This window comes from Ramlibacter sp. (assembly GCF_036383835.1).
Taxonomy (GTDB): Bacteria; Pseudomonadota; Gammaproteobacteria; order Burkholderiales; family Burkholderiaceae_C; genus Ramlibacter.
In genome coordinates this window covers 52,215-105,783 of sequence record NZ_DASVNN010000120.1, presented here as the reverse complement: position 1 = coordinate 105,783, position 53,569 = coordinate 52,215, and the positions used below count along the sequence as shown (strand labels likewise).

General features: G+C 68.5%; 59 protein-coding genes, 1 pseudogene and 1 riboswitch (2 of these 61 only partly in view). Of the genes and pseudogenes, 21 read left to right on the top strand and 39 right to left on the bottom strand.

Annotation, left to right across the window (positions count from 1 at the left end; all coding sequences use genetic code 11):
* The 5 genes from VF522_RS19390 to VF522_RS19370 form a co-directional block, all read right to left on the bottom strand.
* Nucleotides 1-636, bottom strand: the 5' portion of a protein-coding gene (locus tag VF522_RS19390) for a hypothetical protein (protein WP_330909953.1). Its footprint begins 390 nt before the window's first position; only the first 636 of its 1,026 coding nucleotides appear in the window; the start codon lies at nt 634-636; its stop codon lies off the left edge, out of view.
* Nucleotides 637-729: 93 nt separating this feature from the next.
* Complete coding sequence (locus VF522_RS19385) at nt 730-1,503, bottom strand: transglutaminase-like domain-containing protein (RefSeq protein ID WP_330909952.1); 774 nt, start codon at nt 1,501-1,503, stop codon at nt 730-732.
* A gap of 216 nt (nt 1,504-1,719) precedes the next feature.
* On the bottom strand, nt 1,720-2,079 hold the full coding sequence (locus VF522_RS19380; protein ID WP_330909951.1) for a DUF4148 domain-containing protein: 360 nt from the start codon (nt 2,077-2,079) through the stop codon (nt 1,720-1,722).
* A 178-nt stretch (nt 2,080-2,257) separates the two neighbouring features.
* A complete protein-coding gene (locus tag VF522_RS19375) occupies nt 2,258-2,617 on the bottom strand; it encodes a DUF4148 domain-containing protein (RefSeq protein WP_330909950.1) in 360 nt (119 codons plus the stop codon).
* A gap of 116 nt (nt 2,618-2,733) precedes the next feature.
* Nucleotides 2,734-3,405, bottom strand: coding sequence for a Crp/Fnr family transcriptional regulator (locus VF522_RS19370; protein ID WP_330909949.1), 672 nt, complete (start codon nt 3,403-3,405; stop codon nt 2,734-2,736).
* 11 nt (nt 3,406-3,416) lie between these two features.
* Here VF522_RS19370 and VF522_RS19365 point away from each other — a divergent pair, with 11 nt between their 5' ends.
* Together VF522_RS19365 and VF522_RS19360 are read left to right on the top strand one after the other, a co-directional pair.
* Nucleotides 3,417-5,069 carry an adenylate/guanylate cyclase domain-containing protein gene (locus VF522_RS19365; RefSeq protein WP_330909948.1) on the top strand — a complete coding sequence of 551 codons (1,653 nt, stop codon included), beginning with the start codon at nt 3,417-3,419 and terminating at the stop codon, nt 5,067-5,069.
* A 180-nt stretch (nt 5,070-5,249) separates the two neighbouring features.
* Complete coding sequence (locus VF522_RS19360; RefSeq protein WP_330909947.1) at nt 5,250-5,606, top strand: STAS/SEC14 domain-containing protein; 357 nt, start codon at nt 5,250-5,252, stop codon at nt 5,604-5,606.
* Here VF522_RS19360 and VF522_RS19355 read toward each other — a convergent pair whose 3' ends face one another.
* Nucleotides 5,607-7,721, bottom strand: coding sequence for a xanthine dehydrogenase family protein molybdopterin-binding subunit (locus VF522_RS19355; RefSeq protein ID WP_330909946.1), 2,115 nt, complete (start codon nt 7,719-7,721; stop codon nt 5,607-5,609).
* The gene (locus VF522_RS19350; protein ID WP_330909945.1) at nt 7,718-8,188 is read right to left on the bottom strand and encodes a (2Fe-2S)-binding protein; all 471 of its coding nucleotides are present in this window, start codon (nt 8,186-8,188) and stop codon (nt 7,718-7,720) included. The genes VF522_RS19355 and VF522_RS19350 overlap by 4 nt, the downstream gene beginning before the upstream one ends.
* Nucleotides 8,189-8,243: 55 nt before the next feature.
* Nucleotides 8,244-8,354, top strand: a riboswitch (TPP riboswitch).
* On the opposite strand from VF522_RS19350, the gene VF522_RS19345 reads away from it, so the two are divergent.
* The 4 genes from VF522_RS19345 to VF522_RS19330 all read left to right on the top strand — a co-directional run bounded on the left by VF522_RS19345 (nt 8,344) and on the right by VF522_RS19330 (nt 10,809).
* Nucleotides 8,344-9,456 (top strand): FAD-dependent oxidoreductase, encoded by a 1,113-nt coding sequence (locus tag VF522_RS19345; protein ID WP_330909944.1) that lies wholly within the window; start codon nt 8,344-8,346, stop codon nt 9,454-9,456. (Overlaps the previous riboswitch by 11 nt.)
* Nucleotides 9,453-9,659 (top strand): sulfur carrier protein ThiS, encoded by a 207-nt coding sequence (gene thiS / locus VF522_RS19340; RefSeq protein ID WP_330909943.1) that lies wholly within the window; start codon nt 9,453-9,455, stop codon nt 9,657-9,659. Before VF522_RS19345 ends, thiS begins: the two co-directional genes overlap by 4 nt.
* 5 nt (nt 9,660-9,664) lie before the next feature.
* On the top strand, nt 9,665-10,441 hold the full coding sequence (locus tag VF522_RS19335) for a thiazole synthase (RefSeq protein WP_330909942.1): 777 nt from the start codon (nt 9,665-9,667) through the stop codon (nt 10,439-10,441).
* Between the two features lie 68 nt (nt 10,442-10,509).
* Entirely contained in the window at nt 10,510-10,809 is a 300-nt protein-coding gene (locus VF522_RS19330) for a hypothetical protein (RefSeq protein WP_330909941.1), read from the top strand.
* A gap of 90 nt (nt 10,810-10,899) precedes the next feature.
* On the opposite strand, the gene VF522_RS19325 is transcribed toward VF522_RS19330, so the two are convergent.
* From VF522_RS19325 to VF522_RS19300, 6 genes are all read right to left on the bottom strand, one after another.
* On the bottom strand, nt 10,900-11,790 hold the full coding sequence (locus VF522_RS19325) for an NAD(P)-dependent oxidoreductase (RefSeq protein ID WP_330909940.1): 891 nt from the start codon (nt 11,788-11,790) through the stop codon (nt 10,900-10,902).
* Between the two features lie 214 nt (nt 11,791-12,004).
* Nucleotides 12,005-13,165: a radical SAM family heme chaperone HemW gene (hemW, locus tag VF522_RS19320; RefSeq protein WP_330909988.1), complete on the bottom strand. Its 1,161-nt coding sequence runs from the start codon at nt 13,163-13,165 to the stop codon at nt 12,005-12,007.
* A 17-nt stretch (nt 13,166-13,182) separates the two neighbouring features.
* Nucleotides 13,183-13,785, bottom strand: coding sequence for an RdgB/HAM1 family non-canonical purine NTP pyrophosphatase (rdgB, locus tag VF522_RS19315; protein WP_330909939.1), 603 nt, complete (start codon nt 13,783-13,785; stop codon nt 13,183-13,185).
* The gene (gene rph, locus VF522_RS19310) at nt 13,785-14,513 is read right to left on the bottom strand and encodes a ribonuclease PH (RefSeq protein ID WP_330909938.1); all 729 of its coding nucleotides are present in this window, start codon (nt 14,511-14,513) and stop codon (nt 13,785-13,787) included. Before rph ends, rdgB begins: the two co-directional genes overlap by 1 nt.
* 104 nt (nt 14,514-14,617) lie before the next feature.
* Nucleotides 14,618-15,520 carry a PP2C family protein-serine/threonine phosphatase gene (locus tag VF522_RS19305; protein WP_330909937.1) on the bottom strand — a complete coding sequence of 301 codons (903 nt, stop codon included), beginning with the start codon at nt 15,518-15,520 and terminating at the stop codon, nt 14,618-14,620.
* Complete coding sequence (locus tag VF522_RS19300) at nt 15,517-16,524, bottom strand: serine/threonine-protein kinase (RefSeq protein ID WP_330909936.1); 1,008 nt, start codon at nt 16,522-16,524, stop codon at nt 15,517-15,519. The genes VF522_RS19305 and VF522_RS19300 overlap by 4 nt, the downstream gene beginning before the upstream one ends.
* Nucleotides 16,525-16,601: 77 nt before the next feature.
* On the opposite strand from VF522_RS19300, the gene VF522_RS19295 reads away from it, so the two are divergent.
* The 4 genes from VF522_RS19295 to VF522_RS19280 all read left to right on the top strand — a co-directional run bounded on the left by VF522_RS19295 (nt 16,602) and on the right by VF522_RS19280 (nt 20,778).
* Nucleotides 16,602-17,522 carry a YicC/YloC family endoribonuclease gene (locus VF522_RS19295; protein WP_330909935.1) on the top strand — a complete coding sequence of 307 codons (921 nt, stop codon included), beginning with the start codon at nt 16,602-16,604 and terminating at the stop codon, nt 17,520-17,522.
* 22 nt (nt 17,523-17,544) lie between these two features.
* The gene (gmk, locus tag VF522_RS19290) at nt 17,545-18,162 is read left to right on the top strand and encodes a guanylate kinase (RefSeq protein WP_330909934.1); all 618 of its coding nucleotides are present in this window, start codon (nt 17,545-17,547) and stop codon (nt 18,160-18,162) included.
* A 27-nt stretch (nt 18,163-18,189) separates the two neighbouring features.
* The gene (gene rpoZ, locus VF522_RS19285) at nt 18,190-18,393 is read left to right on the top strand and encodes a DNA-directed RNA polymerase subunit omega (protein WP_193675122.1); all 204 of its coding nucleotides are present in this window, start codon (nt 18,190-18,192) and stop codon (nt 18,391-18,393) included.
* 120 nt (nt 18,394-18,513) lie between these two features.
* On the top strand, nt 18,514-20,778 hold the full coding sequence (locus VF522_RS19280) for a bifunctional (p)ppGpp synthetase/guanosine-3',5'-bis(diphosphate) 3'-pyrophosphohydrolase (RefSeq protein WP_330909933.1): 2,265 nt from the start codon (nt 18,514-18,516) through the stop codon (nt 20,776-20,778).
* An 89-nt stretch (nt 20,779-20,867) separates the two neighbouring features.
* Here VF522_RS19280 and greB read toward each other — a convergent pair whose 3' ends face one another.
* Nucleotides 20,868-21,437 (bottom strand): transcription elongation factor GreB, encoded by a 570-nt coding sequence (gene greB, locus VF522_RS19275; protein ID WP_330909932.1) that lies wholly within the window; start codon nt 21,435-21,437, stop codon nt 20,868-20,870.
* 212 nt (nt 21,438-21,649) lie between these two features.
* On the opposite strand from greB, the gene VF522_RS19270 reads away from it, so the two are divergent.
* The 3 genes from VF522_RS19270 to VF522_RS19260 all read left to right on the top strand — a co-directional run bounded on the left by VF522_RS19270 (nt 21,650) and on the right by VF522_RS19260 (nt 23,663).
* Nucleotides 21,650-22,114, top strand: a complete 465-nt coding sequence (locus VF522_RS19270; RefSeq protein ID WP_330909931.1) for a hypothetical protein — start codon at nt 21,650-21,652, stop codon at nt 22,112-22,114.
* 49 nt (nt 22,115-22,163) lie between these two features.
* Nucleotides 22,164-22,433, top strand: a complete 270-nt coding sequence (locus tag VF522_RS19265) for a hypothetical protein (protein WP_330909930.1) — start codon at nt 22,164-22,166, stop codon at nt 22,431-22,433.
* A gap of 99 nt (nt 22,434-22,532) precedes the next feature.
* A complete protein-coding gene (locus VF522_RS19260) occupies nt 22,533-23,663 on the top strand; it encodes a DNA topoisomerase IB (RefSeq protein ID WP_330909928.1) in 1,131 nt (376 codons plus the stop codon).
* 110 nt (nt 23,664-23,773) lie between these two features.
* Here VF522_RS19260 and hpaI read toward each other — a convergent pair whose 3' ends face one another.
* The 4 genes from hpaI to VF522_RS19240 all read right to left on the bottom strand — a co-directional run bounded on the left by hpaI (nt 23,774) and on the right by VF522_RS19240 (nt 28,779).
* Complete coding sequence (gene hpaI / locus VF522_RS19255) at nt 23,774-24,574, bottom strand: 4-hydroxy-2-oxoheptanedioate aldolase (protein WP_330909927.1); 801 nt, start codon at nt 24,572-24,574, stop codon at nt 23,774-23,776.
* On the bottom strand, nt 24,571-26,046 hold the full coding sequence (locus VF522_RS19250) for an NAD-dependent succinate-semialdehyde dehydrogenase (protein ID WP_330909926.1): 1,476 nt from the start codon (nt 26,044-26,046) through the stop codon (nt 24,571-24,573). The genes hpaI and VF522_RS19250 overlap by 4 nt, the downstream gene beginning before the upstream one ends.
* 113 nt (nt 26,047-26,159) lie before the next feature.
* Nucleotides 26,160-27,683 (bottom strand): altronate dehydratase family protein, encoded by a 1,524-nt coding sequence (locus tag VF522_RS19245; protein ID WP_330909925.1) that lies wholly within the window; start codon nt 27,681-27,683, stop codon nt 26,160-26,162.
* Nucleotides 27,684-27,783: 100 nt separating this feature from the next.
* A complete protein-coding gene (locus tag VF522_RS19240; protein ID WP_330909924.1) occupies nt 27,784-28,779 on the bottom strand; it encodes a tripartite tricarboxylate transporter substrate binding protein in 996 nt (331 codons plus the stop codon).
* A 146-nt stretch (nt 28,780-28,925) separates the two neighbouring features.
* On the opposite strand from VF522_RS19240, the gene VF522_RS19235 reads away from it, so the two are divergent.
* Nucleotides 28,926-29,930 carry a LysR substrate-binding domain-containing protein gene (locus VF522_RS19235; RefSeq protein WP_330909923.1) on the top strand — a complete coding sequence of 335 codons (1,005 nt, stop codon included), beginning with the start codon at nt 28,926-28,928 and terminating at the stop codon, nt 29,928-29,930.
* 7 nt (nt 29,931-29,937) lie between these two features.
* Here the strand turns inward: VF522_RS19235 and VF522_RS19230 are convergent.
* Nucleotides 29,938-31,869: pseudogene (locus VF522_RS19230) on the bottom strand (amylo-alpha-1,6-glucosidase); the annotation flags it as partial.
* Nucleotides 31,847-33,775 (bottom strand): malto-oligosyltrehalose trehalohydrolase, encoded by a 1,929-nt coding sequence (gene treZ / locus VF522_RS19225; RefSeq protein WP_330909922.1) that lies wholly within the window; start codon nt 33,773-33,775, stop codon nt 31,847-31,849. The pseudogene VF522_RS19230 and the gene treZ, both read right to left, overlap by 23 nt.
* A gap of 74 nt (nt 33,776-33,849) precedes the next feature.
* On the opposite strand from treZ, the gene VF522_RS19220 reads away from it, so the two are divergent.
* Nucleotides 33,850-34,824 carry a tripartite tricarboxylate transporter substrate binding protein gene (locus VF522_RS19220; protein ID WP_330909921.1) on the top strand — a complete coding sequence of 325 codons (975 nt, stop codon included), beginning with the start codon at nt 33,850-33,852 and terminating at the stop codon, nt 34,822-34,824.
* 9 nt (nt 34,825-34,833) lie between these two features.
* Here VF522_RS19220 and VF522_RS19215 read toward each other — a convergent pair whose 3' ends face one another.
* Entirely contained in the window at nt 34,834-35,082 is a 249-nt protein-coding gene (locus VF522_RS19215) for a YodC family protein (RefSeq protein ID WP_330909920.1), read from the bottom strand.
* Between the two features lie 249 nt (nt 35,083-35,331).
* Here VF522_RS19215 and VF522_RS19210 point away from each other — a divergent pair, with 249 nt between their 5' ends.
* A complete protein-coding gene (locus VF522_RS19210) occupies nt 35,332-35,487 on the top strand; it encodes a hypothetical protein (RefSeq protein WP_330909919.1) in 156 nt (51 codons plus the stop codon).
* Nucleotides 35,488-35,756: 269 nt separating this feature from the next.
* Here VF522_RS19210 and VF522_RS19205 read toward each other — a convergent pair whose 3' ends face one another.
* Complete coding sequence (locus VF522_RS19205) at nt 35,757-36,617, bottom strand: hypothetical protein (RefSeq protein ID WP_330909918.1); 861 nt, start codon at nt 36,615-36,617, stop codon at nt 35,757-35,759.
* A 368-nt stretch (nt 36,618-36,985) separates the two neighbouring features.
* Between VF522_RS19205 and VF522_RS19200 the strand changes: the two genes are divergently transcribed.
* The 4 genes from VF522_RS19200 to VF522_RS19185 all read left to right on the top strand — a co-directional run bounded on the left by VF522_RS19200 (nt 36,986) and on the right by VF522_RS19185 (nt 38,159).
* Entirely contained in the window at nt 36,986-37,363 is a 378-nt protein-coding gene (locus VF522_RS19200) for a response regulator (RefSeq protein WP_330909917.1), read from the top strand.
* Between the two features lie 6 nt (nt 37,364-37,369).
* On the top strand, nt 37,370-37,564 hold the full coding sequence (locus VF522_RS19195) for a DUF2158 domain-containing protein (RefSeq protein WP_330909916.1): 195 nt from the start codon (nt 37,370-37,372) through the stop codon (nt 37,562-37,564).
* Between the two features lie 217 nt (nt 37,565-37,781).
* A complete protein-coding gene (locus tag VF522_RS19190) occupies nt 37,782-37,991 on the top strand; it encodes a hypothetical protein (RefSeq protein WP_330909915.1) in 210 nt (69 codons plus the stop codon).
* 3 nt (nt 37,992-37,994) lie between these two features.
* On the top strand, nt 37,995-38,159 hold the full coding sequence (locus VF522_RS19185) for a hypothetical protein (protein ID WP_330909914.1): 165 nt from the start codon (nt 37,995-37,997) through the stop codon (nt 38,157-38,159).
* Nucleotides 38,160-38,246: 87 nt separating this feature from the next.
* Here the strand turns inward: VF522_RS19185 and VF522_RS19180 are convergent, their stop codons facing one another.
* The 5 genes from VF522_RS19180 to VF522_RS19160 form a co-directional block, all read right to left on the bottom strand.
* The gene (locus tag VF522_RS19180) at nt 38,247-38,687 is read right to left on the bottom strand and encodes a DUF1353 domain-containing protein (RefSeq protein WP_330909913.1); all 441 of its coding nucleotides are present in this window, start codon (nt 38,685-38,687) and stop codon (nt 38,247-38,249) included.
* Nucleotides 38,684-38,821, bottom strand: coding sequence for a hypothetical protein (locus tag VF522_RS19175; protein ID WP_330909912.1), 138 nt, complete (start codon nt 38,819-38,821; stop codon nt 38,684-38,686). The genes VF522_RS19180 and VF522_RS19175 overlap by 4 nt, the downstream gene beginning before the upstream one ends.
* Nucleotides 38,822-38,975: 154 nt before the next feature.
* The gene (locus VF522_RS19170; protein ID WP_330909911.1) at nt 38,976-39,176 is read right to left on the bottom strand and encodes a hypothetical protein; all 201 of its coding nucleotides are present in this window, start codon (nt 39,174-39,176) and stop codon (nt 38,976-38,978) included.
* Nucleotides 39,173-39,757 (bottom strand): glycoside hydrolase family 108 protein, encoded by a 585-nt coding sequence (locus VF522_RS19165; protein ID WP_330909910.1) that lies wholly within the window; start codon nt 39,755-39,757, stop codon nt 39,173-39,175. The genes VF522_RS19170 and VF522_RS19165 overlap by 4 nt, the downstream gene beginning before the upstream one ends.
* Nucleotides 39,754-39,999, bottom strand: coding sequence for a hypothetical protein (locus VF522_RS19160; RefSeq protein ID WP_330909909.1), 246 nt, complete (start codon nt 39,997-39,999; stop codon nt 39,754-39,756). The genes VF522_RS19165 and VF522_RS19160 overlap by 4 nt, the downstream gene beginning before the upstream one ends.
* A 122-nt stretch (nt 40,000-40,121) precedes the next feature.
* On the opposite strand from VF522_RS19160, the gene VF522_RS19155 reads away from it, so the two are divergent.
* Complete coding sequence (locus VF522_RS19155) at nt 40,122-40,382, top strand: hypothetical protein (RefSeq protein ID WP_330909908.1); 261 nt, start codon at nt 40,122-40,124, stop codon at nt 40,380-40,382.
* 9 nt (nt 40,383-40,391) lie between these two features.
* Here the strand turns inward: VF522_RS19155 and VF522_RS19150 are convergent, their stop codons facing one another.
* From VF522_RS19150 to VF522_RS19095, 12 genes are all read right to left on the bottom strand, one after another.
* Nucleotides 40,392-41,147, bottom strand: coding sequence for a hypothetical protein (locus VF522_RS19150; protein ID WP_330909907.1), 756 nt, complete (start codon nt 41,145-41,147; stop codon nt 40,392-40,394).
* 9 nt (nt 41,148-41,156) lie between these two features.
* Complete coding sequence (locus tag VF522_RS19145; protein WP_330909906.1) at nt 41,157-43,376, bottom strand: hypothetical protein; 2,220 nt, start codon at nt 43,374-43,376, stop codon at nt 41,157-41,159.
* 11 nt (nt 43,377-43,387) lie between these two features.
* Nucleotides 43,388-45,466 carry a hypothetical protein gene (locus VF522_RS19140; protein ID WP_330909905.1) on the bottom strand — a complete coding sequence of 693 codons (2,079 nt, stop codon included), beginning with the start codon at nt 45,464-45,466 and terminating at the stop codon, nt 43,388-43,390.
* A gap of 3 nt (nt 45,467-45,469) precedes the next feature.
* Nucleotides 45,470-46,717 carry a hypothetical protein gene (locus VF522_RS19135; protein WP_330909904.1) on the bottom strand — a complete coding sequence of 416 codons (1,248 nt, stop codon included), beginning with the start codon at nt 46,715-46,717 and terminating at the stop codon, nt 45,470-45,472.
* 8 nt (nt 46,718-46,725) lie between these two features.
* Nucleotides 46,726-48,198, bottom strand: a complete 1,473-nt coding sequence (locus VF522_RS19130; RefSeq protein WP_330909903.1) for a hypothetical protein — start codon at nt 48,196-48,198, stop codon at nt 46,726-46,728.
* A gap of 156 nt (nt 48,199-48,354) precedes the next feature.
* The gene (locus tag VF522_RS19125; protein ID WP_330909902.1) at nt 48,355-49,629 is read right to left on the bottom strand and encodes a hypothetical protein; all 1,275 of its coding nucleotides are present in this window, start codon (nt 49,627-49,629) and stop codon (nt 48,355-48,357) included.
* Nucleotides 49,622-51,022, bottom strand: coding sequence for a packaged DNA stabilization protein (locus VF522_RS19120; protein ID WP_330909901.1), 1,401 nt, complete (start codon nt 51,020-51,022; stop codon nt 49,622-49,624). The genes VF522_RS19125 and VF522_RS19120 overlap by 8 nt, the downstream gene beginning before the upstream one ends.
* 1 nt (nt 51,023) lies before the next feature.
* Nucleotides 51,024-51,476 carry a packaged DNA stabilization gp4 family protein gene (locus tag VF522_RS19115; protein WP_330909900.1) on the bottom strand — a complete coding sequence of 151 codons (453 nt, stop codon included), beginning with the start codon at nt 51,474-51,476 and terminating at the stop codon, nt 51,024-51,026.
* 1 nt (nt 51,477) lies between these two features.
* On the bottom strand, nt 51,478-51,822 hold the full coding sequence (locus VF522_RS19110) for a hypothetical protein (protein WP_330909899.1): 345 nt from the start codon (nt 51,820-51,822) through the stop codon (nt 51,478-51,480).
* A gap of 5 nt (nt 51,823-51,827) precedes the next feature.
* Nucleotides 51,828-52,199 (bottom strand): hypothetical protein, encoded by a 372-nt coding sequence (locus VF522_RS19105; RefSeq protein WP_330909898.1) that lies wholly within the window; start codon nt 52,197-52,199, stop codon nt 51,828-51,830.
* An 8-nt stretch (nt 52,200-52,207) separates the two neighbouring features.
* A complete protein-coding gene (locus VF522_RS19100; protein WP_330909897.1) occupies nt 52,208-52,537 on the bottom strand; it encodes a hypothetical protein in 330 nt (109 codons plus the stop codon).
* 50 nt (nt 52,538-52,587) lie between these two features.
* Nucleotides 52,588-53,569, bottom strand: partial view of a P22 phage major capsid protein family protein gene (locus VF522_RS19095; protein ID WP_330909896.1) — the 3' portion only. It continues 440 nt past the right edge of the window; only the last 982 of its 1,422 coding nucleotides appear in the window; its start codon lies off the right edge, out of view; it ends in the stop codon at nt 52,588-52,590.

The window sequence follows — 53,569 nt, the reverse complement described above, 5'->3', positions numbered from 1 at the left end:
CACGATGCGTTCCTGCGCCTGCTGCCCGATCTCCTTGAGGTCGGCGCGGACGGCCGCCTCGGTCTCCTTGCGCGCCTCGTCGGCGGCCGCGCGCAGTTCCTGCGGCGCTTCCTTGCCGTCGCGCAAGCTGAACTGCGGCAGCCGCAGCAGCACCCGGTTTTCCACCATCGCGACCTGCGGCACGCGCACCAGGATCTCGCGCTCCCGCGTGGTGAATTCGGGCAGCGCGAGCCGCACGTGCTGCGCCTCCATCACCACCTCGGGCACCCGGGCGAGCAGGTCCCTCCAGCGCAGGCCGAAGCCCTGGAACTCGGGCGTCTGGCCGACCTTCTTCAGCGCCGTGCGCAAGGCCGGTGCGTGGAACACGAGGTCCTGTTCGCGCAGCAGCGTCTCGGGCAAGCCCAGCACCAGGCGCTGCTCCTTGGAGGTGGCGCTGGGAAGGTGGAACATCAGCGGCACCTCGCGCCAGTCGGCGTGCACCGCGACCGACACCGCCGCCGGCGCGCCCGCGTAGCCGTCGCTATGGATCGCGGCGATGCGCCGCTCGAGTGCCGACGTGCGTTCCTCCAGCCGGCGGGCGATCTCCGCCTGCATCTCGGCAATCACGATCCTGAGGTCCGCGTCCAGTTTGTCCATGGCAGGCTCCGCAATGGCAGCCATCATGGGCGGGTCGCGGGCGCCGCGCATTGGCGGCGCCTGAAGCTTCCTGAAAAGTCCTGAAGCGCGAGCTCAGCGGGGCCGCACGCGCGGTACACGGCTGCCGGGGCCGGACCAGCGGCGGATGCGGTCTGCGGCGCGGCGCATGCCCGGCACCAGCAGGTTCCAGCGCAGGTAGCGCACGAAGACGGTGTGGCGGGCGCGGAAGCCCGGCGAAGCCATGTAGTCGTCCGCGTCGTGGAAGCAGCCCATGTCCTCGATCACCATGGGGTCGCTCTCCAGCGGCAGCGGCGACATCAGCGTGCTGTCCAGCGCGGTCCATAGCATGGGGCTCTCGACGTGCACGCCGTAGCCCCAGCTCGCGTTGGCCTCGCGCAGGGCCTGGCGGGCCGACGCCGTGTAGGCCGCGTCGAAGATGAAGGTGTCGGTGCGCAGCCATCTGCCGTCGACCCACGTCTCGACGAAGGGCCGGGAGATCGTTTCCAGGTTGTCGACCAGGCCGCGCATGATCTCGCCGCGCATCAGCACCACGCGCAGGCGCGCCGGCATGCCGGCCAGCCGCAGCAGCGCGATCATCAGCGTGGCCTTGTCCGCGCCGTCGCCCGAGCCGGTGTCCAGCACCGCGCGCGCGGTGCGCGGGCCCATCTTGAAGCTGCGCAGGTAGGTCAGGCGCTTGACGAAGCCGTAGACGGCCAGGGCCTTCTCGCGATCGCTGTGGCACAGCTGCACGAGCGAAGCCGCGCGCATCCGCAGGCGCGGGTCGCCCAGGTCCATCAGCCGCGTAGGACCGAGCCATTGGCCGGCTTGATCTTCGTCCGGCGAATGCTTGTTCTTGCTTGTTCGCACTTCGCTTCCCAACGACCGGGCCGTCGTGCGCGGCTCCGTCAGTCGAAAGTCATGCTAGCTCATCCATGGGAAAACCCCATGCCGCCGGGCGGACGAGCGGCGCATCCGGGGTGTCCGTACGGTGAAGTGTTGCGTGCCCGCCGACAAGCCGGCCGGGCTGCCCCAAAAGAAAAGCGCCGCGATGCGGCGCCCTTCCCGTCCCCTCCTGCGGAGATCTCAGTTCGATGCATCGTCCTGGCTGCGGGCGAGCTGCGTTTCACGCGCCAGCGCCGGCTTCACGCGCGCGAGGTAGGCGGAGCCGCTGTCCTCGCGGGTCATGGCGGCGACGGTGTCGCGCTCGGCCATGAATTCGGCGCGCACATCCGCGCGCGTCTTCGCGCCGCGGAACTGGGCCAGCGGGTTGTAGTCGTCGGCCTGGGTGTCGATGCCCGAGCGGCGGTGCTGCATGAGGTCCGCCATCACTTCGGCGCGCGACAGCGTCGACTTGAAGGGGAAGGGGTCGACGGTGATTTCGTCGGCATGCGCGGCGGTTCCGGCGGCGGCCAGTGCGAGGGCGAGAGCGATCTTGCGGTTCATGATGGTTCCTCGGTCAGGTTTCGGTCCCGCACGGTCGGCGGGGACTGCCGGTGGAGCGACCTCCTGAATGCAGCACCGACGGCCGCAAATCTAGGCGAGCGTTCCGCGCCCGGGGTCCTCCATTCGGGAGGGGATGGCGCCTCGGCGCCATCCCTCGCATGGAGGCACTACTGCGCGATCACTGCGCGTTGACGGGCTGGCCGGCGAGCGTCGCGGCGGGCACGGCGCCACCCTTGCGCTGCGACAGGTAGAAGGAGCCGCTGTCCTCGCCGGTGAAGGCGGCCACGGCGTCGCGCGAGCGCAGGAACTCCGTGGTGACATCGGCGCGCGTCTTCGTGCCGCGGAACTGGTGCAGCGGCTGGTAGTCGTCGGCCAGCGGGTTCACGCCGGCGGCGCGGAACTGCTGCAGCTCGGCTTGCACCTGCGCGCGCGTCGCGGTGGAGACGAAGGGCGTGTTGTCGACGGTGATGTCGTCGGCGAAGACCTGCCCGGCGGCGGCGATGGTGGCGAGGGCGATGACGAGGGCGTAGCGGTTCATGGCGAAATCTCCTGTGGTTGAACGAGGCCGGTGCGGGCTCGTGGCTGGCATCGACAGGAGGAATTCTGGAGACGGGGGCCGCCTGGCGATGTGCGCTTGCGCACCCGATTCCGCACTCAGTCGGCGTCGGGCGTGGCCATCCGTTCGAGCCGTGCGAGGTCGCGCACGAGGAGCGCGTGGCCGTCCTTCGCGAGCACGCCGGACTTCACCAGCGCGGAGAGCTCGCGCGTGATCTGCTCGCGGTAGGTGCTCACCATGCCCGCGAGTTCCACGTGCTTGGGCGCGGGATCGATGCGGGCGGTGTTGCCTTGCACGCCCTGCTCGCGCGCGAGCCGCAGCAGCTCGCGGCAGATGCGCTGCTGCACGCTGAGCGTGCTGAGATCCAGCACGCGGCCGGTGAGGCGCCGCACGAGATCGGTGAGGCGCAGCAGCACGCGCTCGTTGACCAGCCACTCCTCGCGCAGCAGCGCGCGGAAGTCCGCAGGCGGCAGCGAGGCGATCAGCGCGGGCGTGAGCGCCACCACGTCCGCCGAACGCGGGCTGCCGTCGATCGCGGAGAGCTCGCCGTAGGACGTGCCTTCGTGCAGGTCGCGGAAGCTCGTCTCGCGGCCCGCGACCGAATAGCTGGTCACGCGCACGGTGCCCGCGACGATCATGTGCAGGTCGCGGTCGTCCGCCTCGCGGGCGACAAGCCGCTGGCCCGCCTCATAATGGCGCCACGCACATTGCCGGCTGATTTCGTCCAGGCGCTGCACGGGCAGCTCCTGCAGCAGGTCGATCTTGCGCAAGCCCAGGCTGGATGGCTGATTCCCTTTCGTCGACACGTTCCCACTCGCTCCTGGTGCGCCGGCTGCGCCTCGCCTCCGGCCTGGTCCTCTTCCTCTTCGTCGCCACCCACCTGCTGAACCACGCGCTGGGGCTGGTGTCGCTGCAGGTGGCGGAACAGGGGCGCACGCTGTTCCTCGCGCTGTGGCGCAACTGGCCCGCCACGATCGCGTTCTACGGCGCCTTCCTGCTGCACGTGGCGCTGGCGTTCGTCGCCCTGTACGAGCGGCACACGCTGCGCATGCCGCCGCTGGAAGCGCTGCGCCTCGCCATCGGCCTGTTCGTCCCGGTCCTGCTGGCGGCGCACTTCACGGGCAGCCGCGTGGCTTACGAACTATACGGGGTGGAGGATTCCTATGCCCGCGTGGTGCCGGCGATCTGGGACGGCAGCGTGCTGCGCCAGCTGGTGCTGCTCACCATCGCCTGGCTGCACGGCTGCCTGGGCATCCACTTCGTGCTGCGGCACAAGGCTCGCTACCGCGAAGGGTTCCACCTGCTCTATGCGGCGATGGTGGTGGTGCCGGTGCTCGCGGCGCTCGGCCTGGTGGGCATGGCGCACGAGATCCCCCTGCGCGTCGCCGCGGGCCAGCTCACGGCCTATCCGCGTTCCGCGGCCGCCGATGGCGAGCAGCTGCGGTTCATCTCCAACTGGCTGGTGCTGCTGTTCGGCGGCGCCCTCGCCGTGGTGCTGTTGCTGCGCGCCGGCCGCGCGCAGCGCGAGCGCTGGCTGGGACGCACCATCGCCCTGGCGTATCCGGGCCGCGTCGTCGAGGTGCCGCGCGGCTGGACGGTGCTGGAGGCCAGCCGCGCCCACGGCATCCCGCACCTGTCGCTGTGCGGCGGACGGGCGCGCTGCTCCACCTGCCGCGTGCGCGTCGAGGGCGACGTGGCGAGCCTGCCGCCGCCCGGAGACGCCGAACTGCGCACGCTGCAGCGCATCCGCGCGACGCCCGACATCCGGCTCGCGTGCCAGCTGCGGCCCGAGGGCGACGTGAAGGTCACGCCGCTGCTGCGCGCGGCGTCGGCGAGCCAGCCCACGGCCGGCGCGGAGCGCGAAGTGGTGGTGCTGTTCGTGGACCTGCGGCGCTGGACCAGCCTGTCGGAACAGCATTTGCCGCACGACCTCGCCTACGTGCTGGACCAGTTCTTCGAAGTGGTCGGCGAGGCGGTGCGCTCCTGCGGCGGCGTGCCCAACCAGTTCATCGGCGACAGCGTGATGGCCTTGTTCGGCCTGGACCACGACCTGCCCACCGCCTGCGCGCAAGCGCTCGCCGCCGCCCGCGCGATCGAGACCGGCATGGAATGCCATCGCGAGCGCATGCAGCAGGAGTTCGGCGCGGCGCTGGAGTTCGGCATCGGCCTGCACGCGGGCGCGGCGGCGGTCGGAGAGGTCGGCTGGCGCGAGACGCGCACCTTCAGCGCGGTGGGGGATACGGTCAACACGGCGGCAAGGTTGCAGGAGCTTTGCAAGAGCTATGGCGTGCGGCTGGTGGTGTCGGAGCAGGTGTTGCGCGGGGCGGGGGTGGAGGCCGGCGGAGTGGCGCGGCACGAGGTGGATGTGCGCGGCCGTGTCGATCCATTGGTGGTGTATGCGGTGGGGACGCCTTCGGCTTTGCCTGCGGCTTGACGGCGGGGTTCGGCTTCGCGCTCACCCCGCCCTACGGGTTCGGGCCCCTCGGCACGGGAACCCGGCGGCAATGCAGTCGAAAGCAATACCGTGATCCGCCAGCGCTCCTGAGCACTGCGGCGGCCGGGCTTCAGGAAAATGCGAGCCCTCGCGCGCGCAGCTTGACTTATGCTTTTGCGCATGAGCCTGAGCTTCAAGGTCGAGCACAGGGAGGGCTACTCCGTGGTTCGGGTCGACGGGGACCCGTCGCTGGGCCAGTTCCTGTCCTTCCTCCACCTGATCGGGGTGGAGACGGCGGGCTGGCCGGTCAAGCGCGTGCTGCTCGACCTGCGCGACGTGCGCACCTTCGCCACCTTCACGGAACACGGCGCGGTGGGCGAGGAAGTCGCGCGGCACCTGCAGCACCTGCACCGCATCGCCTCGGTCGTCCCGCCGGACCGCATCACGCGCGCCAGCGAAAAGGCGGCGGGGCAGTCGGGCGTCGACCTCACGGTCTTCACCGAGGAAGGCGACGCGATCGGCTGGCTCACCGCCTGATCAGGCGGCCAGCGCGGCCTGCTGCACGCGGTCCCAGGTGATCGGCATCTCGCGCACGCGTACACCGACCGCATCCGCCACCGCATTGGCGATCGCCGCGGCCAGCGGGCCGTGCGTGGGCTCGCCGGCGCCCAGCGATTTTTCCTGCGGCCGGTCGATCAGCGCGATCTCCATCTGCGGGACTTCGGAAAAGCGCAGGACCGGATAGGCGCTCCAGGCGTTGCTGGCGATGCGCGTGCGGTCGAAAGCCACCGCCTCCTTCAGCGTCCAGCTCACGGTCTGGATCACGCCGCCTTCGAGCTGGTTGCGCACGCCGTCCGCATGCACCACGCGGCCCGCGTCCACCGCCAGCCAGACCTTCTTCACGCGGATGGCTTCCTGCACCTCCACGTGCGCGACCGCTGCGCACCACGCGCCGTTGTTCTTGTAGCGCGCATAGCCGATGCCCAGCCCCTCGCCTTCGCGCCGCACGCGCTCGCGCCAGCCGCACATGCGAGCGACCTTCTCCAGCACGGCGACGCCGCGCGGATCGGCGAGATGACGCAGGCGGAAATCCAGCGGGTCGGCGCCGAGTTCCGCCGCGATCTCGTCGAGGAAGGATTCGGATGCGAACACGTTGCAGTGCGCGCCCAGCGATCGCAGAGAGGACACGCGCAGCGGCATCGTCAGCAGCCGGTGGTTGACGATGCGATGGCTGTCGAAGCCGTAGCAGGGGATCGAGTTGCGTTCTGCACCCGCGCCCGTGGACACCGGCACGTTGATCGAGACCTGCCGATCGAAGCCGCGCGCCAGCAGCGGCGCGGCATGGAACACCGGCACCGCCATGCGGCCCGGGCGCATGCTGTGGCCGTTGGACCAGATCTCGTGCTCCCATGCGGTGATGCGGCCGCTGCCGTCGACGGTCGCGCGCACGTCGACCGCCATCGCGGCACCGAGCGGCGAGCAGGTGAATTCATCCTCGCGGCTCCACACCACCTGCACCGGACGTCCGGGCAGCAGGTGCGCGATCACGGCCGCATCGGCGGCGGCGTCGTCGGCGCCGTTGTGGCCGTAGCAGCCGGCGCCGGGCGCATGCGTCACCGTGATGGCCTGCGCGGGGATGCCGAGCAGCACCGCCAGGTCCTTCTGCATGGGATACACGCCCTGCGCGTGCGTCCACACCTCCAGCTTGCCGCCGTCGTAGCGGGCGATGCCGCAGGACGGGCCGATGGAGCCGTGGGCGATGAAGGGACGCGAATAGCTGGCGCTGAAGCTGCGGCCAGGCGTGGGCGCGGCGGCTTTCTTCTCGTCGACCAGGCTGGTTTCCACCGGCTGCGAGCGCAGGAAGCCGGGCATGTCGTTCGCATCCGGCAGGGTCTCGCTCTCGCGCCAGTGCGCCACGGACTTCAGCTTCTTCAGCGCGCGCAGGGCCTGGTGCTCCGTCTCGGCGACCACCGCGAGGAAGCTGCCTTCGCGCAGCACGCGCACGACGCCCGGCAGCGCCGCCACGGCAGCGGCGTCCACCTCCAGCAGCACGGCGCCCGGCGAGGGCGGCTGCGCCATGCGCGCGTAGAGCATGCCGGGCAGCTGCAGGTCGTGGATGAAGGAGGGCTCGCCCATCACCTTGCCGGGGAGGTCGAGGCGCTCGCCGGCTGCGTCGCCCTCCTCGTCGCCTGCGGCCTTGGGTGCGCCGCGGCCGCCGGCATTCACTTCCAGCAGGGCGGGCTCGGCCAGTTCCCAATAGCTGGTGCGCACCGCCGGCGCGCCGCGCACCTGGATCACGCCGTCGGCGATCTCCAGGTCGTGCGGCGAGGCTTCGAGCCGCTTCGCCGCCGCGTCGAGATAGATCGCGCGTGCCTCGGCGCACACCTGGCGCAGCGCAGCGCCCGAGTCCTGCACCGACAGGCTGCCGGAAGTGAAGCCTTCGTTGGGCGCGTGCGCCGTGCTGGCGGGGACCATCACGATGCGGGCCAAGGCCACGTCGAGTTCGCGCGCGACGATGCGCGCGAGCGCGGTGGTGATGCCCTGCCCCAGTTCGACCTTGCCGCTGCGCACTTCCACCTGGCCTTCGCGCCGGATCGCGAGCCACTGGCCCAGGCGCGGGTTCGCTTTCAGGCTGGTGGGAAGTTCGGTCATGCCCGGCCTCCTGCCGCGCGCAGCACCGCCCGCACGATGCGGTTGTGCGCTCCGCAGCGGCACAGGTGGCCATCGAGCGCCTGGCGCACCTGCGCCTCGGTCGGCTGCGGCTCGCGCGCCAGCAAGGCCGTGGCGCTGGCGAGGATGCCGGAGAGGCAATAGCCGCACTGGCCCGCCTGTTCGGCGATGAAAGCCTGCTGCAGGCGGTTCGGCTTGCCGTCGCGCGACAGGCCTTCGACCGTGACGATGTCCTTGTCCTGCGCCGACCCCACGGGCGTGTCGCAGGACGGCACCGAGGCGCCGTCCACCAGCACGTGGCAGGCGCCGCATTCGCCGGCGCCGCAACCGAAGCGGGTGGCTTTCAGTCCACAGGCGTTGCGCAGCACGTCCAGCAGCGAGGTGTTCTCGTCGGCCTGGACCTGGCGCTCCGTCCCGTTCACGCGCAGGCGGAACGTCGTCGCGGTCATGGTGTCTCCTGGAATGGCCCGCTGTCTTCCGCGGACTCTGCGGCAGTCTATACTGGGCCTTGCTCCGGGGTGCGCGCGGCACGTGGCCGCACGCTGAGATGGAAGCTCCCAAACCCGTGAACTTGATCCGGTTCGTACCGGCGTAAGAAGAGCCCATGCAGCCCCCCTCTTCCTCCCGTTTCCGACCCCGCCGCATCGGCATCGCCGGTGCCGGCCTGCTCGGGCGACTCCTCGCGCTGCAGCTGAGCCAGCGCGGGCACGAGGTCCACGTCTTCGATCCGGCACCGCATGCGGAAGCGCGCGGCGCTGCCGGCTGGACGGCCGCCGGCATGCTGAGCCCGGTGGCCGAACTCGAATGCGCCGACGAGAACGTGTTCCGGCTCGGGCTGCGCTCGATCGAGCTGTGGCCGGGAATCCTGCAGGGGCTGGGGGTGCCGGTGGAGTTCCGGTTCGATGGGAGCCTGCTGCTGGCGCATCGGGGGGACGAAGGTGCGGCGCGTCGGGTGCTGGATCTGCTGACGCACAAGATGAACGCCCTGGATTCCCGCCTTCGCGGGAATGACGGCGGTTTCGTCACCCCCGCGCAGGCGGGGGCCCAGGGCATGGCGCCGCAGGCGCTCTCCGCCGCCGACCTGCGCGGTCTCGAACCCTCCATCCGCGGCCCCGCGCACGCCTGGCTGCTCCCCCACGAAGGCCGCCTGCACACCGTGCAGGCCATGCAGGCGCTGGCCGCCGCGGCACGCGATGTGCACTGGCACTGGGGCCGCCGCGTCGACCATGCCGCCCCCGGCGTGCTGCGCACCGATGCCGGCGAGCAGCGCTTCGACCACGTGTTCGACGTACGCGGCACCGGCGCCCGTCCCGACCTGCCGGTGCGCGGCGTGCGCGGCGAGATCTTCTGGCTGCAGGCGCCCGGGCTGTCGCTGCAGCGGCCGCTGCGGCTGCTGCACCCGCGCCATCGCGTCTACCTGGTGCCGCGCGCGCCCGACCTGGTGGTGGTGGGCGCCAGCGAGATCGAGAGCGAGGACCGCTCGCCGGTCTCCCTGCGCAGCACCGTCGAACTGCTGGCCGCCGCGCACAGCGTGGTGCCGGAACTCGCCGAAGCGCGCATCGTGCACGGCGAAACCAACCTGCGCCCGGCCCTGCCCGACAACCTGCCGCACAGCGAGACGCAGGACGGGCTCACCCGCATCAACGGCCTGTTCCGCCACGGCTGGCTGATCGCACCGGCGCTCGTCGAACGGGCGCTCGAGGACCTTTCGGCATGAGCAAGCAGATCACCGTCAACGGCGAAGCCCGCACGCTGCGGGAGGAGGCCACGCTGGCCGACCTCGTGGCGGCGCTGGGCCAGGCGCCGCAATCGCTGGCCACCGCCGTCAACGGCGAGTTCGTGCCGCGCGCGGCACGCGACACCCTGCAACTGCGCGACGGCGACGCCGTCTTCACCTTCCAACCGATCACCGGGGGCTGAACACCATGGCACTGCACATCGGCGGCGTCGATCTCGAGAGCCGCTTCTTCCTCGGCACCGCCGGCTATCCTTCCCCGCAGGTGCTGAAGGAGGCGATCGCCGCTGCCGGCACGCAGGTCGTGACGCTCGCGCTCAAGCGCCAGCTCGCGGCGGCGGGCACGCCGAACGACTTCTATTCGATCATCCGCGGCAGCGGCGCGCGCCTGCTGCCCAACACCGCGGGCTGCCGCAGCGCGCGCGAAGCGGTGACGCTGGCGCAGATGGCCCGCGAGATGTTCGACACGCACTGGATCAAGCTGGAAGTGGTGGGCGACGACTACACGCTGCAGCCCGACCCCTTCGAGCTGGTGGAAGCCGCGCGCACGCTGGTCAAGGAAGGCTTCGAGGTCTTTCCCTACTGCACCGACGACCTCGTGAGCTGCCAGCGCCTGCTCGACGTGGGCTGCCGCATCCTGATGCCCTGGGGCGCGCCGATCGGCTCCGGCCAGGGCCTGCTCAATCCCACCGCGCTGCGCACGCTGCGCGCGCGCCTGCCCGGCGTGCCGCTGGTGGTGGACGCCGGCATCGGCTCGCCCAAGGATGCCGTGCAGGCAATGGAGCTGGGCTACGACGCGGTGCTGGTGAACTCCGCCGTCTCGCAGTCGCACGATCCGGTGAAGATGGCGCGCGGCTTCAAGCTGGCCGTGGAATCGGGCCGGCTCGCGTACGAGGCCGGCATCATGGCGCGGCAGGAAATGGCCGTGCCCTCCACGCCGGTGACGGGGCAACCCTTCGTGCTCTGACGTGCGCGTCGTCGATCCGTAGCGCGCGTCCGACACGCAGGCGCCGCGGCCAACGCTACCATGGCCTCATGGACGAAGACATCGAAGCGCTGAGGCGCGAAGTGCAGCACCTGATCGCGATGCACACCGCTTCGTACGTGACGCTCACCTCGCTGGTGGCGACGCATCCGCATCCCGAGCATTTCCAGCTGCACCTGATCTCGGCGCTGGAAGGCGTTCTGGGATCGGAACGGCTGGCGAAGTGGACGGACGAACAGAAGCAGATCGTGCGGCGCGTCGTGGAGACCTTCCAGAACGTGCGGCCGGCGGAGCCGATCGATCCGTTGAAGCAGGCGTTGGGGGATCGGGACCCGCGGCAGCACCCGTGAGCGCGGCGGGGTTCGGCTGCGCGCTCACCCCGCCCTACGAACTTCCACTCCGGCGTAGGGTGGGCAAGCTTGCTTGCCCACCATCCTAGGTCAAGCCTTGCCGCCCTCTCCCAGCCACCACACCGGCAACTGCGAGCAATCCGCCCCGTCCAGCCCCGTCTTCGCCGCGCGATCGAAGTTCTCCAGCGTCGCCGCGGCGAGCGGCAGCCTGCGCCCCCGGCTCTTCGCCTCCTCCAGCATCGCGCGCACGTCCTTGCGCATGGTGGCCACGTCCACCGTCACGCCGGCCGGCCTGGTGCCCGACAAGGCCTCGGCGATCATGGGGCCGCGCACCTTGAGCATGTTGGGCCCGCCGGAGGAATCCGACAGGATGTCCATCACGCGCTTCGGGTCCAGCCCGAGCGGCTGCACCAGCGACAGCGCCTCGCCCAGCGTCTGCCAGTACACCATCAGCGGCAGGTTGACCGCGAGCTTCATGGTCTCGCCCGCGCCGTGCGCACCGACGTGTTCGACGCGCTTGCACAACTGGTCGAGCAGCGGGCGCGCCCGCGCGACGTCGGCCTCGGCGCCGCCCACGAAAGCGATCAGCTTGCCTTCCTTGGCCGGGCCGACGCTGCCGCCCACGGGCGACTCGAGGTAGGCCGCCTTCACTTCGGCGGCGCGGCGCGCCATCTCCTGCTGGCGCGCGGGCGGCACGGTGCTCATCTCGAGGAACAGCTTGCCTTCGGCGCCGGACGAGAACAGGCCGTCCTGGCCGCTGTAGACCTCCTCGAGTGCCTGCTCGTTGGTGAGCAGCGTCAGCACGACGTCGCTCTGCCCCACCAGCTCGCGCGGCGTCCCCGCCCAGCCCATGCCTTCCTTCAGCAGCGGCTCCGCCTTGGCACGGGTTCGGTTCCAGACGGTGACCTGGTGGCCCAGGAAAGCGAGGCGGCGGGCAATCGCGCTGCCCATCTTGCCGGTGCCGGCGATGCCGATGCGCATGGGGTGCTCCTGAAGATCGGGAGCATGCTAACGCTGCGCCCCTGCACACGTATCGGGGTAAACCGTAGGCCGGGGTGGGACGTAGGCTGGGGTGCAACGTAGGCTGGGGTGCAACGTAGGCTGGGGTGCAACGTAGGCTGGGGTGCAACCCCAGCGATGTGCGCACGAAAGCTGGGGTTGCACCCCAGCCTACGGGAGCACGATGCGCGAACCGTTAAAGGAACAGCTCCTGCAGGTTCGACAGGAAGTCGAACCCCTGCTCCGTCGGCCTCACCCGCACGAAGTCGCGCTCCACCAGGCCCTTGGCCTGCGCTTGGCGCAGCTGCTCCTCGATCGCGCTCAGGGGCAATCCCGTGCGATCCACGAAATCCTGCAGCACGAACCCATCCCTCAGCCGCAGCGCATTGAGCATGAACTCGAACGGCAGGTCCTTGCGCGCGACCTCGTCTTCCTGCGCGATCGCGTTGCCGGCCAGCGCGTTGTCCATGTAGAGGCGCGGCTCGCGATAGCGCACCTGCCGCACCACGCGGTGCGGAAAACTGAGCTTGCCGTGAGCGCCGGCGCCGATGCCCAGGTAGTCGCCAAAGCTCCAGTAGTTGAAGTTGTGCCAGCAGCGGTGTCCCGGCTTCGCGTAGGCCGAGACTTCGTAGCGCTCCATCCCCGCGCCGGTGGTCATCTCGGTGATGCGATCCAGCATCGCGTACGCAAGGTCGTCCGGCGGCGTGACCGGCGGGAACTTCGCGAAGTAGGTGTTGGGCTCGATCGTGAGGTGGTAGATCGAAATGTGCGGCGGCACCAGCGCCAGCGCCTGCGTCACGTCCTCTTCCAGCTGCGCGAGCGTCTGCCCCGGCAGCGCGTACATCAGGTCGAGGTTGAAGGTCTCGAAGCTGGCGGCGGCTTCCTCCACGGCGGCGATCGCCTGGTTGCGGTCGTGCACGCGGCCCAGCGCGCGCAGGTGCTCGTCGCGGAAGCTCTGCACGCCCACCGACAGGCGCGTCACGCCGGCCTGGCGGAAGGCCTTGAAGCGGTCCTTCTCGAAGGTGCCGGGATTCGCCTCCAGCGTGATCTCGCAATCGGCCGTGAGCTTCAATCGCGCGCGGACGTCCGACAGCAGGCGCTCGATGCCTTGCGGGGAGAACAGGCTGGGCGTGCCGCCGCCGATGAAGATGCTGTGCACCTGGCGGCCCCACACGAGGGGCAATGCCGCTTCGAGGTCGGCGCGCAGCGCGTCGAGATAGCGCGTCTCGGGCAGCTCGTTGCGAACCATCTCATGCGAGTTGAAATCGCAGTACGGGCACTTCTTCAGGCACCACGGCAGGTGCACGTACAGCGACAGCGGCGGCAGCGCCGCCAGCTGCAGCGTGCCGGGTCGCATGTAGTGCTGGATGTCCTTCACAGCCAGCGTTCCCGGATCAGCTGCACCATCTGCTTCGCCGCCTGGCCGCGATGGCTGCTGGCGTTCTTCACTTCCGGCGGCAGTTCGGCGAAGGTCTTGCCGAAGGCGGGAATGAACATCACCGGGTCGAAGCCGAAGCCGTGGCTGCCGTGGCGCTCGCGCGCGATCTCGCCGACGGCTCGGCCCACGGCGATCAGCGGCTCGGGATCCTGCGGGGCGCGCACCGCCACGAGCGTGCTGACCAATGCGGCGCGCCGGTTCGCGACGTCCTTCATCTGCTCCAGCAAGGCGGTGACGTTGTGGTCGTCGCCCTTGGGATAGCCGAACTGCGTGGCGTAGAAGGCGGTGTCCACGCCCGGCAGGCCGCCGAAGGCATCGACGCACAGGCCGGCGTCGTCGGCGATCGCCGGCAGGCCGCTGTGCGCGGCGGCGTTGCGTGCCTTGGCCAGCGCGTTCTCGACGAAGGTGCGGTGCGGCTCCTCGGCCTCCGGGATGCCCAGCTCGCCCTGGCGCACCAGCGCGATGCCCAGCGGCGCGAACATCGCCTGCAGCTCGGCGAGCTTGCCCTTGTTGTTGGAGGCCAGGACGATGCGGTCCATCACGACGCCAGCGCCTTGCGCTGCAGCTCCACCAGTTCGCCGATGCCCTTCTCGGCCAGGCGCAGCAGTTCGTCCATCTCGGTGCGCGTGAAGGCCACGCCTTCGGCCGTGCCCTGCACTTCCACGTAGTGGCCGGCGCCCGTCATCACCACGTTCATGTCGGTGTCGCAGGCGACGTCCTCGACGTATTCCAGGTCCAACAGCGGCGTGCCGTCGACGATGCCGACCGAGATCGCGGCGACCGGGCCGGTCACCGGCGATTCCGCCAGCTTGCCCGCCTGCAGCAGCCTATTCACCGCATCCTGCGCCGCCACGAAGGCGCCGGTGATCGCCGCGGTGCGGGTGCCGCCGTCGGCCTGCAGCACGTCGCAGTCCAGCGTGATGGTGCGCTCGCCGAGCTTCTTCAGGTCGAACACGGCGCGCAGCGAGCGGCCGATCAGGCGCTGGATTTCCTGCGTGCGGCCGCTCTGCTTGCCGCGCGCGGCTTCGCGGTCGCCGCGGGTGTGCGTGGCGCGCGGCAGCATGCCGTATTCGGCCGTCACCCAGCCCTCGCCGCTGCCGCGCTTGTGCGGCGGCACCTTGTCTTCCACGGACGCGGTGCACAGCACCTTGGTGCTCCCGAACTCGATCAGGACGGAGCCCTCGGCGTGGATGGTGAAGTTGCGGGTGATGCGGACGGGGCGAAGCTGGTCGGCGGCGCGGCTGCCGCTGCGGAGGAAAGTCGTCATTTGGGAATGATAGAGAACCGGCGATGCACGTGCCGGATCAAGGTTGTCATTGCGGGCCTGACCCGCAATCCATGGGTCCCGGGTCGAGCCCGGGACGACAGGAACTAGGCCTTCTTGGCCGCCGAGCGCCGGATCGCCTCGTTGATCTCGGCGATGGACCGCTCGATCGCGGCGTCGTCGAGGTCGTCCACCAGCGTGTCGAGCACGCCGGCCTGGATGGTCGAGGCGAACACGCCGTCGGAGATGCTGTCGGTGGAGATGCCGCGGGTGGACTCGAAGGTGTCCGGGGTCTCCCACTCCATGGCGATCACGGTGACGTTGTCGGAGCCCTCGCCGCCGTTGCGCAGCGCGCTCTCGACGAGGTCCGGCACGGCTTCCGAGACCGGCTTGATCGCCAGCTCGCGCACGATGTCGTCGTCGCCCAGGCTGCCCCACAGCCCGTCGGAGCACAGCAGGATCTTGTCGCCCTGCTGCAGCTGGACCGGCCCGGTCACGTCGAACACCGGCTTGGTCGGCGAGCCGAGGCAGGTGAACAGGATGTTGCGGTTGATCCGGTCCATGCGGATCACGCCGGCGTTCTGCTGCTCGATGTACGAGTGGTCGCGCGTGCGCGTCAGCAGCTCGGGCCCGCGCACCACGTACAGGCGCGAATCGCCGCAGTGCACCCACGTCGCCGAGGAACCCTGGACGATGGCCGCCACCAGCGTGGTGCGGGGCGTGTCGAGCATGCCCTTCTCGCTGGCGTAGCGGATGATCTGGTGGTGCGCGGCCATCAGGGCCACCGAGAGGAACTCGGTCACGTCGCGCACGATCGGACGGGCTTCCTTCTGGTACAGCGCGCTGATGGTCTGCAGCGCGAGCTGGGCCGCGACTTCGCCTTCGGGGTGGCCGCCCATGCCATCGGCGAGCAGGAACAGGCCCGACTCGCGCGTGTAGCAATAGCCCATGCGGTCTTCGTTCTTTTCGCGCCCGCCCTTGCGGCTCACCTGGAAGACCGAGAATTTCATTTCGCTTTTGCCCCGCCGAAGCCCGTTTTCTTCATGCTCTTCTTGGTGTCGGTCACCATGTTGTCGAACTGGAGACGCATCTTCTCACCCACGGAGAGCTTGGTGTAACGGCGCTCCCCTTCGCGACTGAGTTCCTTCTGCAGCGCGAACACCGACTGCGGGCGGGACAGCGGATCCAGGGACATGCACCATTCGACCACCTCGATCAGGTTGTCGCTGTAAACGCCCCGCAAGCGGGAGAGCGCGAGCGACAGGCGGTCCTTTTCCAGTCGCTGGGGCGCATCGTTCGGGGGGTAACCCTGCATGCAGGCGTAGATGCAGGCGCCGATGGCGTAGATGTCCGTCCAGGGGCCCATCGACGAGTCGCGGCGGTACATCTCGGGGGCGGCGAAGCCCGGCGTGTACATCGGGCGGATGAAGTTGCCTTCCTTGGACAGCACTTCGCGCGCCGCGCCGAAGTCGATCATCACGGCGCGGTTGTCGTCGGTGATGAAGATGTTGGCCGGCTTGATGTCCAGGTGCAGCATCTTGTGCTGGTGCACGATGCGCAGCCCGCGCAGGATCTCGTCGAACAGCGACCGGATGGTCGACTCGCGGAACACCTTCTGCTTCTTCAGCTCGCGCGCGGTGATGATGAAGTCCTGCAGGGTCGCGCCCTCCAGGTAGTTCATCACCATGTAGACGGTCTCGTTCTCGCGGAAGAAGTTCAGCACGCTCACCACGGAGGAGTGCGAGATCTGCGCGAGCGAGCGGCCTTCCTCGAAGAAGCTCTTGAGGCCGAGGCGGTAGAGGGACAGTTTCTCGGGCGCCACCTGCGGCAGCAGCTCGCCCGGCGGGCGCGTGGCGAGCGAGGAAGGCAGGTATTCCTTGATGGCGACCTGCTGCCCTTCGTTGTCGACGGCGAGGTAAACGACGCCAAAGCCACCGGCGGAGAGTTTCCGCACGACCCGGTATCCCCCGATCACGGTATCCGGCGGCAAGGGCGCCGGTTTCAGCTTTGACATAATTTATGGTTGGCAGGGTGCTGTTGCCGGCCCCTGCTTGCCTGAAATCCCGTAACGAACTTCACTGACCCCTCTGCATGCCAGTTTACAGCATGACCGGTTACGCCTCGGCGCAACAAAGTCCGGGTACGGCACCGGCCGGCCACGATGGCGGCAAGACTGCAACACCCGCTCGCCTCGGACTCGAAATCCGGTCCGTCAACTCCCGGTTCCTGGACCTCTCCTTCCGCCTGGGCGAGGAATTGCGGGCCCACGAACCCGCCTTGCGCGAGCTGATAGGCGCACGCATCAAGCGGGGCAAGGTCGAAGTCCGGGCCAACGTGGAAGGCACGGCGGCCGAAGGCCTGCGCGAACCGACCATGGCGACGCTGCAGCGCCTCGGCGCACTGCAGGAGACGGTCAAGACCTGGATGCCCACGGCCCCGGCCCTGTCGGTGGCCGAGATCCTGCGGCTGGCGTCCGCCGAAAGCGCCGGCGACGTCGATTGGACCGAGCCGCTGCAGCAGGTCGCGGGCAAGGCGCTCGAGGACCTGGTGGCCGCGCGCGAACGCGAAGGCGCGCGCCTGGCCAAGATGCTCCTGGGGCACCTGGAACAATTGCGCGGGCTGGCCGACCAGGCGCGGCCGCTGGTGCCGCAGCTGGTGGAGCAGCAGCGGCAGAGATTCCTGGAGCGCTGGAAAGAGGCCATGGCGCTGTCCGAAGGCGCGGCCACGCCGGAGGCCGCGCAGGACCGGGCGCTGACCGAAGCCACCGCTTTCGCGATCCGCATCGACGTCGCCGAGGAACTGACCCGCCTCACCTCCCACGTCGAGGAGATCGCCCGGCTGATCAGGAAGGGCGGGGAGATCGGCAAGCGGCTGGACTTCCTGATCCAGGAGCTGCACCGCGAGGCCAACACGCTGGGCTCCAAGTCGGCGGCGCTGGAACTGACGCGCATCTCGGTCGACATGAAGGTCCTGATCGAACAGATGCGCGAACAGGTCCAGAACATTGAATGACGGCGGCCGCCTAAAATCCCGTATGGACTACCCCGGCAACCTCTTCGTCGTCGCCGCTCCCAGCGGCGCGGGCAAGTCCAGCCTGGTCAAGGCCCTGCGCGAGCTCGACTCGCACGTGCTGCCCTCCGTGTCGCACACCACGCGGGCGCCGCGCGGCCAGGAAAAGCACGGGCGCGAGTACTTCTTCGTCTCGGACGCGGAGTTCGACCAGATGGTGCTGGCCGACGGCTTCGTCGAGTGGGCCCACGTGCACGGCCGCCGCTACGGCACCTCCAAGAAGGCCGTCGAGGACCGCATCGCCCACGGCGCCGACGTCGTCCTCGAGATCGACTGGCAGGGCGCGCTGCAGATCAAGCGCATCTTCACCAACGCCGTCCTGATCTTCATCCTGCCTCCGAGCTGGGAGGAACTGCGCTCGCGGCTGGAGCGCCGCGGCGAGGACGCGCCGGAGGTGATCGAAACCCGGCTGGCCAATGCGGCCGCCGAACTGGCGCAGGCGAAAGAATTCGATTTCGTTATAATCAACGAGTTATTTGAGCGCGCGCTTTTCGACCTCAAAGCGATCGTGCATTCCCAGCGCCTGAAGTACCTTGCCCAGCGCCGTGCCCGCGCTGAGACCTTCCAGGCCCTCGGCATCTAAGCCCCATTCCTGCCCCGGAGAGATTTCATGGCCCGTATCACCGTCGAAGACTGCCTCGCGAAGATCCCCAACCGCTTCCAGCTGGTGCTGGCCGCGACCTACCGCGCCCGCATGCTGAGCCAGGGCCACGCGCCCAAGATCGAGAGCAAGAACAAGCCGGGCGTGACCGCCCTGCGCGAGATCGCCGAAGGCAAGATCGGCCTGGAAATGCTGAAGAAGGTGCCGGGTTAAAGCTCTGCGTCACCCGGCATCCCGGCGCAGGCCGGGATCCAGCCCCGAATAAAGCACCGCCTCGCGGTGCTTTTTCCTTGGCCCCGCCAGAACGCGTGGCCCCCGCGCTACATTAGGGGCATGAGCGCGGTGCTCCCCCCCAGCACGGGCACGGGCAAGCGGCCCAGCAGCCCCCTCCTCCCCTCACCCGCCGCGGCCAACGCCGCAGCGGCCAGCTTTGCTGCGCTGACGGCCCGGCTGGACTACCTGGACCCGGCCGAAGTCGACCTGGTCCGCAAGGCCTACCGCTTCGCCGACGAGGCCCACCTGGGGCAGATGCGGGCCAGCGGCGAGCCCTACATCACCCACCCGATCGCGGTCGCGGCGCAGTGCGCCGAGTGGAAACTCGACGCCCAGGCGCTGATGGCTGCCCTGCTGCACGACGCGATCGAGGACTGCGGCGTCAACAAGTCCGAGCTGATCGAGCGCTTCGGCGTCGCGGTGGCGGACCTCGTCGACGGCCTCACCAAGCTGGACAAGCTGCAGTTCAACACCCGCGAGGAGAACCAGGCCGAGAGCTTCCGCAAGATGCTGCTGGCGATGGCGCGCGACGTGCGCGTGATCCTGGTCAAGCTCGCGGACCGCACGCACAACATGCGCACGCTGCAGGACGTGCCGCGCGAGAAGTGGCACCGCATCGCCAGCGAGACGCTCGACATCTACGCGCCGATCGCGCACCGGCTGGGCCTGAACACCACCTACCGCGAGCTGCAGGAGCTGTCGTTCAAGTACCTGAAGCCCTGGCGCTACGCGGTGCTGTCCAAGGCGGTGTCCAAGGCGCGCAGCCGCCGCCGCGACCTGATCCAGAAGGTGCACCGCGACGTCGAGAACGCCTTCGAATCGGCGGGCATGAAGGTGCGGATCGCCGGGCGCGAGAAGACGCTCTTTTCCATCTACAAGAAGATGGACGAGAAGCACCTGTCCTTCGCGCAGGTGACCGACATCTACGGCTTCCGCGTGATCGTGCCGACGGTCACCGACAGCTACACGGCGATGGGCCTGCTGCACCAGCTGTACAAGCCGGTGCCGGGCCGCTTCAAGGACCACATCGCCATCCCCAAGATCAACGGCTACCAGTCGCTGCACACCACGCTCGTGGGGCCGTCCGGCGTGAACGTGGAATTCCAGCTGCGCACCGAGGCGATGCACCTGGTGGCGGAGTCCGGCGTGGCCGCGCACTGGCTCTACAAGGCCAGCGTGCCGCAGGACGAAGGCACCGAGCGCCTGGGCACCAAGTGGCTGCAGTCGCTGCTGGACATCCAGAACGAGACGCGCGACGCGGCGGAGTTCTGGGACCACGTCAAGATCGACCTGTTCCCCGACGCCGTCTACGTGTTCACGCCCAAGAGCCAGATCCTGGCGCTGCCGCGCGGCGCGACGGTGGTGGACTTCGCCTACGCGATCCACTCCGACGTCGGCGACCACACGGTGGCCGCGCGCATCAACGCCGCGCAGGTGCCGCTGCGCACCGAGCTGAAGAACGGCGACGTGGTGGAAGTGGTGACGGCGCCGGTGTCGACGCCGAATCCGGCGTGGCTCGGTTTCGTGCGCACCGGCCGCGCGCGCTCCAAGATCCGCCACCACCTGAAGACCCTGGCGCAGGCCGAGTCGCAACAGCTCGGCGAGAAGCTCCTCGCGCAGGCGCTGCGCGCCGAGGGCATGGACAAGCTGCCGGCGGACACGGACGCCTACCACGCGCTGTGGGACAAGCTGCTGCGCTTCACCGGCAACCGCAGCCGCGCCGAGCTGCTCACCGACCTGGGGCTGGGCAAGCGCATCGCCGGCATCGTGGCCAAGCGGCTGATGGTGCTGCTGGCCGAGATGGGCGAAAAGCCGGACGCGCTGCTGATCAGCCGCGAGCGCTTCACCGCGCACGAGAACTTGTCGCAGGGCGGCCTGACGCTCGACGGCAGCGAGAACGCCTCGGTGCAGTTCGCGAGCTGCTGCCGGCCGGTGCCCGGCGACCCGATCCTCGGCTACCTCGGTCGCGGCGAAGGCCTCGTCGTGCACACCGCCGAATGCAGCGTCGCCAAGCGCCTGCAGCACAAGGACGCCGAGCGCTTCATCGGCGTCGAATGGTCGGACGAGCCGGTGCGGCCCTTCGAGACCGGCGTGCTGGTGACGGTGGCCAACGGCAAGGGCGCGCTGGCCCGCGTGGCCGCGGCGCTGGCGCACGCGGAGGCCGACATCACGCACGTCGACATGGACGACGAGGCCAAGCAGGACGCCACGGACCTGCGATTCGTCGTCTCGGTGCGGGATCGCCCGCACCTGGAAGCGGTGCTGCGCAACCTGAAGCGGACGACCAGCGTGATGAACGCGGTGCGGATCCGGCCGGGGCAATAGCCGTCATCCCCGCGCAGGCGGGGATCCAGAGCATCCGCCCCCCGCGTTTCCATGCCCTGGGTTCCCGCCTTCGCGGGAATGACGGTTGTTCAATGCGTCGTCGCGGACGCCGGATACTCCACCTTCAGGATCTCCACTTCCTTCGCCCCGCCCGGCGTCACCAGCCTCACCACGTCTCCCTCGCGCGCCTTGAGCAAGGCCCGCGCGATCGGCGAGATCCAGCTCACCTGCCCCTGCGCGCTGTCCGCCTCGTCGATGCCGAGGATGGTCACGGTGCGCTCGGTGCCGGTGTCCTCTTCCGCATACGTGACCGTCGCGCCGAAGAACACCTGGTCCGCGCCGTGGTGCACCGAAGGATCGGTGACCTCGGCCACTTCCAGGCGCTTGGTGAGGAAGCGGATGCGGCGATCGATCTCGCGCAGCCGCTTCTTGCCATAGAGGTAGTCGCCGTTCTCGGAACGGTCGCCGTTGCTGGCGGCCCAGTGCACCACTTCCACCACCTTGGGCCGCTCGTCGTCGATCAGCTGCAGCAGTTCGGCCCGCAGGCGCGCGTAGCCTTGCGGGGTCATGTAGTTCTTGCCGCCGGCCGGCAGGGGCGGCAGGCCGCCGCCTTCCTCGTCGTCCTCGGAATCGGTCTCGCGCGTGAACGCCTTGCTCATGCGCGAAGGATACCCACGCCGGTCGCCGCGTGACAGGGCCGGCGTCCTACAAGGAAGCCGGGCTGCCGGCGGTCAACCGGCACCTCCGGGTTGTGCGGAATTGGCGATTCCGGCCCGGCGGGCGGGTTTTCCCCTGCAATCGGAGGAGAGCCGCTTGGGGTCCCCTCCCTAGAATCCGCCGCATCACCCATCGGGCGCCGCCCGCACCACACGTGAAGTTCATCCAAGAGCCGCTGCTGGACCTGCCTGCGCTGGACACCGTCGCCGCCGTGCGCCGGCCGCTGGTCGCGGTGCTGCCGTTCCAGGCCGCCAGGGACGACCCCGCGCTGCGCCTGCTCGGAGGCGAAATCGCGGACCTGCTGCGCGACCGGCTCGAACGCGATCCCGCGCTGCAGGCGATCCTGATCAGCTCGGACTTCCTCGCCAAGGCGCCGCCGCATGCGGTGGAACTGATCTGCCGCGAACTGCGCGTGGGCCACCTGATCTCCGGCAAGTGCCACGGCAGCATCGCCGCGCCTTCGCTGTACGTGGAAGTGACGGACACGCGCGACTGGCACATCCACTGGGCCCACTTCTATCGGGAAGACGCGCGCGCGCTGCTCGCCCCCCGCGACGAGACGATGAACGACCTCGTCGCCTCGCTGCGGCGCCTGCTCGTGGAACATCCCGCGCGCTGAGGACCGTTCCGCCGTTCGGGGGATGTTGCCGCCTCTCCCACTGCCTAGCATGGCCGTCCAGAGAGGCAACAACGACATGTCCAGTTACTTCGTCGCACGTCGCGCCCAGCCCGACGGCATCCATGCAGTGCATGACCGCAGCCGCTGTCCGCCGGAGTGCTTCACGGCGGCCACCGAGTACCTCGGTGAGTTCCGCGAGACGACGCAGGCGGTGACCGTGGCGCGCCTGCGTTATGCGCACGCACGTGGCTGCACCTGCTGCGACCCCGTGTTCGCCACGCCGCCCGAACGCGTGCAACTCGCCCTCCTGCGTTCCTGAGCCCACCGATCGCCGGTCGCCGGCGGCGGCCGTCTTCGGGGAAGCCTAGCCCGCGTCCTACGTCAGCCGTGGCGGGGCCCCATCGATACTGGGCCGCACATGCACTGCAGCCCGGTCCTCGCCGCCACACCCGCGGACCCGCGCGAAGCCGCGGAGTCGGCCGGGCTCGTCTACGTGAGCGACGAGGACCGCGGCATCCGGCGCGAGCGCAATGGCGAGGGCTTCGTCTACTTCAAGCCGAATGGCGACCGCCTCACGGACGAAGCGGGGCTGGAGCGCATCCGCAAGCTCGCGGTGCCGCCGGCCTACACCGAGGTGTGGATCTGCACCCGGGCCAACGGGCACCTGCAGGCCACCGGCCGCGACGCGCGCGGCCGCAAGCAGTACCGCTACCACCCGCAGTTCCGCGAGGTGCGCGAGAGCACCAAGTACGAACACATGCTCGAGTTCGCGCGCGCCCTGCCCGCGGTCCGCGCGAAGCTCGCCGAGCATATGGCCTTGCGCGGGTTGCCGCGCGAGAAGGTGCTGGCCACCGTCGTGCACCTGCTGGAAACCACGCTGATCCGCGTGGGCAACGACGACTACGCGAAAGAGAACAAGAGCTACGGCCTCACCACGCTGCGCAACCCGCACGTGAAGGTCGACGGCTCGGAGCTGCGCTTCCAGTTCAAGGGCAAGAGCGGCAAGATCTGGCGCCTGCAGGTGAAGGACCGCCGCATCGCGAAGATCGTGCGCGCCTGCCAGGAGTTGCCGGGGCAGCGGCTCTTCCAATACCAGGACGGCGACCAACTGCGCGAGGTGACCTCCGCCGACGTCAACGCCTACCTCAGGGAGATCACCGGCAGCGACATCACGGCCAAGGACTTCCGCACCTGGGCGGGCACGGTGATGGCGGCCATGGCGCTGCAGGAGTTCGAGGCCTTCGACACCCAGGCCGTGCAGAAGAAGAACCTGAAGGCCGCGATCGAGCGCGTGGCCTCGCGCCTGGGCAACACGCCGACGATCTGCCGCAAGTGCTACATCCACCCGGAGGTGCTCAACGCCTACGTCGAAGGCAAGCTGCTGCTGGAGGTGAAGCGTGAGGCGGAGAGGGAACCGAAGGAAGACCTCGCGCGCCTCAAGCCGGAGGAGGCGGCGGTTCTGGCGATGCTGGAGAAGAGGCTGCAGCGCACGCTGGAGGGAGCGCTGCAGGAGAGTTTGACGATGGTGAAGAAGCGCAGGAAACGATGAATCGTCATCCCCGCGGAGGCGGGGATCCAGGGCGTTGAAAAGCAGAAAGCGGCCAACGGCCGCTTTTTTCCGAAAGCCCTGGGTTCCCGCCTGCGCGGGAATGACGGGGTTCAGTAGGCTGCGCCCGCCTTTACCGCCACCTGCGGCCCGCGTCCGAACTCCGCCGCCAGCTTGCGCGCCGCATTCGCATACATCAGCACGTCGACCCCCGTCGCCACGAACGTCGCACCCAGTTCCAGGTAGCGACGCGCGAGCTGGTTGTCGCTGGTCAGGATGCCGGCGGCCTTGCCGCTCTTGACGATGCGGCGGATCGCATCCTCGATCGCTGCCTGCACTTCCGGATACCCCGGCTTGCCGCGATGGCCCAGCGAAGCCGACAGGTCGGCCGGGCCGATGAACACGCCGTCGATGCCCTCCACCGCGCAGATCGCGTCCAGGTTCTTCAGCGCCGTCACGGTCTCGGCCTGCGCCAACAGGCAGACCTCGTCGTCGGCCACGTCGAGATACTCGCTGCGCTGGCTCCAGCGCGAAACACGGCCCACCGCGCTGCCGACGCCGCGGATGCCGCCGGGCGGATAGCGGGTGGCGCGCACCAGCTGCTGCGCCTGCTCCGCCGTGTCCACCATCGGGATCAGCAGGTTCTGCGCGCCGATGTCCAGCAGCTGCTTCACCAGCGCCACTTCACCGGCCACCGCACGCACGACCGGCTGCGAGCGATAGGGCGCGACCGCCTGCAGCGCGGCCAGCGTGCTGCGCAGGTCGTTGGGCGCGTGCTCGCCGTCGATCAGAAGCCAGTCGAAGCCGGCGGTGGCGCTCACCTCCGCCAGGTAGGGGTCGGCCATCGACAGCCACAGGCCGACCTGCGGCTGCTTGGCCGCCAGGGCCTTCTTGAAGGGATTACCGGGATTCAACGCAGGCCTCCTTGGCACAGGTACTTCACATGCAGGTAGTCGTCGAGCCCGTGGCGCGAACCCTCGCGGCCATAGCCGGACTCCTTGACGCCGCCGAAGGGCGCGGCTTCCGCGGCCAGCGCGCCTTCGTTGATGCCGACGATACCCGTTTCGAGGCGCTCGGCAACGCGCCAGATCCGCGCCGGATCCTGCGAGTAGAAGTACGAAGCCAGTCCGAAAGGCGTGTCGTTGGCGAGGCGCACGGCCTCGTCTTCGTCACGGAAGGTGAACACCGGCACCACGGGGCCGAAGGTCTCCTCGCAGGAGAGCTCCATCGCGGGGGTCGCGTCGACCAGCACCGTGGGCGCGTAGTAGTGCCCCGCACCGACGCCTTGCAGGCGCTGGCCGCCGGCCACGGCCCTGGCGCCCTTGGCGACCGCATCGCGCACGTGGCGATCGATCTTGTCGACCGCGCGGGCGTTGATCATGGGGCCGATCTGCGATCCGGCATCCGTCGCCGGCCCGACCTTCAGCGCCGACACGCGCGCCGCCAGCTTGTCGACGAAGCGCGCATGCACGGCCTCGTGCACGTACACGCGGTTGGGGCAGACACAGGTCTGGCCGCCGTTGCGGAACTTGGAGACCATCAGGCCTTCGACCGCGGCGTCGAGGTCGGCGTCCTCGAACACGATGAAGGGCGCATTGCCGCCCAGCTCCAGCGACAGCTTCTTCAGCGTGTCGGCGGAAGCGCGCGCGAGGTGCTTGCCCACCGGCGTGGAGCCGGTGAAGGTGATCTTGCGCACGCGGGAATCCTTCAGCCACACGTCGACCACTTCCGGCGTGCGCTCGCGCGAAGCCAGCACCAGGTTGATCGTGCCGGGCGGGAAGCCGGCTTCGTGCGCCAGTTGCACCAGGGCGGCGGCCGTGAGCGGCGTGTCTTCGGCGGGCTTGGCGACCACCGTGCAGCCGGCGGCCAGCGCGGGCGCCAGCTTGCGCGCGATCATCGCCAGCGGAAAGTTCCAGGGCGTGATCGCCGCGACCACGCCGACCGGCTCCTTCACGGCCATCAGCTTCTTGCCGCGCACCGGCTCGGGGATCACGTCGCCGTGCGTGCGCGTCGCCTCCTCGGCGAACCACTCGACGTAGGAAGCGCCATAGAGCACTTCGCCGCGCGCCTCGGCCAGCGGCTTGCCCTGCTCGCTGGAGATGATCTTCGCCAGGTCTTCCTGGTGCGCGACGATCAGGTCGTTCCACTTCTTCAGCAGCTGCGCGCGTTCGCGCCCGGTGCGCTCGCGCCAGGCGGGAAAGGCGGCCTGCGCCGCGTCGAGCGCCGCCTGTGCGTCGGCGGCATTGCTGTCGGCGACCTGCGCGATCGCCTGCAGCGTGGCGGGATCGGTGACCGCGAGCTCGCGGCCATCGCGGGCGGCGAGCCATTCACCGTTGATGAAGTTCTTGGTACGCAGCAGTTCGCCGCGCTTCAGTGTGCCCAGCATGGAGGACTCCAGAAGTTTCGTCATTCCCGCGGAGGCGGGAATCCAGGGCGTCCAGGAAGCCCTGGTTCCCCGCCTTCGCGGGGATGACGGGGATGGCGGGGATGACGGAGAAATTAACTGACGATGCCCAGATGCCAGGGCACGAACTCGTTGTCGCCGAGGTTCAGCAACTCCGACTTCGTCTTATCCCCCGAAGCATGCTTCAGGATCGCGTCGAAGATGCGCTGGCCCATCTGCTCCACGTCCACCTCGCCGTCGAGGATGGCGCCGCAGTTGATGTCCATGTCGTTCTTCAGCTTCGTGAACATCGGCGTGTTCGTCGCCAGCTTGATCGTCGGCGCCGGCTTGGAGCCGAACATCGAGCCGCGGCCGGTGGTGAAGCAGATCAGGTTGGCGCCGCTGGCGATCTGGCCGGTCGCCGCCACCGGGTCGTAGCCCGGCGAATCCATGAAGACGAAGCCGTTGGTGTCGATCGGCTCGGCGTACTCGTACACGCCCTGCAGGGGCGTGGTGCCGCCCTTCATGGCGGAACCCAGCGACTTCTCGAAGATGTTCGCCAGGCCGCCCGCCTGGTTGCCCGGGCCGACGACGCCGTTGAACTGGCCGTTGTGCCCGCGGGTGTATTCCTCCCACCAGGCCAGGCGATCGAGCAGCTTCTGGCCGACTTCCGGCGTGACCGCGCGGCGCGTCAGCATGTATTCGACGCCGTGGATCTCCGGCGTCTCCGACAGGATCGCGGTGCCGCCATGGCGCACCAGGATGTCCATCGCCGCGCCCAGCGCGGGATTGGCCGTGATGCCGGAGAAGCCGTCGGAACCGCCGCACTCCAGGCCGATCTTGATGTGGCTCGCGCTCACCGGCTGCCGCTGGTACGCATTGGCCAGCGGCAGCATCGCCTCGATCGCCTCGATGCCGGCATCGATCGTTTCCTGCGTGCCGCCCACTTCCTGCATCACCATCGTGCGCAGCAGGCGGCCCTTCTCCAGGCCCTGCGAGTCGACCAGGTCGGCGACCTGGTTGCGTTCGCAACCGAGGCCGACGATCAGCACGCCCGCCAGGTTGGGATGGCGCGCATAACCCGCCAGCGTGCGGCGCAGCAGGTCGAAGTGCGGGCTCGGCGAGGACATGCCGCAGCCGGTGGTCTGCGGGAAGGCCGCGACGCCGTCGACGTTGGGATAGTCCTTCAGCCGCTCCGGCGTGAAGTGCGCGGCGATGCGGCTGATCACCGTCGCCGAGCAGTTCACCGACGACAGGATGCCGATGAAGTTGCGCGTGCCCACGCGGCCGTCCTCGCGCACGTAACCCATGAAGGTCGCGCGCTCGGCTTCCGGCAGGTACTGCACCGGCTTCACGTCCAGGCCGAAGCCGGGATCGCGGTCGAAATCGACCAGCTTGAGGTTGTGCGAGTGCACGTAGTCCCCCGGCTCGATGTCGCGCGCCGCCACGCCGATCACGGCGTTGTACTTGCGCACCGGCTCGCCCTCGGCGATGCGGCGCGCCGCGATCTTGTGGCCCGCGGGAACCTGCGCGCGCACCTTCACGTCGAACTCGGGCAGCGCCTGGCCCAGGGCCAGCGGCGCCTTGGCCACCAGGACGTTGTCGTCCGGGTGCAGGCGGATCAGGGGACTTCCGTTCATGAAATAAATATCCTCTCCCAGGCTTGTCCGCGATGCGGCCGGCGCCTCCCCTCTCCGCAAGCGGAGAGGGCCCGCGCCTTCGGGCGGCCGTGCGGCACGGTCAACCCTTTTCCAGCAGTTCCTTGAGCTTCAGGCGCTGGATCAGCTGCGTCTCACGCTCGTACACCTGGCCGACGTACTTCTTGTAGTCGGGGCCGTCGAGGTACATCACGGGCGCGTCGATCCTGGCGGCCACCGCCTTGAACTCGTCGCTGTTGACGGCGAAGCGGAAGGCCTCGCGCAGCTTCTTCTCCACGTCGGCCGGCAGGCCGGCGGGCGCGCCGATGCCGTTGGGGGCGTCGACCACGACCTTGTAGCCCAGCTCCTTGAGCGTCGGCGTGTCCTTGAAGCGCGGCGTGCGCTGCTCGCCCCAGGTGGCCAGCAGGCGCAGCTTGCCGGCTTCGACGTGCGGGGCCCAGGAGCTGGAGTCCGCCAGCATGTCGACCTGGCCGCCCAGGGTGTCGTTCAGCGCCGCGGAGCCGCCCTTGTAGGCGATGGCGTTCAGCTGGATGCCGGCGGCCATGGCGAATTCCTCCATGCCCACGTGCGTGGCGCCGCCGACGCCGGCGTGCGCGTAGGTCACCTTGCCGGGGTTGGCCTTGGCGTAGGCGACCATCTCCTTCAGGCTCTTGAACTTCGACTCGGGCAGCACCGCGATGCCGAAGGTCTGGCCGGAGGTGCGGGCCAGGAAGGTGAAGTCCTTGCGCGGATCGGCCTGCAGGCTGCCGAGCTGCGAGAAGCGGGTGACGGAGATCGGGATCTGGCCGATGGTGTAGCCGTCCGGCCTGGCCGCGGCGATCGCCTTGGCGCCGATCATGCCGGCGGCGCCGGCGCGGTTGTCGACGGCGATGGGCTGCTTCAGCACGCGCGAGGCGACCTGGCAGATGGCGCGCATCGAGGCGTCGGCGGTGCCGCCCGCCGGCCAGGGGCAGATGAACTGGATCGGACGCGACGGGAATTCCTGCGCGCTGGCGAAGCCGGGCAGCAGCAGGCCGGCGGCGCCGGCGGCAGTGCCCAGCAGCAGGCTGCGGCGCGGCACCAGGATCTCTTGGGTCATTGTCTTCCTCGCGGGAATGGTTGGATGGAAAAGCACGGGCGCCCTCCCTGGGGCGCCTCGCGCCGCGATTGTTCCCCGTCCGGACATAACGATCCAATCGATTTCCGGAATCGCTTCATGAGCTGCTGGTTATGTACCATCGCGGGATGGCCCAGATCGACCGCGTCCTGCGTTCCAACATCAAGCTGCGACACCTGCAACTGGTGGTGGCTCTCGACGAGTTCCGGCACCTTGGCCGCACCGCCGAATTCCTCTCGGTGACGCAACCGGCCGTGTCCAAGATGCTCAGCGAAGTCGAGAACATGCTGGGCCTCACGCTCTTCGAGCGCTCCACCCGCGGCAGCGAACCCACTGCGAGCGGCCGCTCCATCGTGCGCTTCGCCCGCTCGGTGCTGGCCGAATACGAGCGCACCCGCGACGAGATCGCCGCGGAGGAAAGCGGCGCCGCCGGGCGCACGCGCGTCGGCTCGATGGTGGTGGCGCTACCCACCCTGCTGGGACGCGCCGTCGAATTGCTGAAGCAGCGCTCGGCGCAGGCCACCGTGCTGGTGGAGGAAGGCGACCTCACGCGACTGCTGCCGCGGCTGCGCCTCGGCGAACTCGACCTCTTCGTGGGCCGCCTCGAACCGGGCTACGCCGCGCCCGACCTGGACACCGAAGCGCTGTACAACGAGCCGATGATGGCGGTGGTCGCGCCCGGTCATCCGCTCGCGGCCAGGGCCAGGGTCGGCTGGCAGGACCTCGCGCAGCTGCCCTGCGTGCTGCCGCCGCCCTGGGCATCGCTGCGCGTGAAGCTGGAGCAGCAGTTCCACAGGCACGGCCTGGCGCCGCCCACCGACCTGGTGGAGACCGCCTCCTTCCTCGCGCAGCTCGCCTTCGTGCAGCGGCGCGGCGCGGCGGGCTTCATGGCGCAGTCCGTGGCGCGCTACTTCGAGTCCACCGGCAGCGTGCGCGTGCTCAAGCTCGCGGTGCCGGTGGAGCTGCCCTCGATCGGCCTGATCACTATGCGTGGACGGCCGCTGACGACCACGACGTCGCAGCTGATGGAGTGCCTGCGGCAGGCTGCTGCCGAATCAGGTGCCGGCACTTCACCAGGATCCGCAGCACCTCGGCGACGCTCCACGCCTGCGCGACGCACCCGCGCGGGGTGAACGGCGGCTCGGCGTCGAAGATCTCGCTGATCGATCCGATGCACGCCTCGCCCAGGTGCGCGGCGAAGCCGTCGATCAGCTGCTCGATGCCGTGGCCGTCTTCCGGGTGCACCTTCAGCCAGGCGTCGGCGAAGGGACCGGCCAGCCAGCCCCACACCGTGCCCTGGTGGTACGCGGCGTCCCGCGCGCGCAAGTCGCCGTCGTAGGTCGGCTTGTAGTCGGGATGGCCGGGCGCGAGCGAGCGCAAGCCCACCGGCGTGACCAGCAGGCGCTGCGCGACGTCCAGCACGCTGCGCCAACGCTCGGGGTCCAGCACCGGGTTCGGCAGCGCGATGGAGAACACCTGGTTGGGGCGGATCGCGGGATCGTCGCCGCCCTCGCCGTCGACCAGGTCGTACAGGCACCCGGTCTGCGGATTCCAGAAGCGCCGGTTGAAGTTCTCGTAGACGCGCTGCGCGTGCTGCGCCATCTCGTGCGCGCGCTGTTCCTCGCCCTCCTCGCGCAGCCAGCGCTCCATCAGCCGCAGCGCGTTGTAGAACAGCGCGTTCAGTTCCACGGTCTTGCCGCGCCGCGGCGTCACCACCCAGCCATCCACCTTGGCGTCCATCCAGGTGAGCTGGTAGCCCTCGGCGCCCTGCTTCAGCAGGCCGTCGCGATGGTCGACGCCGATGTTGAAGCGCGTGCCGCGCAGGTGGTGTTCGACGATCGACAGGAAGGTCGGGATCGCATGCCGCAGCGTGAGCCGGTCGCCCGTGGCCTGCACGTAGCGGTCCATCGCGTGGAAGAACCACAGCGTGGCGTCGGCCGTGTGGTACAGGCCTTCGTTCTGGCCCTCGGGGAACATGTTGGGGATCAGGCCGTCCTTCACGTAGTGCAGGAAGGTGCGCAGGATGTAGCCCGCTTCCGCATGGCGGCCGGTGGTGAGCGTCAGGCCTTCCAGGCTGATCATCGTGTCGCGGCCCCAGTCGGTGAACCAGTGGTAGCCGGCGATCACCGTGCGCGCCTGGTCGCCTTCGGCGAGCGCGCGGGCCGCATCGGCCTGGCGGCTGAAGGGCGCGATGATGAACTGGTCGGCGGCCAGCACCAGTTCGGCGGCGCGGCCGTTGCGCGCGGCCGGGTCGGCCTGTTCGAGCAGCCGCTCGCGGCGCGCGTGTTCGGCGCCCAGCGCCTGCTGCGGCGTCATGGCGTGGATCGTGTCCCAGCTCTCGGTGGACGCGATCAGCGTGCATTCCTCGCCCGGTCCCAGCTCCGCGCGGAAGCGGCCGGGCGTCCACACGCGGCCGCGCGCCGCGTAGCCGCGCGCCGCCTCGATGCGATAGAAGAACTCCTCGAAGTTGCCGCCTTCCAGCACCAGCTGCGGATCGCGTCCGAGCATGGTCATGCGCAGCGGCGGCAGGTGCGGATTCTGTTCGGAGTGCACCTCGAAGCGCTGGTTCATCACGTGCAGGCGGCAGGGCTCGTCGTAGCCCTCTTCCACCGGCAGTTCGTGGCCGCGGAAGTGCAGGCGCGGCCGCAGGATCAGGCGCGCGCCGTGGCTGCCCGCGGTCATGCGGTAGTTCACGTGCACGGTGTTCTGGCCGTAGGGCAGCAGGATGCGCTTCTCGATCACGACCTCGCCCACGCGGTAGGTCCACACGGGCAGGCCCATCTCGAGGCGGAACTCGGTGAGCACGTCCGGCATTTCGAACGACTGCTCGGGGCGTTCCTCGCCGGCCAGGCGGATGGTGCGGCGATCGGGCAGGCGCACCCACTCGCCGAGGTGGCTGAGCATCACGGTGCGGCCGATCGGCGTCGGCAGCGCCGCGATCAACAGGCCGTGGTAACGCCGCGTGGCCACGCCGGCAACGGAACCGGAGGCATAGCCGCCGAGGCCGTTCGTGACGAGCCACTCGCGCGTGAGCAGCTGTTCGGGGCTTTCATTCCTGCCCGTCCAGGGCACCTTGTTCAGGATGGCTTCGGCCAACGTCTTCCTCCTCCAGAGGTTCGGGAAAGAGCACGGCGAGCGCGTGTGCCGGCAATCGCCAGCCGTGCTCGCCATCGGGTTCGATCATTCCGTTGCCGCCCCAGCGCGGCTCCTCGCTGTGCCACAGCAGCTTCCAGCGGCAGCCCTGCGGCGGCGCCAGCAGCGGCTCGGGCATGGGCTGCAGCGGCAGCGTCGCACCGAGGTTCACGACGACCAGGCGCGTGTCGCCCGCATCGCCCAGGAAGCGCAGCAGGAAGGCCTCGGGGCCCAGCACCGCGCCGTGCATGCGCGCGCTGTCCTGCAGCGCGAACACCGGGTCCTCGCGGCGCAGGCGCAGCAGCTCCTTGTGCATCGCCAGCACGTGCGCATTGCTTTGCCGTTCCGAGTGGTCCAGCTTGCATCGCCGGAAGGTCCCTTCATCCGCGGGGATGGCGAGCAGCTTGCCACCGTCTTCGCTCGCGATGTTGGGAAACTGGGTCATGAAGTCGTGCCGCCCCTTGCGAACCAGCACGTCGAGCTCGTCCTCGTGGCGCGCGAAGTAGAGGAAGGGCGCGCTCGCCGCGAACTCCTGGCCCTGGAACAGCAGCGGCGTGGCGGGCGTCAGCAACAGCAGCGCCGTGAGCGCGCGATGGCGGCCCGGCGAGGTGAGCTGGTGCAGGCGCTGGCCGCGCGCGCTGTTGGCGACCTGGTCGTGGTTCTGCAGGAACTGCACGAAGGCTTGCGCCGGCAGGTCCAGCGCCGGATGGCCGCGCCGCTTCTTCTGCCAGCCGTAGTACTGGCCCTGGTACAGGAAGCCCCACTTCAGCGAGGAGATCAATTCCTGCGGCGTGCCGCGCGTCTCCGAGTAGTAGGCCTCGCCGGCGCCGATCGCGGCGACCGTCGCACTGTGGTGGAAGTCGTCGTTCCACAGTGCATCGAGCCCCATGCCGCCGCGGTCCACCGGCCGGGCGAGTTCGGCGTGCTGCGGTTCGTTCTCCGCCACGAGGTAGATGCTGCGATGCGCCGCTGCGGCCCGCGCGCGCTCCGCGATCTCCGCCACGATGTGCTTGCCGCTCGCATCGAACAGGCACTGCGTCGCATCGAGGCGCAGGCCGTCGAAATGGAACTCCGAGATCCAGTACGCCGCGTTGCCGGCGAAGAATTCGCGCACCGGGGCGCTGTGCTCGCCGTCGAAGTCGATCGCATCGCCCCACTCGTTCTCGTAGCGGCCGGTCAGGTAGTGCGGCGAAAAGCGCGGCAGGTAGTTGCCGCTCGGCCCGAAGTGGTTGTAGACGACGTCGTGGATCACCCCGAGCCCCACGGCATGCGCGCGGTCGATGAAGTGCCGCAGTTCGTCCGGCGTGCCGTACAGGCGCGTCGGCGCATACAGGTGGACGCCGTCGTAGCCCCAGCCGAAGGGGCCGTTGAACTCGTTCACCGGCATCAGTTCGAGCACGGTGATCCCGACGTCCCTCAGGTACTCGAGATGTCGTTCCGCCGCGGCATAGGTGCCCTCCGGCGTGAAGGTGCCGACGTGCAGTTCGTACAGCACCTGGCCGCGCGCCGTGATCCCCGGCCAGCGGCCATCGCTCCACTCGAACGCGGCGGGATCGACCACTTCGGAAGGACCGTGCGGCCCTTCGGGCTGCCAGCGCGAGGCCGGATCGGCGAAGGCCTCCTTGCGATCCAGCCGGAAGCGGTAGCGCGTGCCGGGCCGCGCCTGCGCACCCCAGCCGGAGAAGTAGCCGCCGGTTTCGGCATCCAGGCGCAGCGCGCGCGCAGCATCGGGGCCTTCGAACGCCACGTCCACTTCGCGCGCCGCCGGGGCCCACACGCGGAAATGCGTTCCCTGCCCGGGCCGGAATTCGGCGCCGGCCGGAAGGCGCCTCGTCGTGCTTTGCATGGCCTTTGCTTCGTCCCGCATTCCTCGGGCATCATCAAGCACCGCACGCAACCGTTGCCGTAGGAGACCAGCCCGTGAATCAGCCGATGACATGGACGCGGCGCACCATGGTGGGTGCCACGCTCGCGCTGGCCGCGCCCTTCGCGGGTGCGCAGGCCTTTCCCAACCGGCCCTTGCGCATCCTGGTCGGCTACGCAGCGGGCGGCGGTGTCGACGCGATGGCGCGCATGCTCGCGCAACGCCTGCCCGCGGCGCTGGGGCAGCAGGTGGTGGTGGAGAACCGCGCGGGGGCCTCGGGCATGATCGCCGCCGAAGCGGTGGCCCGCTCCGCGCCGGATGGCTACACCCTGTTGATGGGCGAGACCGGCATGCTGATCACCTCGCACCTGCAGCCGCGCGCGAACCTCGATCCGATCAAGTCCTTCACGCCCGTGGCCGGCGCTTTCGTCGCGCCGCTGATGGTGGTGGTGAACAACGAACTGCCGGCGGCGACGCCGCAGGAGCTGATCGCGCTCCTGAAGAAGAATCCCGGCAGGTATTCCTATGCGACCTCGGGCGTCGGCACGGTGCACCACCTGGGCTTCGAGCTGATGAAGGCACGCACCGGCGCCTTCATCGTGCACATCCCCTATCGCGGCGCGGCGCAGATCCTCCCGGACGTGATCAGCGGCCAGGTGCCGATCGGCGTGGTGAGCGCCGCCGCGGGACTGGCGCAGGCACGTTCGGGCCGCGTGCGCGCGATCGCGTTGATGAACACCGGCAAGCTGGCGGGAGCCGAGAACGTGCATGCGATGGCCGACGCGCTGCCCGGTTTCAACGTCGCGCCGCGCGTGATGCTGCTCGCGCCCGCCGGCACGCCGCAAGCGGTGGTCGACAAGCTCGATGAAGCGGTGCGCGGCGTGCTGGAAAGCAGCGACCTGCGGCAAACGGCCGCGCAACAGGGCGCCGTGCCGGCCTACATGCCGCAGGCGGCGCTCGCCACGGCGCTCGCGGGCGAGTCCGCGGAATGGGCCCGGATCATCAAGGCGCAGAACATCGCGGCGCAATAGGCGGCGGCCTCACGGGGAAGCGGCGCTCTCCTGCGGAGGTGACTGCGTCGGGATGCCTTGGCTGGCGCGCTGCGCGGCGCGGCGCTCGCGGCTGATGTCGCTGAGGGAGCTGAAAAGGAAGGTGCCCTGGTGCAGGCCGATGCCCGCGTACCACTGGCAATAGGCCGAATCGCCGCTCACCGCCCTCACCACCATCGGCGGTCCGCCCGACCTGAGCCGGACCACGTCCCCTGCTTCGAACTGCTCGTCGTGTTGCACCGGCGGATTCTCCCGTGGGGCGCTGCGCGGCAGCCCTGGCATTGCGCCCCACGTGGGCGTAGGACATGCCGCACAGGGACGCGCGGGTCGAACTTTCGGCTTCGCACGGGCTCGCCGATGTTCGCGGCGCACCATCGATGCTGGCTGGACCTGGGCCCACTACCTAGTCTACTTGGAGGTGTCGGACCGAGCCGATGCTCCCTAAGATCGCGCGCTTACACGCGGCAACAGCGTGGCGCAGGGGGTTACATGGTGGAGAGACTTCTCGATGCGGCCGGCCGGGCCGGCGAAGTGCAGCTGCTGCTCGCAGCCTTGTCGGTGTTCGCCTGCATCGCATTTGCAGTGGTGACGGTGGTGCGCTGGGCTCCCGACTACCTGGGCATGGCAGCGGCCCTCCTGCGCTGAGAGAAGACACATGGTCGACTCGGGAGCGGCACGACGGTGCATGCCCAAGAAAAACGGGCTAGATGCATGAACATCTAACCCGTTGATCTAGAACCGAAATTCTGGTGCGGCTGGCAGGATTCGAACCCACGACCCCTTGGTTCGTAGCCTGCTCTGAAGAACAAGGGGCCATGTAGATCAACGGGTTACGGGCGTCCATACCATCCGTTGTGACGAAGAGCGCCTAGGGGCGTCGGAACGAGTCACGCAGAAGTCACGCAGCAACCACGTCACCTGCGGGAGGATCTCGCTGCTGCATCAGCGCCCGCGGCGACCTTCTCAGGCAGGTCGTTCTTCCAACTGTCGCGGATCTTGAACGAGCTCAGCACCAGCCCAGCCTTCTTGCCGCGGACAACGGCGGCATCGAACACGCTGAACCGAATGTCGTCCTTCTGTCTCGGGTCGGCGTAGATCACGAACTCGCCGGCACCGTTCTTCAGCTGCTTGGTGTAGGACCTCTTGCGATCGTCGACGTTGATCTGGAAGCCGAGACTGAACAGCCGTTGCTCGGCCCACTTCAGGCTGAAGTCGCCCTCGGCCGGGCGCGCGCCCTTCCAGAACAGGTTCTCGTCGACAAGAAGCGGGCTGTCCTTGGGGCCCAAGATGTAGACGGTCTCGACCTTTCGCCGCGCCTCCAGTGCCACGTGCTCCTGGTTCCGCGCCTCTTCTTCGCCCGAAGAGAACTCGCCGTTCCAGTGCACTCGCGCAAGCCCCATGACAGCACGCATCACGATGCACTGATGCGTTCGACCATAGCCGATCAGGTGCCGCCGAAGTCCTTCAGGAAACGCGAACCCCTGCTCGTAATAGCTCTGAGCTCCTTGACGGCAGAGAGGGCAGTTCGCTCGGGCGCCGAAAAGGTCGGGCCTCGTGTCTTCCCCAAGCGGCTCGGTCCACTCGATGATCTTCTCGACGACATCTGCCTCCCACCCTCGGGAGGCAGCGCGGGTCTTGCACGAAAAGTACGAGCGAAGAAGGTCGCCGAACTGATCGGGCGCGAGGGAGATGATGTCCCATCGCGCCATGAACAGGTCTTGCCGCAGCTGCCGCTCGACGGGAGTTTCGTTCGGCGGAGGTGGATGCAGCCGCACGGTCTCCTCCTAGCATGCTGCTCGAATCGGGGCCTTCTGAGGTGCCGCAGTATAGGCGTGCGTAGTTGCGTAGCACCCTCCAAATGGCCTAAGACTTTCGTCTGAACATCTAGATGGTGATCGCGATGCAAGCGACCGCGTGGCCCCTGCGTGCGCCCCTTGGCGCCGAGCGGAGCTGGCCAGAACTCGACGCCCCAACTGATCTCCTGGGCAGGCAATGAGTTCAAGTTCGATCTTTAACACTACTGCCCGGCACCTGTAGGCGCGGTCCTACGATGTGCTCGGCTATAACCCTACTGCATTTCATGATCGATGCACATTCAATGTGCGTCGTCGTTAGTCGCCCGCTGGGCAGCATGAGGAGATGTATGGCGGGCGCGTTCCCCGTGCTGATCATCGAGGACTCGCAACATATGCAGAGTGCATTGCGAGACCTCGTTCAAAGCGTCGGCCACTTCCGTGTGGTCAAGACAGCTACGGGCGAAACGAATGCGACCGATTGGCTGCAGCAGCACTGCCCGTGGAAGGTCGCCATCGTCGATCTGATGCTTGCAGAGGGCTCTGGCTTTGGCGTGGTGCGGCGGTGCAAAAGCGAAAAGCCGGACGGCAAAGTCGTCGTCTTTAGCGAGTTTGCCTCCCCAGCGGTGAAAGAGCGCTGCCTGGCGTTGGGCGCGGACGCTGCGTTCCTCAAGTCCGAACTGAAGTCGTTCATCCACTACCTCGAGGGTGTTGGCAATTCCGCCTAAGCGACCATGAACGAAACACCAGAGATCGAAAAGGGAATGGTGGTCCGCCTCAAGAGCGGCGGGCCACCATTGGTGGTGCGCTCCGTGACCACCAACGAGGCCTACTGCGAGTGGTTCACAGAAACAGAACGACGTCAGGGCACGTTCTTGCTGAAGACGCTGGAGGTCGTCGAAGCGGCTCCGCCATCGGCAACCGCTTAGGGGCCGGTGCTTGCATTGAGGCCCGTTCGCTCCCGCTTTCCGGGCATGCGGGGTTTCCGCAACAGTCAACGCTACGCTCATCGCCCAATACTGGGCAGACGCGGTGTTCGCATGCCAACATTCCGCCCCGGAGAAGGGGAGGAACCTTTTGGGCTTCAGATCGCTGTTTTCGCGGTGGGCACACGCATTCACGAGGCGCCCGCAGCAGACAGAACCCATGCGGTGGATCGCCTACCGCCTGAGGCGATGGCCGAAGATCGACGGCGCGCCGAATCGAACCGAGTTGCTGCGAGCACTATCCGTCATGACCCACAGGCCGGTGACCGCGACTTGGTTCGCGCACCAAGTGGGCTGGAAGGTCGTCGCGGCGCGCGCGTACCTGGATGAATTGGTGCAGCACGGGACAGCCACAAAGGATCTTCACTGAGCGATGGCGACGTCCGTAGCCGCATTCCTTCGCGACATGCTTGCGCATATGTGGGCAGAGACTCAGCCCTGCGACGAGCCGGATACGGTCATCGATTCCGATGATTACGACGATCGGGTCGCGCTCGAACCCAACGAAAGCCAGCAAGGCCGCACGCGGGGCGAGTGATCTGCATCACCGTCGGTCGTGCCGCGCCGCCTCACGATCCGCTCCATGCGGCGAGTGCGAACAACAGGAAGCGCATGGGTTCTCCGGTTAGGCCAGGGATGAAGGACAGGGGCAGTCGCACGGCGCGCACTGGTCGGGCACCGCGTTTGCAGGGTCGGAGGCCGGATCGGCGAAGACGCGCACGGCCAGATGCCAGAGCCACGCTCGCGGCGGCCACATGCCGTCTTCGCGGCAGATGCGGTGGAAGAGCGCGTCCGCCTCGGCGCGGTGCTTGTGATCCAGAAGACCCATCCGCATCAGCTGGTAGAGCGCGTCGTGGTCCAGCGAGCCGCGCATGGAGCTCTTGCTGTCGTAGGTCGGCCCGCTGGCGCCATCCCACGCGTAGCCGGCGCTGATGGTCAGCGTGCCGTCCTTGTCCAGCGCGATCCAGTCGGTGACGACCGGCCGATCCGGTTTGATGCCGGTGCGCTCGACGTGCGGCCGGCGCAGCTGGTACTTGTAGCCGGTGCCGTACTGGATGCAGCTCACCCGCCGCTCCCGCCGCCATGCGCAGCAGCGACCAGCTCGCACGCGCGGTAATAGGCGCTGACCTCGCTGAGGGTGGCGAACTGGCGCGACTTGAGCAGCCTACCCAGCCAGCCGCGGCGGATTGGCACACGCATGCCTGGCGAGTCCGGATGCCAAAGGAGCACGACGGGGCTCACTTCCTCGTCCCCAGCGGCGTGTCGCTGCGATACGTGATCGCAGCATCGACGTTGATGGACAGGCCTGCGCAGCCGGAGAGCAGCAGGGCGGCAAGGATCAGCGTGGCGCGTTTCATGGCGTCCTCCAGTGCTTCTTCACGGTCGACGGCGGGGGCGGCGCGTGCAGTGCGCGGCGAGCGGTGAAATGGCCGGACAACTCGCCGCCGGCTCCGCAGGTGCAGGACCAGCGCGGCGACTGCCCTTGCTGCGCGTACTCCGCGGGATAGGGATCGCCGCACTTCGGGCAGTCGGCGCCGGCGTGCTTCGTGGTCATGCGCTGCCCTCATCCAGCTGCACGCGGTGCAAGATCTGGCCGTAGACGAAGGCTTCGTCTTTCGGGCGGGCCTCGGCGAGCTCGATGTAGAAGGCACCCTGCAGGCTGTTCAGCGCGCGCAGCATCACCTTCTTGCCATCGGCGCCGCGCCAGCGCATGAACGCCTTGAAGGCTTCCACCGTGACCGGGCCCACGTCCGCATCCACGAACAGGTCCGCGTAGCGGCTGCCGTTGGCGTTGAACACGTTCAGCGCGCGCTGGAAGAACTCCGCCGCTCGGTGCGGGCCCATGTTCACGCCGGTGTCGATCAGCTCCAGGCCGACCTGCGCGTCCACCGCGGCGATGCGGTCGAAATTCGGGCGGATGATGTAGCGCCGGCGGTAGATCTCGCGAGCCAGCGCCAGCGGCAGGTCCCGCATGTCGTCCTGGTAGCCGTTCGATCGCGCCACGGCCTGCGTGATGCCGTAGCGGGTTGGCCCGCCGCTGTCGGCCGGGTGGTCGACGTAGCCGCCGGCGGGATCTGTGCGCCAGCCGGGGGCCTCGTTGTCGAGGATCGCGTCGATGCTGGATTCGTAGTTCACGTCGGGCCCTTTCCCACGAAGTGCGACAGCGCCCAGGTGGCCGCACTTCCGAGCGATGCCGACGCGCCTCCCAGCAGCATCAGCACCTTCCAGCCGCCCTTGGCCTCGGCCATCTGCAGTTGCATGGACTGGATAGCCGTGCTCATGGTCGCGACGGTCTCGGTCAGCAGCCGGTTCGACTCCAGCAGCTGCTCCACATGGGCCTGCAGGCGGCCAAATTCCTGAGGATCGATTTCAGACATGGGCGCCTCGTCGGTGCCGCGAGACGGCGTTGATGCTTTCGATTTCACCCATTCGGGCGATGCCATGGCCGAGCAGGTCGAGCGCTACGATTCCTGCGTATCGAGGCTGCAAGGGAGCGCGCATGTCCGAAACGGTCACCTTCGAGTACAGAGCCCGGTCGATGGTCGCTATCCTTGTGGTGCTCGATCGGCAGCGCGAGAACGGCGTGACGTACACGCAGGACCCGCCGCCGCCCAAGCGGACCCGGTGGTGGCACTGGCTCATTCCCCACCGCCTGCCCAGGTCCGTCACCATCACTTGCCCGGTCAACTTCCTTCCCCGGTTGCGCGCAGACATTGCCGAAGAGGAGCAACTGGATTGGGCGGACCGCAACGCCTGGTAGGCCATCGCATCAGGCAATCAGCGTGATGCCGCGCGCGGTGAGCCGGTCGTGCAGGTACTTCAGGAGCGCCTGCTCCTGCGCCACGTCCGTGGCCTTCTTGAACACCGCGCAGTAGGCGATGGTTCCGGTGTTGGACAACGGGACCTCGGACACGTTGCTGTCGCCGCCCACCGTGGTGGCCCCCGCCCCGATGCGCCACCGCAGCCGCCCCGACGTCTGCGTGGATTGCAGCGTGCCCCACTGGCCGAGGTAGGGCTTGGTCACCAGGTCGCGCATGAACATCGTCCGGTCCAGGCAGCGCGCGTGCAGCGCCATCCACACCGTCGAACCCGGGAAAGCGCAGTAGGCGTGCAGCGAGGTCGCATGCCCTCGGAGGTCCACCTGAGCGCCCCCGCTGAAGGCGTTGAAGGAGCGCCCCTTGCCGTCCGCGCTGTTGTGGTTGCCGAAGATGTATCGACCCGAGGTGGTGGTCTTCACCACGCAGGTAAACGCGTAGTCGTCGACCAGGTCCGTCGTGAGGTCGAAGTCGGCGTAGTTGATGGTGTCGAACGTGACGCCCGTGGCCCCGACGGTGGGGTTGTTCAGGAACGTCGCGTTGAAGCCGTTGCCCGATTGATCCAGCAGGAGCTTCGGGTTGCCACCGTCGTAGGTGAGCATGTCGAACTCAGCGATCATGTTCCGCCGCGCCACGCGGGCGATGTCGGTCTGCATGATCGGCATCGCGATGTTGCCGGTCTTGCCGGGGATGATTTGCTTGACGCCCATGGCTTCCTCTTAGGCAGTGACGGTCTTGCGGAACACGGCGCACCAGTTCTCCAGCCGGTACGGGTTGCCGAAGAAGTCCGTGTAGTACGAGGGGAAGCGGTCGCTGTCGCGGAGGTTTCCGCGTGCGCCGGTCCGGCGGCCGTTGCCGATGCCGTAGTTCGCGCGGCTGGCCAGCGCGATCGTCTTGATCGCGTAGCCCACATCCCAGCCCACTGCGGCGTCCGCCGCGGTGGTGATCAGCACTTTGTCGGGGCCGGTGATGGCGATCGTCGCGATCGTCTGCTCGACGCCCGCGCCGTTGTAGAGGGTGAAGCCCATGAAGTCGTCGGGCGCCCCTACCTGCTCGAGGTCGAAGACCAGCGGCGGGACCGGGACGTAGAACTTCACCTCGATGGTCCGCTTCTCCAGGAGACGCACGCTGGTGGGGTAGACCGTCTGCGGCGAGACCTTTTCGATGTAGTAGCGGTGCGCCGCCTTGGCCAGGTACTCGCCGAATCGGCGCTGGTCGTGGCCTCCGTAGTGCGTGCCATCGACGCCCGCGGCGATGTAGCCGGGCGCCACGACGTGGATACCGGCGGTGCTGAGGGAGGCATCCAGCATGCCCAGCGTCGGGCCGCTGCCGGCGTGCACGTTGCCCAGGCCCTGCTGCACGATGAACATCGGGATCAGGTCGGTCTGCCCCGTGATCGCCTTGGCGTCTGTATTCCAGTCACCGAAGTAGGCGATGAGGGCCGCGGCGTAGGTGGCGCGGTCCATCGCGGCATCGCCGTCCGACTCGCCGTGCTGCCAGGAGATCATCCGCTCCGCGTAGGTCTTGCCGGCGGCGGTGGCGTTGTTCTTCGCCGTGGTCACGTCCGACAGGCCGTTGTTGTACGTGACGTTGCCACGACCCAGCAGCGACAGCGCGGCGCCCGACAGGCCCATGTTCTTCGTGACCCACACCATCGGGAAGGTGTCCCAGGGCCGCAGCGCGCGGTTCAGCGCGTTGACGGCGCCGTTGGCCATCCCCGAGGCGACGGATTCGCCGCCCACCGGCTCGGTTAGGGCCACCACCGATGCGCCGCTCACTTTCAGATTCGAGAACGGCTGCGTGGTGGACAGCTGCTCGGAGTTGCCGGCGCTGGCGTTGGACTGGCCGGCGATGGTCAGGCCCCAGCGGTCCGTGTAGGTGATCGCCTGGCCGTGCAGCGGAAGCCTGCGGATCGCCGCGGCGCTGTTGTCGATGCTGGTGGCGTCGATGATGCAGCGGACGAAGTTGCCGGAGTTGCCCAGGTTGCCGGCGCCGTCGAATGCCAGTTCGGAGCGGGAGTCGCCGTCGAGCACCGCGTACAGGTTGCCGCCGTCGGTGACAGCGTTGCCGAACGAGACGAGTCCCGTGTGGATCGACTTGACGCTGGCCGTATCGCTCGTGGCGACGCCCGCGACGTTCTTGTACCGATCCAGCAGCAGGCCATCTGCGGACTGCACCCAGTACCCCTCGCCCGCGGTGACGAGGAACTGGTTGGTGAGCGCCACGGCCGCGCCGGCGAGGCCTGCCGATGCCGCGAAGCTCACGGTGGGCACCGCCGGCGCGGCGCTGATGCACAGACCCGGCCCAGTGACCGTGAAACTCGTGAGCACGTTGCCGGCTACGGTGAAGGTGGCCGTGGGGTAGATCAGCCAGCCGGTACCGGCCGAGAACGCGGCGCTGAACGTGCCGTTCGTGCCACCTGCACCCGGCGTGATCGCGCCGACACTGGCCTGCGTCAGGCCGCGCGGCACGTTGGAGGCTGCGGAGTTCGGATAGGCGTACTTCGTGGCTGCCGCCAGAGTGGCGCTGTTCGCCGCGCCGGAAGCCGTGACCGCCGATGCGGCGCCGGCGGCGGCCGCGTTAGCCGTTTCGGTTGCGTAGGTTGCCGCTGCGGCGGTCGCGGCGGTGGCGGCAGCGCCCGCCACTCCGGCCCAGTTCGCCACGTAGTACACCTGGCGGCCGTTCTGGTCCTGCACCAGCACCGAGCAATCCCCGTCGATGAAGATGTTGGCCGGCGTACCATTGCGGACGATGTAGCCCCCGCTGGTTCGCAGCGGCTGCGTCGCGACCAGCGTCTTCGCCTCGTCCCAGTAGGCCGCGACACGGTACTGCGTCGCGTCCTGGCCGGCGGCGCCGATGTAGACGTAGCCGCCGGTCAGCGGCTGGCCATCGGCGCCGGCGAACTTCGGCAGCGGATCCTGGAGAACTTGGACGGTCATTGTTCTTGCCTTCAGTGAACGGTGCGGCTTGGGGGCACGCGGGATGCATCGGCAGTGGGACGTGGCAGCACCGATTGAGGTGCCCTGACCCTCTTGGGCTCGGGCTTGATGCCGAGCGCTTCGTTGATGCGTCTCTGGATCTGGCGGTCCCGCACGTGGGTCGTGAGGATTCGCAGACCCGACATCACGGGCAGGGGCATGCCTGCGATGCCGGAAGTGGCGATATCCAGCGCCGCGAGGATCACGCTGGCGGTGTTGCTGGTGTTCACGGCGCCCGGCGGCGCGGTGAAGAGCACCTTGGACAGGTCGTTGAGCGCACGCACCTGCTCGGCGCCGCGCTTGCCGAAGATGAAATCGAGCTTGCCGGTCTTGTCCAGGCTGCTGACGGCGGAGTCCAGTCCCTTAACGGAGACCATCTCCTGTCCGCGCTCGTTGCGGCTGATGTTCCGCGAGGCTTCTTCGCGGATGTGGCGGATCGTGGCGCCCTGCAGCTCGCGCCACGCCTGCTTGCCGTCCTCGCCCCCGGTCTGCAGGATCCGGCGCAGCTGCTTCACCTCCGCCATGGAGGCGTTGAGGACCGAGCGCTGGAAGACGTTCTCCGCGGCGACCTTGGCATCCGACATGCCGCGCTTGTTGTTCATCAGGTCGTAGACGAGCCCGATGTTTTCGTAGTTCTGCGCATAGCGGGAGCGCAGCTTGTAGGCACTCTGGTACAGCGGGCCGGCGACTTCGTTGGTCTGCGCGTCGATCAGCTTTTTCAGCACGGTGGCCTGCATGATCTCGGCCGGCTCGAAGCCGGTAGCGGCGTTGATCTCCTTGCGCCACTCGTGCATCTTCTTCACGGTGGTTGGCAGCGGGACCAGCTGGCCGTCCACTTCGTCGGCGATGCCCAGGCGCACGGCGTACTTGCGCGCGTGGTCCGACAGCGCCGTGGTCTTCAGGCCGGTGGGCTTGGAGTTCAGGAATTCGATGGGCGAGCTCGTGAGCGCGTCGTCGGCCGCGCCGATGGTCATCTGCTTGCCGGGGTTCACCGCGGCCTGCGCCTCCGGCGACTTGTCGGCCTCCTTGAACGCCACGCGGATCTCCGCCTTGTCGCGCGCGGCGCGGTCACGAATCGCACCCTTGACGGCGTCGCCGACCTCGCCGGGCGTGAACTTCGTCGCGCCGGTCTCGTCGACCCACTGATCGAAGCGGCCCCACACCTGGGCATGCTGGTTGGCCGCACGGTCGCGGATCGCCTGGCCCTTGGTCGGGTCCTTGGCGATCTCCTGCTCGAAACGCTGTTGTTCGAAGGCGCGCTCGGCTTGCCCCCTGGTGAGAGCGGAGTTGCCGGTGAAGCCGAGTTCTTCGGCGGCCTGCCTGCGCATTGCCGCTTCCGGGACGCGAGCTGCACCCACGCTGTCCGCGCCGAAGGTTCCGGTCGCAGAGGCGGACATCGCGGGGTCGTTCGCCGCTTGGGCCCGGCGCGCGGCGGCTTCCAGCACCTTCTGCTTGACGAACTCACGCGTGGCCGCGGTGCCAGCTCGGGCGACGTTGGCCGCGACCGGCGCGGCGGCGGAAGCGGCTTGTCCCGCCGCGGCCAGCTGCGGCGCCAGCGGCACGACCGGGATGGTGGCTTCCAGCGCCTTGCCGACGACCTGCGCCTGCTGCTGGCCCGATTCCGTGCGCGGGCTGTAGGTCAGGGCCTGCGCCGCATTCGCTGCGGTCTGCTCGATGCGGTCAGCAGCCTCGGGCGTGCCGAACTGGCCGTTGACGGCCTCGCGCGCCATGCCTGCGGCAGTGCCTGCCACGGAGCCCACCGCGCCGCCAGTCAGGCCCGTCACCGTCGACAGCGCCGCCTCACCAGCACCTACGAGCTTTTCGGTGATCGTGGTCGGCTTTTCGCCAGTGGGGGTCGTGTTCGCCCCCTTTTCCACCGGGATCTGCGAGGAGAGGTCGGTCTTGCCTGCCAAGTGGGCGATCAGCTCCGAGTCGGTGTAGCCGGCCTCGCGCGCCTTCTTCGCATCGAACTTGTTGCCCGAGGCGAGGTAGTCCGCGATCTCGGCATCCGAGTACCCGGCTTTGCGTGCGGCTTCCACGTCGAAGGCCATGTCTTACGGCTTCTGGAAGGACGACAGCGGCGGACGAGAGCCCGGAGCCGCAGGAGTGTCGGGCTTGCCCAGCGGAACACCGGTGGCGCGGGTGATGTTCTCGCGGCCCTTCTTCAGCAGGCGCGAGGCTTCGTCCAGGTTCTTGCGGAACTGCCCTTCGGACTGTTTGCGCGAGAGGTTCTGCAAAGCAGCCTGCAGCTTCTCGCCCTCAGCGTTGGACAGCGCCCCCATGCCCTTGATGTTGGGAATCTGCGCGAGGAAGGCTTGCGATCCCAGCGTGTCGATCAGGGCGATGGCGTCGGCGCTGTCGTCGCTGGTGATCGCCGGCATCCGCCCTTCGAAGGCTCCGAGGACATCGTTCAAGCGCGGGTTGACCTTGATGCGCTCGATCGTGTTGAGCATGTTGTCGATGTTGGTCGCGCCCGCTTCGGCGGTTGCGACCTTCTCGCGCACCTTGTCGGCGAGCTTGGTCTCGGCCTCCTGAATCTTCAGCTTCAGCTCCTGGCGCTGCGTGTCGCTGTTGATGCGGGAGGTCTGCGCGTTCATCGCCGCAATCCGGTTGGACTGCTTGGCGATCTCGATGTCCTCCTGGATCTTCTTGATGTCCCAGCCCTTCTTCTGCAGGTCCAGAAGCACGGACTGGGGGGCCGCCTTCGCCTCTTCGGCCTTGATGACGGCGGTCGATTCGGCGGTGGAGGCGTCGGCGTTGCCCTTGCGCACCAGCCCGCCTTGCAGTTCCTCGGCCCGCTGCTCGCCGCCGATCTTGGTGAACGCCTCGGCGAACTTGTCCGGCCCCATCGCCGCGGCCAGGCCGAGAGCGCTGATCGTCTTGGCCGTGGCCGGAGACTTCTCGATCAGGTCGGCCATCGTGGAGTAGTGCTGCGCCTGGCCCGGGTCGGCCTTGGCACGCTCGCGCAGGAGTTCGGCCGCCAGTTGCGAGTTGCCCGCCAGTTGCGCGGCGTACACGCGAGAACCGAAGTTCACCGCGGTCTGCCGCTGGCCCTCTTCCTGCACCTTGAAAGCCTTGCCAAGCTCCTCGGCCAGCGCCGGATACATGGTCATGACCCGCGCGTAGTCGGCGTGACCTGCGTTCGGGTTCATCGCCAGCCCCTGCAGGGCCTGTTGCTGCTGCTGCGCGGCGATGAGTTGTTGCTGCTTGAGCGCCTGCGCCTGCTCCATCTCGCGCAGGCCCGCGCCCATCTTCACCCCGCCGAGGATCGCGTCCGCAGGGTTCGCAAACTGGAAGTTCACCGGGTCCATCAGAAGGCCCTCGCGTAGGGGTTCGGGGGCGTGGTGGGGCCGTTTCCGTAGCCGGCGAAGAAGCCGCCGACGTTGCCGACCGCATTGGTGATCGCGTTGGTGCCGGCGACGATGCCGCCGGCCTGCGCCGCACCTTGCTGCTGCAGGATGTTTGCGGTGTTGGTGCCGGTGGTCATAGCGGCACTGCCAGCACCGGCGGCGCTGTTCTGCCCCATCTGCGCCATCGCCCCATACCGTCCGAGCTGCTGCCCGATCAGGGACGAAAGCACCTTCGGGCGGAACTGCGCGAGTGCCCCTTGCGTGTTCCCACCCCGCAGACCGCCCGTGGCCGAGGCGTTGGAGAGGATCGCGTCCTCGCCTTCCTTGACGAGCGAGGCGAACTCGGGAGAGGTCTGCAGTTGCTGGATGGCGGTCTGTTGTGCCTGCGGCCCCTTCGTACCCGCCAGCGCTTCGTAGGCGTCGATCCCGCGCGAACCAGCCTGCATGTACGGCGACAGCAGTTGCAGCACCGTGTTGAACTGGCGCTGCACTTCGGCGATGCCGCGGTCGCCTGCTGCCACCATCGCGTCCGTCGCCTTGCCGGCCGCACGGTTTTGCAGGTAGCCGCCGACAGCGCTCATGGCCGGCGAGATCAGGCTCGCCCAGCCCGTGGTGCCATTCCCAGCACCGATCGCGCTCTTGATGATGTCCATGACGGACGAACCGCCGCCTCCGCCGCCCCCGAGAGTGCTGCCAAGCCCCTGGACGTTATAGCCAGTGGTCGCTCCCGCGCCGCTGGAACCACCGAGCACCTGACCGGCAGAGCCGAAGCCACCAGCACCCCCAGCACCGCCGCCGAGCGTGGCGCCTCCTGCCCCGATGGACTCCATGATGGCGGCGTTGGACAAGCCGGAGATGCCGCCCGGAGACATGGCCGTTGCGCCACTGATGGCGCCATCAGCGCCCATCGTGATCCCGCCGCCGAGATCGAGAGCGCCACCCGCAGCGCCTTCCGCCATACCGCCGGCCGCTGCACCCTCACCGGCAGCGAAGGGGCCAACACCCGTAGCACCACCGGCAATGAACAGGCTCGCCACGATGGGAATCGCGGCATCGAAAAAGTTGATCCCCTTCTCGATGGCCGCACCGCCGCCGATGTTGGCGTGCTCCTGCGTGCCGATGTACTGACCTTGCGGGCTGTACACATCGAATGGCGTGCCGTTCAGGGACTTGCCCGCAGAACCATCGGTCGCATCCCGATAGACCGCGTACTGGCCACCGTCTCCGAACGGGTGAATGACGTAGCCGCCGACGTTGGCACCGTCGGGCGTCACGAATTCATTGGTGTCGGGGTTGCCGAAACGACTGCCTTTGATCGTCGGCTGGCGGTTTGCGTAAGCCTGGAACAACTGCTGGATCGGCGCATCGCCGAACACCGCGGACGTGCCTGGGGTAGCGTACCTTTGCGGGTTTGCTCGGGGCCGCAGCGCCATCGGAACCTTCTCCTACAGTGCGATGCACTGCGAATCAGGCCCCAGGTGCGCGAGTCGGGAGACCTCGTGTTGCAGGGAACGGTATCTGCGCGAGGCGAATTCTCGCGACGATGAATCGCCTGCCCTAGCGGTTCTGTGGTTTTTGCCTTAGTCGCTTCAGGCGAGGCGGTAGGCCGTGTAGGCGCCGCTGCCGGTCTTGCGGGCACGGAACGCACCGGGGGTGCCGGCGGCGACAGTCATCGCGCCCACGAGCGTCCAGCCGGTGTTGGTGACGACCGTTGCCGTGGCGGAGCCGGTGTTGATCACGGAGAAGTCGAACGCGCGGTCGTTGGCCAGGCCGGCGACGACGCCCGCGTCCAGGTTGGCCGCCGTGGGCAAGGTGAGGTTCGCCACCGCTCCGGTGTACTGGACCAAGCCGCCCAGCAGGTCGGCCGCGAGCAGCGTGGCGGCCGCTGCGTACGAGGCCGGCGCCCCCTGCTGGAAGTAGCGCGTGCCGGTGATCTCCGGATCGTTGATCGTCGGGTGCGTGCCGAAGACGGCGGAGCCGGAGCCGGTTTCGTCGGTGAGCGCGGCACGCAGGTTCGTCGAGGACGGCGTGGCCAGGAACGTCGCCACGCTGGCGCCGAGGCCGGAGATGCCCGAAGCGACCGGCAGGCCCGTGCAGTTCGTGAGCGTGCCGCTCGAGGGCGTGCCGAGCGCGCCGCCTGAGATCAGCGCGCCGTCGATGTTGGTCTGGATGATGCCCCACTGCGCCCCCACCGCCGCATGCGTGCCCGCGATGGTGCCGTCCGTCAGGCACATGAGGATGTCGCCCGCTTCGACGTTGGGGCCAGCCGCGCCGCCGATCTTGCCGGCCACGCTCACGCGGTAGGTGTGGCCGCGGTCGGCCGCCGGGTAGTTCGGGTTCGTCGAGCAGTCGATCAGCCCCTTGAACACCATCGCGTCCTGCGCGGCGACGATGCCGTCGACGTAGGACTTGACGGCCTTTTGCGTGGCCAGGCGAGTGTCGCTGTTCGCGGCGAGCGCGCCATCGGTGTCCAGATCCAGCAGGCCGAAGGCATCCACTCCGGTCCCATACGGCACCTTCATGTTCGCGATCGGCAGTCCGGCGAATGCCGTCAGCGTGGCGTCGAAGGCCTGCACGTGCGTGCCGATCACCAGGCCGAGGCGGATGCGCATCGCGGCCTCGGTGCTGTCGGAAAGCAGGTTGCGTGCGAGCGTCGAGAAGTCCGTCAGTGCGACCGCACCCGCCCCCGTGGCGTAGATCAGCTTGTTGGCCGAGAGCGTCAGCGCCGCGATGGCCACCAGGTTGTCCGAGCTGGCTTGAGCACCTGCTGCGGCGTCACGCAGTTGCTCCCAGTACCGCACGAGATCCTCGCTCGGGAGGAACCGGCGCAGCTCCGCCCGGCTGATCTTGCGCAGGTCAGCCACTCAGCGGCTCCATCTTCGCCTCGAGGCGGGACCAGGAAATCGGCGTCTTGTTGGCCCCGCGGAAGCGCTCGCCCCGCACGTGCTGCACCCGCCCGCAGCGGCGCCACACCACGCGCTGCGCGGTCTGCCCGGCGCTTCCCATGCGAGCGGTGCGCTCCAGGCTCCAGTTCAGCCCGTCGACGGTGTAGCTGTGGAAGACGGTGGGATCGTCGGTCCCCGGCGCGTGACCGGTGGTCCCCACAAGCTCGAGGCTCCAGACCGTTGCGCCGTTGCCCTCGTTGTAGACCATCAGCGTGTCGAACTGCCAGCCGGCGATGGCTTCGTACTGCGTGCAGACGGCTTCGTTGACGTAGCCGACCCGTCCGTCCTGCGTGTCGCCACACAGCCACTTGCCGTAGCACCAGACGAAGTTGCGCGCCCGGTAGGCGTTCACGCCGACTACTCCGGTGCTGAGAAAAAACCAGATCGGCTGTTCGGCCGCAACCGATGCCGCGGCGTCGTACACCAGCGTCTCGCCGGGCAGGTGTACCAGCAGGTGCTGGTGGAGCTCGTCGGCGCGGGCTTCCAGGACCGCGGTGGCGAGCTGGGCCTCGGTGTACGCCTTCAGGCGCTTTTCCACCTCGCGCGTGGCGATCTTCATCGGAGCACCGCCGGAGGCCACGTAGACGCTGCACGGCTCGTTCCTGCCACTTCCCAGCCACGCGAAGGACTCGGCAAACAGCGTCTTGGCCTGGGGCCCGACGCACCCCTTCATCATCATTGCGCTTTCGATGCGCCGGAACGGGAAGCCCGCCCCGCCGACGTTCTCGAACGCCTCGGTGGTATAGCGGTTGAAGGCGTAGACCTCGCCGCGGTACTTCAGCAGGCCCTTGATGCGGTCGGGATCCGCTTCGCTCGAGCCGTACTTGAGCGGGTCGATCGCGAACGGGTCGGTCAGCTCCGTGACGATCAGCGCCGTCCCGTCGGTGAAGAGGTAGTACCCATCGACCCACAAGCCATCGATCACGTTGCCGAGGTCCACGTCGGTGATCTGCACCAGGCTCGCGCCGTTGTACAGCCAGGCCTTGTTGTCCGAGACGATCAGCAGGTAGACCGGGCCGTAGTCGAGGATCGCGCCTCCGGTTCCGGAGATCGCCCCGATGTTGGTCGCCGTGCCGTCCGCGTTCACCCGGGCGAGCTGCCCACCCATGACGCGGTAGCACAGGTCGTTCCAGTTGATCGCGCCGCGGTCGATGCCGGGGCCGCTGGCGAACTGCGTCAGGCCAGGCGCGAAGCGGAAGTAGCCCTTGGACGGGCCGGTGTCCTTCGGGACGGGGATGAGGTTGATCGACAGCGACGAGCGCCAGTCCGCGTTGGCGTCGCTCGTGATGCCACCCAACAGCGGAATCTGCACTTCAGTACTCCGTCGCGCCGTCGTTCAGGCCGGGGATCTCGTTCGTCTCGGGGAAGTACTGCCGCCCGGTGGTGCCCATGCGGTTGCCGGCGCCCAGGGGCAAGCGGCTGGACTGCGGAACCTCGGGGCGCGGCGCTCGGGCGGTGTACAGGGCATTGAACCCCTGCGCTGCCGCCTTTCGGGTGTCGGCACCGACCGTCTTGCCAAACGAGGAGGCCCACCGGAGCGCAAGGTTCGTGGCGAATGCGTCCTCTGCGGTGTCGGGGATGCCCACGCTGTCCTCGAGACCCCCACCGAGGTTGAAGCCCACGCGGATGCCGATCCCATCCCACTGCGCAGCGATGCGGTTCAGGCGCTTCAGGCCCTCTTGCAGCTCCTCGGGCGAGACGTCGAAGGCGCTGGTGATGCCGAACTCGGCCAGCGCCTGCTCGATCAGCTCCTGCTTGGTGGTCACGTCAGCCGCCGGCGGCTGCCGCCAGCGCCTCGTCCTTCGTCAGCCCCGACTTGACCACGTTGCCGTCGACGTCGACCAGGTCGTACTTGCCGCGGCCCTTGTGCACGGCGGTGAGCTTCGCGCCGGCCTCGGCCAGCTTCTTCTCGATCTCGCGCTGCTCGGCCTCGTTGACCACCAGCTGCTTCGCGGCTTCCTTGCGCGCCGCATCCGCTTCCATCCAGTTGCCGTGCCAGCCTTCGGCCTTGGCGGCTTCCACCTGGTCCTCGTCCACGATGGTGGTCTCGCAGGACACGCCCTCGAAGGTCTCAGGACCGGGGCAGCGATAGAGCATGTGGGGGTTGTTCATGGCGATCAGATGTAGAAGCCGTGGAGCGTCACGGCGGCGTTGGTGTTGCCGGCACCGAGGGCGGGCAGCGTCAGGACGATGGCGGTGTTGAGCGCACTCGCCGGGATGGGCATGTTGAATTCGACCGTCAGGGGCGTTGCCACCGCAGTCGCACCCGCAGGAGTGCCGAAGGTGTACGTCGCCGTGCCGCCGAGGATGCCAGCCAGGGTCGCCGCCACCAAGGCGGCAGCGGTCGCACCACCCGCGGTGATCTCGAAGCCGGTGCAGTAGGCCGTCTTGCCGGCCACGGCCTGGATCGTGGCGGTCGCTGCGGCGTTCGCCACGTTGCCGGACGCGGCGTGAACAGGGACAGCGGTGTTGGGGTAGCCGAAGGCCATGGTTCACCTCACGTTGCGGAAACAGCCGCACCGAGTGCCACGCGCAGCCACGCAGTGCCGTTGGAGACGGCCAGGCATGGAGAGCCCGCGTTGCCGTTGGTGCAGTACACGACACCGCCCGCCCACGACGCAGCCGGGTAGTCGGAGGCGAGCTGCGCCACCGTCTTCTGGATCAGGCGGAAGGGCTGGGAGGCGTCGGACGTCAGGCCGCCCTGGATGTACGCCAGGATCGCGGAGAGCGGTAGCTTGCGCGGCTGGCCGTTGTTCGGGTCGTACACCGGCACCTGCATCGCGGCGGATGCGGTGCTGGCTTCGGACAGTTGGTTGATGCTGCTCACGAGAGCCTGCTCCTTCAGGTGAAACCGGGGCCCGAAGGCCCCGGCTCAGGTCAGGTCTGCGAGAACAGCACCACGCCGGCCATCTCGGGGTTGGTCATGCCGACCCCGAAGCGCGTGTCCACGCGGTACTTGATCTTCTTCGTGTTGATGTCGAAGAAGCGGTACATGATCACCTGCACGCCCAGCTCGGTCGTGCCCTGCACCGCCGCGGCGCCGCCTTCCATCAGCTCCTTGTCGAAGCCGTTGCGGCCCGGCAGGAGTTCGATGGCGCGCTCGTCCCAGAACGGCGCCACGTTGCCCGTGACCGTGTTCAGGAACGTGATGGCCGCACCGTTGGCCGGGGTGGTCGTGACGTTGGCGTATTCCTTCTCCGCCTGGGTCGCGCCATCGGCCACGATGATCGGGGGCGAGATCTGGACCACGCCCGCGCCGCCACCGCCGGAGACGATGCCCGTGATGGTGAAGGTCTTGGGCTGGCCCGTGTCGGCCTTGGTGATGTGGTGCACCGCGTTCAGGCTCGCGATGATGAAGCGGTCGCCGACCTTGACCGTGCCGGACACGACGCCGATGGTCAGGTTCATGTAGCGGTTGTCCACGTTGCCCGTCTCGCCCGTGGCCGCCGTGCTGGTCGCCTTCGGCACGTAGCGACGGTTGGCCGCGGTCGCGTCGTTGATCGTCACCGTGGTGCCGGCCTTGGCGGTCAGGTTGTAGGTGTAGTCGGACTTGAAGGTCTCGAAGCCGGACACCGGGCCGACGTAGGCCTTTTCGTAGGCGCTGTCGACCTTCGGGTTCGCCGAGGTCTGCGGCTTGGCGAGGTTGCCGGCCACCTTGTTGTAGTCGCGGGCGTGCAGCACGGCGACGCGGCGGTTCTCCGAGACCAGGCCCTGCTCCATCATGAGCGCGTCGGCCAGCGACAGGTCGTCGTAGCCCGACGCGGCGGTGGTCTGCTTCACCACCAGCGTGCCCTGCTGGCCGACCACCGTCGCCACGGCGAGGTTGATGTCGGTGGCCAGGCGCTGCATGGCGGACTTC

What these genes read in the sequence shown, in the direction of transcription:
- VF522_RS19235 (WP_330909923.1), top strand. Translation starts at nt 28,926, where the DNA reads ATGGCCCAGATCGACCGCGTCCTGCGTTCCAACATCAAGCTGCGACAC.
- VF522_RS19195 (WP_330909916.1), top strand. Translation starts at nt 37,370, where the DNA reads ATGAACGAAACACCAGAGATCGAAAAGGGAATGGTGGTCCGCCTCAAG.
- VF522_RS19200 (WP_330909917.1), top strand. Translation starts at nt 36,986, where the DNA reads ATGGCGGGCGCGTTCCCCGTGCTGATCATCGAGGACTCGCAACATATG.
- VF522_RS19355 (WP_330909946.1), bottom strand. Translation starts at nt 7,721, where the DNA reads ATGACCGAACTTCCCACCAGCCTGAAAGCGAACCCGCGCCTGGGCCAG.
- VF522_RS19305 (WP_330909937.1), bottom strand. Translation starts at nt 15,520, where the DNA reads ATGAAATTCTCGGTCTTCCAGGTGAGCCGCAAGGGCGGGCGCGAAAAG.
- VF522_RS19110 (WP_330909899.1), bottom strand. Translation starts at nt 51,822, where the DNA reads ATGAACAACCCCCACATGCTCTATCGCTGCCCCGGTCCTGAGACCTTC.
- VF522_RS19105 (WP_330909898.1), bottom strand. Translation starts at nt 52,199, where the DNA reads ATGGCCTTCGGCTACCCCAACACCGCTGTCCCTGTTCACGCCGCGTCC.
- VF522_RS19140 (WP_330909905.1), bottom strand. Translation starts at nt 45,466, where the DNA reads ATGGCCTTCGACGTGGAAGCCGCACGCAAAGCCGGGTACTCGGATGCC.
- rpoZ (WP_193675122.1), top strand. Translation starts at nt 18,190, where the DNA reads ATGGCCCGTATCACCGTCGAAGACTGCCTCGCGAAGATCCCCAACCGC.
- VF522_RS19150 (WP_330909907.1), bottom strand. Translation starts at nt 41,147, where the DNA reads ATGGGCGTCAAGCAAATCATCCCCGGCAAGACCGGCAACATCGCGATG.
- VF522_RS19210 (WP_330909919.1), top strand. Translation starts at nt 35,332, where the DNA reads ATGGTGGAGAGACTTCTCGATGCGGCCGGCCGGGCCGGCGAAGTGCAG.
- VF522_RS19245 (WP_330909925.1), bottom strand. Translation starts at nt 27,683, where the DNA reads ATGAACGGAAGTCCCCTGATCCGCCTGCACCCGGACGACAACGTCCTG.
- VF522_RS19250 (WP_330909926.1), bottom strand. Translation starts at nt 26,046, where the DNA reads ATGCTGGGCACACTGAAGCGCGGCGAACTGCTGCGTACCAAGAACTTC.
- thiS (WP_330909943.1), top strand. Translation starts at nt 9,453, where the DNA reads ATGAGCAAGCAGATCACCGTCAACGGCGAAGCCCGCACGCTGCGGGAG.
- VF522_RS19260 (WP_330909928.1), top strand. Translation starts at nt 22,533, where the DNA reads ATGCACTGCAGCCCGGTCCTCGCCGCCACACCCGCGGACCCGCGCGAA.
- VF522_RS19185 (WP_330909914.1), top strand. Translation starts at nt 37,995, where the DNA reads ATGGCGACGTCCGTAGCCGCATTCCTTCGCGACATGCTTGCGCATATG.
- VF522_RS19240 (WP_330909924.1), bottom strand. Translation starts at nt 28,779, where the DNA reads ATGACCCAAGAGATCCTGGTGCCGCGCCGCAGCCTGCTGCTGGGCACT.
- VF522_RS19380 (WP_330909951.1), bottom strand. Translation starts at nt 2,079, where the DNA reads ATGAACCGCAAGATCGCTCTCGCCCTCGCACTGGCCGCCGCCGGAACC.
- VF522_RS19280 (WP_330909933.1), top strand. Translation starts at nt 18,514, where the DNA reads ATGAGCGCGGTGCTCCCCCCCAGCACGGGCACGGGCAAGCGGCCCAGC.
- VF522_RS19365 (WP_330909948.1), top strand. Translation starts at nt 3,417, where the DNA reads ATGGCTGATTCCCTTTCGTCGACACGTTCCCACTCGCTCCTGGTGCGC.
- VF522_RS19145 (WP_330909906.1), bottom strand. Translation starts at nt 43,376, where the DNA reads ATGACCGTCCAAGTTCTCCAGGATCCGCTGCCGAAGTTCGCCGGCGCC.
- treZ (WP_330909922.1), bottom strand. Translation starts at nt 33,775, where the DNA reads ATGCAAAGCACGACGAGGCGCCTTCCGGCCGGCGCCGAATTCCGGCCC.
- VF522_RS19295 (WP_330909935.1), top strand. Translation starts at nt 16,602, where the DNA reads ATGCCAGTTTACAGCATGACCGGTTACGCCTCGGCGCAACAAAGTCCG.
- hemW (WP_330909988.1), bottom strand. Translation starts at nt 13,165, where the DNA reads ATGCGACCCGGCACGCTGCAGCTGGCGGCGCTGCCGCCGCTGTCGCTG.
- VF522_RS19175 (WP_330909912.1), bottom strand. Translation starts at nt 38,821, where the DNA reads ATGCGTGTGCCAATCCGCCGCGGCTGGCTGGGTAGGCTGCTCAAGTCG.
- VF522_RS19190 (WP_330909915.1), top strand. Translation starts at nt 37,782, where the DNA reads ATGCGGTGGATCGCCTACCGCCTGAGGCGATGGCCGAAGATCGACGGC.
- VF522_RS19170 (WP_330909911.1), bottom strand. Translation starts at nt 39,176, where the DNA reads ATGACCACGAAGCACGCCGGCGCCGACTGCCCGAAGTGCGGCGATCCC.
- VF522_RS19345 (WP_330909944.1), top strand. Translation starts at nt 8,344, where the DNA reads ATGCAGCCCCCCTCTTCCTCCCGTTTCCGACCCCGCCGCATCGGCATC.
- VF522_RS19375 (WP_330909950.1), bottom strand. Translation starts at nt 2,617, where the DNA reads ATGAACCGCTACGCCCTCGTCATCGCCCTCGCCACCATCGCCGCCGCC.
- VF522_RS19360 (WP_330909947.1), top strand. Translation starts at nt 5,250, where the DNA reads ATGAGCCTGAGCTTCAAGGTCGAGCACAGGGAGGGCTACTCCGTGGTT.
- VF522_RS19130 (WP_330909903.1), bottom strand. Translation starts at nt 48,198, where the DNA reads ATGGCGCTGCGGCCCCGAGCAAACCCGCAAAGGTACGCTACCCCAGGC.
- VF522_RS19265 (WP_330909930.1), top strand. Translation starts at nt 22,164, where the DNA reads ATGGCCGTCCAGAGAGGCAACAACGACATGTCCAGTTACTTCGTCGCA.
- VF522_RS19335 (WP_330909942.1), top strand. Translation starts at nt 9,665, where the DNA reads ATGGCACTGCACATCGGCGGCGTCGATCTCGAGAGCCGCTTCTTCCTC.
- VF522_RS19155 (WP_330909908.1), top strand. Translation starts at nt 40,122, where the DNA reads ATGTCCGAAACGGTCACCTTCGAGTACAGAGCCCGGTCGATGGTCGCT.
- greB (WP_330909932.1), bottom strand. Translation starts at nt 21,437, where the DNA reads ATGAGCAAGGCGTTCACGCGCGAGACCGATTCCGAGGACGACGAGGAA.
- VF522_RS19350 (WP_330909945.1), bottom strand. Translation starts at nt 8,188, where the DNA reads ATGACCGCGACGACGTTCCGCCTGCGCGTGAACGGGACGGAGCGCCAG.
- VF522_RS19300 (WP_330909936.1), bottom strand. Translation starts at nt 16,524, where the DNA reads ATGTCAAAGCTGAAACCGGCGCCCTTGCCGCCGGATACCGTGATCGGG.
- rdgB (WP_330909939.1), bottom strand. Translation starts at nt 13,785, where the DNA reads ATGGACCGCATCGTCCTGGCCTCCAACAACAAGGGCAAGCTCGCCGAG.
- VF522_RS19325 (WP_330909940.1), bottom strand. Translation starts at nt 11,790, where the DNA reads ATGCGCATCGGCATCGCCGGCACCGGCAAGATGGGCAGCGCGATTGCC.
- gmk (WP_330909934.1), top strand. Translation starts at nt 17,545, where the DNA reads ATGGACTACCCCGGCAACCTCTTCGTCGTCGCCGCTCCCAGCGGCGCG.
- rph (WP_330909938.1), bottom strand. Translation starts at nt 14,513, where the DNA reads ATGACGACTTTCCTCCGCAGCGGCAGCCGCGCCGCCGACCAGCTTCGC.
- VF522_RS19330 (WP_330909941.1), top strand. Translation starts at nt 10,510, where the DNA reads ATGGACGAAGACATCGAAGCGCTGAGGCGCGAAGTGCAGCACCTGATC.
- VF522_RS19160 (WP_330909909.1), bottom strand. Translation starts at nt 39,999, where the DNA reads ATGTCTGAAATCGATCCTCAGGAATTTGGCCGCCTGCAGGCCCATGTG.